The organism is Ornithinibacillus salinisoli (genome assembly GCF_042684965.1).
GTDB classification, from domain to species: domain Bacteria; phylum Bacillota; class Bacilli; order Bacillales; family Amphibacillaceae; genus Ornithinibacillus; species Ornithinibacillus salinisoli.
The window spans coordinates 1-53595 of sequence record NZ_JBHUMI010000019.1; the positions used below are offsets into that span (position 1 = coordinate 1).

Sequence of the window (53595 nt, forward strand, 5' to 3'; positions counted from 1 at the left end):
TATGTACTTTTACAATCATGATAGGTATCAAAAAAAACTAAACGGCCACAGTCCTATGGAATACAGGACGATGGCCGCCTAAATCATTTTTATTATTTCCACTGTCTACTTGACGGGGGGCAGTTCACAATTCGAATTAGTTTGGATTTTTCTTTTGGATAGTTTTCGTACTTTGTTGCAAATCATATATAGACCCCGACATTACTTTTGCGTTGGTTTACTTTCACAATCTTATTCAATTGAGTGCTACAAACCCGATCCGGCAGAATACTTCGCTTACACTTCTACCATATGTGCGACATCTGTTTAAGCTCCTTTAGGTCGCTTTTACAGTGCCTACTTTGCCGTGTGCACTGCTTTAGCCATGGTGTTATTTGACAGAAATGTACCCAATATTTGGGAGTATAAATCTGGTTGATCTCTATGAACCAAGTGACCAGCAAAAGGAACAACAGATATATTGATATTAGAATTTAGACGCTTATAAGTTATGGCAGCAGAAACTTCTAGCTTTTGCTTTTCACCAACAATACATAGAGTTGGAATATTAAGACTAGAAACATCACCTGTCTTATCAAAGGGATAAAAATCATCATCATTGAAAGATTGAAGTAAAGTCTTCCAATCATTTTTCCCATGAATCTCATTTAAAAAGGATACAGCTTCTTTATTATTAAACAAATGTTCATAGTGTTCAGCTTCTTCTCTTAATAGTTCAGCCCAATTATTAGGTTCAACAGGGAATACTCCTGAAAAACTAAGAGACTTTACTTTATTTGGAAAACTCTTAGCAAATAGCAAGGCTGTAATTCCACCTAATGAAACTCCAGCAATATGACATTTTTCAACTTTTAGAAATTCCAAGGTATCATTTAAATCTGTAACACAATTAGTAAAGTAATTATCGATTTTTCCAACAGACTTTCCATGTCCCCTTAAATCGGGTCTAATCACCTTGAAATTCCGGGTTGAAAAGTATTCATTCTGTTCCTGAAATTCGGTTAATCCAGTCATTCCACCAGAGTGGATAAGAATTAAAGGATCTCCGTCACCACAAATATTAGTATGTAATATCATAAAATTCCCCCAATAAAAATTCTTGAATTCATTTTTTACACTTTTGCTTATTCAACTAAACTCCCCGTTTAAGAACGTTCCTTCACAAACTCTACATTTATTTTAACGTATAATTACAATTACTCACTTGGTTTATTAAATCAACAATGGCAAATTATAACTAAAAACACCTATCTTTTAGAAATCAGCCTTTGGAAAATAACATTGGTCATAGGTCCTAAACCATAATTTTTTTGCTTAATCAGATAAGATAGATACAGGCAAACCAATTCAAAGGATAAATGGAGCAGAGTGTCCCCCGTTGTATAAGTACAAATCTTATTTCTCAATAAACCAGACTGTAAAAATTAAGCTATTCATTACGAGTACTACCAACGGAAATAAAGATGTAAATACGGATATAACTATTTTCGATTTTTTACGCTCAAAATTGGCTTTGAACAAAAAGAAAACAGAAAGAAACACTAAAACAAATGTGGATGAGGTTCCCAGGAACAATAACTTTCTATTCGTTTCCCCTGATAACGTCGTCCAATCTTCGACATTAGATACAACGATTAAACCTATAAGTGCTAATGATATTGAGACTACAAACCATTTAATAAAATGATTCATTTTTATTACCTCCCTTGCAAATTTCTTATTCCAATAAGCCCAATATTTGAATGAATAGCTTTACTTAAATAATCCACAATCAATATCTGTTTTCTTAAAAATTCTTTTCTCGGAGGGTAGACTATACTTCTAGATATTAAAGGTAATATAACTCATTAATATGATGAAAAAAAATAACGCTTCAAGATTAATTATAAATGGATTTGGTTTTACTTTTGAAAACAACTTAACTCGTTTTATTAAACTTGTATCAAGCATTATAAATAAATAATAAAAAAACAGTAAACTGAATAAAAACATAAGACTTGCCATTAACATTTCTCCACTATTCCAGAAAGTGATACCTAAAAAGAATGCCCAAATACATTTAAAAACACCTGCTAAACTTTCGAACGGATTAGATAATGTAGCCATCATATAATCTGCATTTTTTTCCGTAATTGCCTTATCATCATTGTGTTTCACAATGAATGTAATATGACCTGTTTGAAGTGCCATTGTAATTACTAACATAAGTAGAAAAGTTAATCCAAATATTGTACCTATTTGTAGAAGTTCTGAATTAAGTAATTGATATAAAGCCAATGGTAAAGGAAGCCACATCGCATACATTAGTCCCATTAATATGTGCATGAATGCAAATTCTTTATTTTTAGCCATCTTTTGAAATGTAAAAACAATAACAAAAAATATTAAAACTCCTATCCAGCCAATAATCATTGTAGAAAATAACATATTAATCTCCCTTATCATAAAATAGGTTTTTTGCTTTTCTTGTTTCTTTAAACTTCCTGTTTAAGAACGGTCCCTCACAAACTCTACCTTTATATTATCATAAAATTACAACTACTCACTGGGTTTATTAAAATCAAGGATGGCAAATAGCGTACTAATTAACATAGTAGATAGCACGTAGGCGATTGTAGACATTATGTTATCTAGGTTGCAATTTTGTATGCTATCCAATAATCGTTGAGATATAAGAAAAAAAGAAAAGACCAAATCATATGCGATTTGGTCTGATAATTAGTGCGTTATTTCATATTTTGTACATTACGCGTCCCATTGATTGTAGTAAACGTTTGTATGAGCTACATCGTAAAAGAAATGGCCACCTTTTTCTACTTGCGATGGCTAAAAAGTCGCGGTGACCCATATCCTGTTGGGCCAAAACCGCAACAGAAGTTTTCACGTTATGATCGTATCCACTTCCAAATTTCACCGGGTGTTGCGTTTTTTCCATACATTAAAATACCAACTTTAAATATTTTACCGGCTAGCTTCATAAATAACCAAATACTAATAATGAGTACGACTAAGGCGATGATAACTTCAACCCATGGCCATTCCTCCAACATGGACAGTCGCATGATTAATACGCCTGGAGCTGTAAAAGGTACATAAGAAGCCACTTTGGCAACCATACCACTTGGGTCACTAAGTACTGGTCCGGCAAGGATGAATGAAATGAAAGGTAGCATCATCACCATACCTTGGAAATTTGAAGAAGTAGACATATCTGCCATTGTTGCTCCAAGACCAACAAAAATAGCGGAAAATAACAGGTATCCTAATATCGCGATAATGACTAGTAGTAATGTTTCAGGTACTAATAAGTACTCTAGTATAGGCATATCCACTTGCCATAATGCGATTGGTATAGCAAACAGTAATAAGACAGCTACTTGGAACATACCTAAAACGAAATAACCGATAATTTTTCCTTGCATTAACTCTCCAGGTGTCAATGATGATAAAATAATTTCAGCAATCTTATCTTTCTTTTCTTGTGAGGCGCTTTGGAAAATCATCATGCCTGTAATGACAATTGCAAATAAAATAACACCTGCAAAAACCCCTGGAATGATACGTTCCATCGTTGCATCAGATGAAGTACCTTCTTCCATATCTTCTGTAGGGGATTGTTCAACAGCAGTTATATCTTCAAATAGTACACCTTGTGATATGACTGCCATTTCTTCCTCTGATAACCCTAATTGTGCAATACGTAAACTTTGGAGTGGTTCACTTAGTCGTTGGACTTGGACTGAAAAATACGGGTCAATTTCCTCGCTCGTATATACAGGTACAACACCCTCTTCAAAAGCTTGTTCGCTTAAAAAGATATATGCTGTATTTTCCGTATTTTCCAATTCATCTTGTACCTCATCCTCAGTTAATTCTGTACGTTTCATTTCCCAGTTTAACTCGTATGTATTTGCTGCTTCCTGCAAGCTTGAAAATGTATCTAATTCATCGTTAACAAATACCGTTGTTGACTCCATTTCTTCTTCTGAATCATTAAAAAGATTTCCTACTAGAAAAAATACGAGAAAAATAGCAGGTGTTAAAAATAACCCAATGATGAATGTTTTGTTCTTTAAATTTCGCTTTATTTCCCATTTTGCTACTTTCATTGCATTACGCATTTGCTTCACCTGCTTCCCTTAGTAAGTTTTTATCTGTAGCAACATCGATGAAAATCTCATGAAGAGTAATGCGATTTAGCTTTAATTCTTTCACTACAAGGCTATCTGGTAGATTTTTTATCCATGTTGTAGGCTGGACATCCTTATCCAAATAGAGAACCGAAACATCGTTGTTTTGTTCTACACGATGTACGTGGGATATTTTCTCCAATGTAGAGCGCTCATTCTTCCCATTAATAGTACATTTGAAATTAGCATATTCTTTTTTTACATCATCTAACGTTCCATATATTACTTTTTGGCCGTTTTGAATCATGAATAAACGGTCACACATTTCCTCTACTAAGTTCATTTGATGAGATGATAGCAGAATTGCAGTACCTTTATTTGCAAGACTTCGAATCTCTTCCTTGAAAAGGTCCTGGCTTACTGGGTCGAGTCCTGAGAATGGCTCATCTAAAATGAGTAGCTCTGGTTCATGTAGTATCGAACCAATGAATTGCACCTTTTGTCCCATCCCTTTGGATAGCTCCTCAACAGCTACATTTTCTTTACCTTCTAAATCAAACTTTTTAAGGTATTTTAGTGCCCGTTCTTTTGCTTTATTTATTGGGTAGTCTTTTAGATCTGCTAAGTAAAGTAAGATATCCATCACCTTTACATTCTTATAAAGACCGCGTTCCTCTGGTAAATATCCGATTTTATGACGAGGAATTTCCTTTCCATTATTATTGTGAAAAATAATGGAACCAGAATCCGGATACATGATCCCCATGATATTTCGAATTGTTGTTGATTTTCCTGCTCCATTTGGTCCTAAAATAGCCATGATTTCTCCTTTACGAACGTCAAAGGAGATGTTCCTCAATGCCTTTTTGTCTTTAAATGATTTTTCAAGTTCCTGTACGGTTAACATAACTTCCATTCGTGGTTCACCCTTTCGTCTGTTCTATCTTTTCCTTCTTAATTCCTACCATACTAAACTATTTCTTGTAAGAAATCGGCCATTAAATGTCATCGGTATTCCAACCCCATCTTTTTCTGCGTGGATGTGTAGATGTGGTTCCGTTGTATTCCCCGAATTCCCAACTAGGCCAATGAGTGTCCCTGCTTGGATTTGATCCCCTTCATGAACAGAGACACTTCCTTCTAGCATATGTGCAATATAGACGACCACCTCCTGTTCACATTGAAGTGCAATATAATTTCCTTCTGGTTGATCTGGATTAGACTCTGGAGGAATCAGATCCGGTAAACCATCTCTAGCTTCTAAAACTTCCCCACTACACGGACTATAAAGTGGATCTCGGAAAATCTCATATTTCTCTAAGTCTTTTGGGTAAACTCCCTTTGTCCGAGTACCAAATTTATTTAATTTAGTAACATCTAACGCATATTGTTGGGGAAGGTACTCGTTGTGATAATTCATCATGGGATGACCTCCGCCGTGCCCAACATAATATGTCCCCTCCTGTAAAGGAAACAAAAGCTCTATTTCCTCTTCATCCGTTGTATAGCTACTAAGGATTAATATATTGTAAAACCCGAAGATAGCTATTAAAAACACATTTACCCCAATTGAGAATTTTTTCGTAGTTTTTGTGGCCGATTTAAATTTATTTTGTCTTATCTTCCGCCAAGAACGAAAAGTAGTAAGGAGGAGCAGGATTAAAAATATAAATCTTACATAGTAACTTACCCAATCCCAACGTCCGGATAAGAATAGCCACATTATAATCATCACTCCAGACAAGAGTAATGTTATCCATTCTAATCGACTATGGACATTAGACTTCCACAGCAAAATGAGAAATCCAGCGGGTAAAAGTAATTGTATAAATAACAGCTGGATAATGGAAAATATCATGGCCTCACCTCTAACGATTATTTTTTGATTGGTTTATCTAACAATATTGAGATAATCTCTTCTAAATCTAGAGCTGTACGATTCGTCCACTGTACGTTTTGTTCCTGGAAAAATGCTTCTGTCATTTCGGGTTGATTCGAAATAATCTGCTGATGATTACGTGAAACCTCGCCAGGAACTGGATCATTAGGCAATAGTGTATTTGTCCAATAACGCTTGTAGCTTTCGGTTAAAGCCTCTTTTTCAAAGTTACCAATCATTTCTCCGTTATGTAGTACGAATAAGTAATCGGAAAGTTTCCGAATATCTTCAATTTGATGACTGGCTATGATAATAGCTCGATCACCTTGATCCATCCAATCTACTAAAACATCCATTAAGATTTTTTTAGATGGAATATCCATGAAAGATGTTGGTTCATCAAGTATTAATAATGGTGCATTTCTAGGTATAGTTAATGCAAGATTTAATTTCTGTTGAACACCTTGGGACAATTTTCCAAACTTTTTATTTAGTGGAATGTTAAATAAATCAACCAACTTATCAAATAGTGTATCGTCCCAGTTTACATATAATGAAGAAATTAATTCCTTAAGGGCATTGCCAGTGAAAACATTCCACCCAATGATTGTTTGAGGTTGATAGGCAACGAGATTTTTCCAGCTTTCATCTTGACCGTAAATGGATTGAGAGAATACCTTAACATATCCCAGATCAGGGTTAACTAAATTCATCATGAGTTTTAATAAGGTACTCTTACCGGAGCCATTGTTGCCAACTAAAGAAGTAATTGTTCCAGGTTCTACTTTTAAATCTATCGGTCCTAAATGAAAATCATCAATTTGCTTCCTGATATGAGAAACTTCAATGGCATAAGGCATCATTTATCATTTATCTCCTTTCTTCTTACGATGGTTATTTATAATTTCGGTAAAGATTCCCTCAACTTGATCGAGAGAATAGTCGTAACTAAGTCCTACTTCTACAGCATTTTCAATTACTTTGCGAACGGAAGAAACTTTTACTTCTTCTTTGAGTGATCCTTCAATTTCCGCTACGAAGGTTCCTTTTCCTTGTAATGTTTGGATAAACCCTTGCATTTCCAAGTTTTGATATGCGCGTCTAGTAGTAATGACACTAATCTCCAAATCCTTCGAGAGTGTACGAATGGATGGGAGCGAGGTTCCTGTTGGTAAATGCCCACCGGCTATTAATGCCTTTAATTGGCTTTCAATTTGATGGTAAATTGGTTCCCTCGAATCTTTGGAAAGCCTAATAGGTAATTCCACGTTACACCATCCTTTCTTTGCAATGGACTAGTTAGAGATAATCCACTTGATTCATCGTTTTTTTCATTATAGCTTTCCAATACTGTATTCCCAGACATACAAATACAATGGAGATCGTAGTAGATAGAAATGGATACCTTTGAGCTATTATCATGGACCATTCAACAATCCCATGCTGAAAAAAGATTGGAAAAGAAGCTACAAGTAATAGGAGGGCAATAAGTACGAAGAAGCCTAAAAATACTGTAAGTTTGCCAGTATGACTAGCTTTTGTACCAGTATCTGTTGTAACAACCCCATATCCTACGTAGATTCCAAAGGATAACCAAATTATGATAAATACGAAATAGCTAACAGGAGAAACAGCAAGTTGGATTTCTTCTGATAAAATGTAAATCAGGACTAAAGTTAACAATTGTATGGGAAACGAATGAAAGAAATATAAAATTAGCCTACTTTTAATAATTACATCTTTCGTTATAGGAAGATTTTGGATCATGACTATAGAAGGTGATGCCCATAAGTTTCCGTTAATTTGCTGATATTGAAATTCTTTAGGTTTACACCATGTAGGTACAAACGTAAATAACAGAATGAATAATACATCCGCAATACCAACGGCACGATCAGACATGCTGTAAGTAAATAAGATCAAGCTTGTATAAACTGTAAAAACAATTAATAGAGAGAAAATACTTTTCCAAAATGACATTTTCCATTCTAAAAAAGCAATTGATTTAGCCTGTTTCCAGCTCCCGAGCACGTTATCTCCTCCTTACATGTAATCTGTTTTTTCCAGGCTCTTTTTCATATTGCGTATCCATAAATTGAAACATAGGAATGCAATAATAACGGAAACCAATGTGGTTAACCATGGCCATCTTTGTGTAAGATAAATTGATCCATCTATAAGTCCATAGTTGAATTCATTTCGGATAAATATTATTGCAGTTGTGGCAATAAAGTATAAAATAATTCCTCTTAAAAGATCTCTGATGTAAGAGTACTTTCTTCGAATTTCAACCTTGATTAATACATTTCCAAATAATACTCCTAACGATAACCAAAATATAATAAAGGCAATAAATGATCCAACATGTAACAACTCATGTAATGATGAAAGGAAATACAAACCAATAAGTATTAGAATTTGAAATGGGACAGTGTATAAAAAGTGAATGATAAATCTACTTTTTATCATCGTATCCTCATTAATAGGTAACTGTTTTTGCATGATTAAAACTGGTGACGCCATTATATTTGAATTTATCGGTTGGCTTTGTAGTTCTTTTGGTTTTAAGAATGTTATCGCTGCTAAGAAAATTAATAGAAAAATTGCCTCGCTACGAACTTGGCTACTGTCTAAATGCCATTCGAGTAATTTTACAACAACGAATTGCATCACAAGTAAATAAATGAGTATAGAAATGATAGATATTCTTTCGAAAGCCTTTAGCTCAAATTTGGCTAGCGAGTAAGCTTGTTTCCAGTTATGTAAAAGCATAGGGTAACCTCCTAAAACATAATCAACTGTTATACTGTATATATGTATATAAACAGTATAACGCAAGCAAAGAATATGTCAACGGAAAAAATATCAATGTAACCCATTTTGATTTCGAAAATGCATTCACGATTTTGACATATTCAATGAATTAATTGTGAAACAATGAACAATTAGTATTTACTTAATTTAAATTAGATGGTATTATCAAAGTGTAATTAGGAAACACACTCACTATATATTGTGAAATGGTGAACAAACGATAAAGGAGATGGAAAACATGATGAAATTCATTCGGAGTAATAAAATTTTCGCGGGAGTATTAGCAATCATTCGAATATATATTGGATATAGCTGGTTCACAAGTGGTTTAGGGAAAATAACAGGTGGAGGGTTTGATGCAAGTGGCTTCTTGCATGGAGCAGTGGCAAGTGCGGGTGGCGATCATCCAGCTGTACAAGTCTGGTGGGCAGCATTTCTAGAAGCAGTTGCAATTCCAAACGCTGGATTATTTAGCTTTTTAGTAATGTGGGGCGAAGTATTAGTTGGAGCAGCATTAATACTAGGTATCTTCACAAATTTTGCAGCATTAATGGGTATTACAATGAATTTCGCATTCTTGTTCAGTGGGACAGTAAGCACAAATGCACAAATGGTGTTACTAACCATATTTTTAATCGTAGCTGGATATAATGCAGGTCGTTACGGTTTAGACAGATGGGTGATTCCATTTTTGAAAAACCATACACCTCAAAAAAGACAGTATAAAGAAACAGCAGTAGTATGACTCTAGAAAACGATTAAGAAGAAGTGTTTTAGTCAAAGAAAAATCCTAACTAATCAATAAAATTCGAATGGAGAATTAGTTAGGGTTTTTCTTTTAGGATGACTTGTATACTTTGTTGATAATCAACAGCTACGTGATTTCCGCTACGGCAGCATTGCATCGCACGAAGAAATTTGGTTTATATTTTCGTGGAGTCTTCGTATTCTGCCTCCGCTGATGGTGATTTCTTGTTTAAAGAAAAGTGTTACTACTTCACTAGCGTAGGAAATACACGAAGACTCCTGCGGGAGAAAAGGCATCGGTGAGACCCCACAGTGCGTAGCACGAGGAGGCTCATCAGCCGCCCGCGGAAAGCGAAGTGTATTTCCGAAGCGGTATAGCAGCGAGCGTTATATTAATTCACAATTTGTAATCAGAGCAATTTTTGATATGTTACTGCATAGTTTTCATCAACTAAGAATAAAGCTCTTACCGTTGAGAAAGTGGCACTCCAAATCCTATCGTGTTGTCGTTAGGATTTGGAGTGGAAAGCTTTAGTTATGCTCCATCCTTTTCCTATCCACAAACATAATCAGCTAATACACTCTGGACCTTGTAGATGTTCAGTTGTTTGTTAAATGTCTTTTCGATAGGGGTAGAATTTCCTGATACCCAAATTTTTAATTCTGCGTCTAAGTCAAACGTTCCTGCAGTTTCAATTGAAAAGTGTGTGATGTTTTTATAAGGTATGGAATGATATTCTACTTTTTTTCCAGTTACCCCTTGCTTATCTACTAATATCAGACGTTTGTTTGTGAACACAAACAAATCACGGATAAGTTTATAAGCGTGTTCAACATTTTCTGAATTGGAGAGAAGTTCTTTAAGTTCCTTCTCAGCCGTTTTTGTGTCTACCTCGGATGCATTTCCCATCATGCCATCAAATAATCCCATGAAAATGACCCTCCTTATATTCAATACCCTTCTTATTATATCAAAAAATAAATGGTGAGGTATGAGTTTCAGTAATGTTTCTCATGTTTATTCTGTCAGTAACTTGTAAACAATGGTTAGGAATACATCTACTCTTGGAGGGATATATTTTGAAATTACAACGTATAATCTGTTTTCTAATGGTACTTATTATCTTAAGTGCTTGTGGAAATGCAGATGATAATGTCGAGGATATACAGGGACATGGTGAAGACGACCCTGGGATGGAAGCGATTAGTAATCTAGATGAATCCAAAACAACGATTCTGGTATCTATGGTAAATACAAGTGGAGACATTATCGGAGAGGCAATGCTAGAGCAGAAGAAAGATGGAGTACTTATTGCACTAGAAGCAACGCAGCTTTCTCCGGGTATTCATGGATTCCATATTCATGCAGTTGGAAAATGTCAGACTCCGACCTTTGGCTCTGCTGAAGGACACTTCAATCCAACAAATGCAAACCATGGCTTTAATGACCCAGAAGGACCACATGCGGGAGATTTACCCAATATTGAGGTAGCTGAGGATGGTACTGTTAAAGCAGAAGTTCTAGCAGAGTTAGTTACTTTAGAAAAAGGAAAAGAAAATTCCCTTCTTAAGGAAGGTGGTACTTCGCTTATGATTCATTCAGAAGCAGATGATTATGAATCACAGCCTTCTGGCGATGCAGGGGAGCGAGTAGCTTGTGGTGTAATTGTAGAGTAATACGAGGAGGCTTCCTAAATTTGGGGAGTCTTTTTTTATGAATAGCAAAAGAAGGCAATTAAAATGTTGAACACCACACGGAGCTATCAAACGAAAACCACTATAACTATATACGATTAATATGATAAAAATTAACAGATTCACTTGACATTTTTGTTATAAAGTAACATAATTGCGTTAGTAATTATCAAAGTAATGTTTAAAATTAACATTGTGAAGGGCTGATCCTATGCAACCAACTGAACGAAGAGACAGGATTATGCAGCAGGTGAGAAAAAACAGCAAAGTTGAAATTGATTTCCTTGCGACAGAGCTCAATGTATCACCAATGACGATTCGAAGAGACTTAGATCAGCTGGAGGAGGAAGGGCAGGTTATCCGGATTCATGGGGGAGCTGTTTTGCCGAAACCGCTCATTACGGAAACCCCTTTCTTAACAAAGGAAAGTAGAAGAATAGAGCAAAAAAGAATCATAGCTCAAAAAGCGCTTTCTTATATTAAAGATGGTCAAACAATTTTACTAGATTCAGGAACAACTACATTAGAGTTAGCTAGACTTTTACGTAATCGTGAAAATGTAACGGTTATTACAAACGATATAAAAATTGCAGCTGAGTTAGTAGACAGTACGTTGAAAGTAATCGTAACAGGCGGCGAACTTCAAAATGATGTGGGAGCATTATTCGGTCCGCAAACCCATCAGCTTTTAAAGACTATTCATGTGGATCTATTTTTCTTAGGGGCGCATGCTATCGATTTAAATGCAGGTGTCACTTCACCAACCTTTGAGAAGTCGCTAGTAAAACAGCTTATGATTCAAGCTGCAGACAAAACCTGGCTAGTTGCCGATTCAAGTAAGATTAATCAGAAGGCTTTTTCGAAAGTTTGTGGCTTAAACGAACTAACTGGATTTATTACAGATGAGGATATTGCTGATAATGATAGAAACATATTATCTGAAACAATAGATATTTTATAACAAACGAGGTGTGGCATCATGAAAGTTGGGGTAATAGCGGATGACTTAACAGGTGCTAATGCAACAGGGGTGCGATTGAGTAAACAGGGATTCTCCTCTGCAACTGTTGTGTTTAGTGATCAAATACCAGACTCCCAGGAATTAGACGCAGTATGCATTGATACAGACTCCCGTTATGCATCAGATGATAAAGTCGTAAACCGGGTAAATCTAGCAATGCAAAACTTGCAAAAATGGGATGCAAAAGTGATATGTAAACGAATTGATAGTACAGTACGTGGGAAAATCGGCCTCGAAATCGATACAGTACTTGATGCAGTAGGGGAAAACAGTGTAGCAATTGTTGTTGCATCATTCCCTGATTCGGGCAGAATTTCATCTGGGGGCTATCTATTAGTAGAGGGTGTCCCTGTTCAAGATACGGATGTAGCCAAAGATCCAGTCATGCCAATTACCCAATCCTATGTTCCAGGGATTGTTGAAGAACAGAGTAAACATACTGTAGGACATATCGGATTAGATAAGGTATTGACTAGTATAGATTCACTAAGAGCTGCCATTCAAAATCAAATAGATTCTGGTAATCGAATCATTGTGGTGGATGCAGTAACAGATGAAGATATTGAAACAATAGCGGAAACCATGGTAGATGTTCAAAACGCGACTCTTGTACCGGTTGACCCTGGACCACTAACTGCTGCGTATGCAAAAGCATATTCCCATCAGTTGGTGAAAAATAGCAAGGTAATTGTAACGGTCGGAAGTGTTACATCACTTTCAGGTCGTCAGCTTCAATACCTAAAGGAAAAGACTAATTCATCACCGGTTTATGTCTCTGCGGAAAAACTAGCTACATTAAAACCAAGCTGGGAGGATGAAGTAGAGAGAGCCATACAAGTAGCATTAGAAAAAATACACCAGAATGACGTATTAATTATTACAACCCATAAAGAAGGCGCTGGCCTCGTTGATTTTAAAGCAATTGCTGAAAGAGAAAATACTACTCAGGATGCCTTAGCGAAGCGGATAACGGATGGTCTTGCAAAAATAACTAGACGCGTATTGGAAAAGACAAATTATTCTATTCAAGGATGTTTTACTAGTGGTGGGGATGTAACAGCGTCATTATGTGCTTTAAGTATGGCATCTGGAATTAAGTTAGAGGATGAAGTATTACCATTGGCTGCTTACGGAACTTTGATAGGTGGATACTTCCCAGGTTTACCGATTGTTACCAAAGGTGGGATGGTCGGTGACAAAAAAGCCATATATACAAGTGTGAAATATTTACGAACAAAAACAAACAGGAGGGAACAATAATATGACAAACGAAAGAGCAATTATCGCGATTCCAATGGGGGACCCAGCAGGTATAGGGCCAGAAATCACAGCTAAATCTTTAGCAAATGAGGAAATCTACAACATGTGTAAACCAGTAGTTGTAGGGGATGCCAATGTTTTCACAAAAGCAATTGAAATCGTAGAGGCAAATTTGACAGTAAATGTAATAGAAAAGCCAGAAGATGGTTCATATACATTCGGTACAGTTGATCTAATTGACTTAAAAAATATTAATATGGATGAGCTGCAATATGGTGAGGTTCAAGCGCAATGTGGTAAAGCAGCATTTGAATACATTGAAACTTCCGTTAACCTTGCAAAAGATGGTGTGGTAAAAGCTTTAGCAACAACACCAATTAACAAAGAATCATTAAAAGCAGCGGATGTTCCATATATCGGGCACACAGAAATGCTAGAAGATCTAGCAAATACAAAAGATCCATTAACAATGTTCCAAGTAAATGACATGAGAATTTTCTTCTTAACACGTCACTTATCATTAAAAGATGCTATTAATCAAATGACAAAAGAGCGTGTTCGTGACTACTTAAGTCGTTGCGACAAAGCATTACAACGATTAGGAGTAGAAAATCGTAAGTTTGCTGTTGCAGGTCTTAACCCACATAGTGGGGAAGGTGGTTTGTTCGGAATGGAAGAGGTTAATGAAATTGGACCAGGAATTCAAGCGGCTGTTGAAGATGGAATCGATGCTGTTGGACCAGTCCCAGCAGATTCTGTATTCTACCAAGCATTGAATGGAAAATATGATGCAGTATTATCGTTATATCATGACCAAGGACATATTGCGGCAAAAATGACAGATTTCCATAGAACCATTTCTATAACTAATGGGTTACCATTCTTAAGAACATCTGTCGACCATGGAACAGCATTTGATATCGCAGGTAAAAACATTGCTTCAAGTGTAAGTATGGAAGAATGCATTAAATTGGCTGCACAATATGCACCGAAATTCACAAGAGAAACGCTTTAATATAGAAGATAAACTGAGGTTAACGTGTTAACCTCAGTTTATAAATATGAAAGCCAGTACACCAAGAGGGGAGAAAGATCATGGAAGTATCAGGCACACAAATGATAATTGGCCTAATATTAGGGATCGCATTATTAATTTTATTGGTTTTAAAAACAAAGGTACATGCCTTTATTGCCCTTCTTATAGCAGCATCTGTTACAGGTATTGTCGGAGGTATGAAACCTACAGACGTTGTTACAGAAATAACCAATGGATTCGGTAGTACGCTAGGATCAATCGGTATTATTATCGGACTTGGGGTTATGATGGGAAGAATTTTAGAAGTATCAGGTGCAGCAGAAAAGCTTGCATATACACTTGTTAAGAAGCTAGGAAAGAAAAAAGAGGAATGGGCAATGGCGGTAGCTGGTTATATTGTTGCCATTCCAATATTTGTAGACTCTGCATTTGTTATTTTACAACCGTTAGTTAAAGCTTTATCACGTAAAACAGGAAAATCTGTTATCGCTTTAGGGGTAGCACTTGCTGTTGGTTTAGCTGTAACACACCATGCCGTTCCACCAACTCCAGGACCATTAGGAGTAGCGGGTATTTTTGGTGCAGATGTTGGACTGATGATTTTAGTTGGATTACTATTTTCAATACCTATTATCATTGTAGGTGTCATGTACGCAAAATGGATTGGTAAAAAGATTCATCAAGTTCCAGCTGAAGATGGCGAAGGATTTGTTCGCTTAGATGAAGAAGCGGTATATAAGGAATTTCTAGAAACAGTAGATGAAAGAGAGAAGGAACTACCTTCATTTGTAAGAGCAATTATGCCAATTTTAATACCTATTATCTTGATTTTTGTTAATACAACCTTTGGAGCATTGCACGATTTAGGGGCAGTGACGTTGAATGAAACATTCCTTTCTTATGTCCAATTTATAGGTAATCCTGTAATTGCAGTTGGGCTTGGACTATTAGTTGCGATTTATACACTTACGAATAATCTTCGTAAATCAGAAACATTAGATCGTATGGAAGAAGGAATTAAAACAGCAGGTATTATATTACTTGTAACTGGTGCGGGTGGAGCATTAGGTAATGTTCTTCGTGCAAGTGGTACAGGGGACTTAATTGCAGAACAAGTTGCACAATGGTCAATCCCTGCGATCTTAGTACCGTTCTTTATTGCTACATTTGTTCGCTTAGTTCAAGGTAGTGGTACCGTTGCAATGATTACAGCTGCATCGATCTCAGCACCGATTGTTGCGAACTTGGATGTAAACTTGGTGTTAGCTGCACAAGCGGCTGCATTAGGTGCGATGATTTTCTCCTATTTCAATGATAGTCTGTTCTGGGTAGTAAATAGAATGTTAGGTATAAAAAACGTAAAAGAGCAAATTTTAGTTTGGTCTGTTCCAACAACAATTGCCTGGGGTGTGGCATTAGTTATGCTACTAGTAGCTGACTTTGTTGTACGATTATTTTAATTAGCACTATTCGGATCGTTCGTTGCTATTTTGATAGGAAATAACGTGATTTCCGTTTCGGGCACTTGCTTTCCGTGAGCAACTTGAAGAGGCAATGGAGAAGTAATGGATGGGAGATCTTTTTGCCGGACAATCGTTCCCTTATTAGTGAAAAAATCAACTTAATAAGGAGCTCAAGGACATGTGTTCCTTTATTAACTAGAATGACAGGTATTATCGGACTAAATTCAGCATTTAACGTTCTTGATGTCCGCCAACACTTTCAAATGAAGTTATTTTATGAAATAACGTACTCCATGTCCGTCCGCTTTGCAAAATTTGATTGAATGAAACCACTTTCGGTCTGGAAGCTGTGCATCGTAGACACCACACGACTAAGACGATGAATCCTAGTTGTGTTTTCGTCTTTTCATTTCTCATCAAAAATAGCCGATAAAAAAAGTAGGATGAGGTGGGCAAAAAATCCCCTCATTCTATTTTTTTAGTGTGAAAATAGAATATACGTTCGCATATTTGGAAATGCTATGGTATACTCGTAGACAAGATAAGGTTCTTTTAGGGAGCGGTCGGCTAATCCTTCTATAATGGTGGTGATGCCTTCTGAGGATGTACGAAGTAATGATGGTATTAGGTAGCTTTGGCACACTTTTGATTGCTTTAATTGCCTTAGTTGTTTCGATGATCAACGATAAAAAATAGACCTTCCCTATTTGCCTTCGCTAATGAAAGGGAGAGGTCTATTCAATCTGTCTAGCCGAACCCTCTAGGGGAACCGCTTATCAGAAGCCCAGTTGCAGCTGGGCTTTCATACATAATATGATTTCTAAGTCCATTATACCATAGCGATAGTACTGTTCACAGTCTTATGTTGAAATAATCCATTCTTCTTACTGTTTTACAGTTTCAATGTTTCCATCCAAGGGACTATTTTGATTAAATCCATTCCTTTTCCATATTAACTCATGTATAATATATTTCGAGTACCGAAAGAAAGAGGAGAATCACATGAGCTCACAAGCAAATACACAAACTGATATAAAAGCCGACAAAATATGGTCACGAGATTTCGTACTAATTTGTCTGGCTAATTTTTTTATTTTTCTAGGCTTCCAGATGACATTGCCTACCTTACCACTATTTGTAAAAGAACTTGGTGGTAGTGACCAATTAATTGGCATTGTCGTTGGAATATTTACGTTTTCCGCACTAATCATTCGCCCGTTTGCGGGGCATTCATTAGAATCAAAAGGTAGACAGTTTGTTTACATGACGGGTCTAGCAATTTTTGTTCTATCGGTAGGGTCCTATGCTTTTATAGGTAGTATTTTTTTACTGTTACTGATGCGCATCGTTCAAGGGCTTGGCTGGGGCTTATCCACTACTGCTACCGGTACTATCGCAACAGACATTATTCCGCCGAAACGTCGTGGGGAAGGTATGGGATATTTTGGCTTATCGGGTAACATTGCATTATCATTTGGACCTGCATTAGGATTAGCACTTGTAGATGTAATATCGTTTACACAGTTATTTTTGATATGTGGTTCATTAGGTCTTATGGCATTTCTATTATCCGCAAAAATCCACTATAAAAAAGTGGAAGCATCAGAAGATAAATCAGTTCCTGCACGCTTTGACATTTTCGAGAAAACGGCAATACAACCCTCCATATTGTTATTATTTATTACGTTTACCTTCGGAGGAATCGCAACATTCCTTCCATTATATGCTATAGAAAAAAGTGTTGAGGGGATTAGTTTATACTTCTTAGTGTTTGCATTATTTTTAATGTTATCACGAACATTCGCTGGTCAGCTGTATGATCGAAAAGGGCATATATATGTATTTTTGCCTGGAGCGTTTCTCATATTTGGCGCTATGATATTGTTATTCTGGTTGCCAAACACAACCGTATTGCTTATTGCTGCTGCCATGTATGGCCTTGGTTTTGGCGGTGTTCAACCAGCACTACAAGCATGGGCTGTTGAAAAAGCACCAAACAATCGAAAGGGGATGGCGAATGCGACGTTCTTTTCCTCTTTTGATTTAGGGGTAGGAATGGGAGCAATACTATTTGGACAAATCGCATTCATTCTTAACTACGGAGCAATATACCTAACAGCAGCAGGATCGGTACTCATATCCATCCTTATTTATATCTACCTGTTACTAAAAGCAAAATAGGTGCCAGGTACTTGTAAAATATTTACAAGTACCTGGCACCTTTAGGTTTTAAAACTTTGCATTCTCGTTTACAATATAAGGAGAATGTATAAAGGCAGGTTAATAGGGTTTTGAAAAAATTGAGCGATATTAATATACAGAAGCTTTTTCCGCCTATTATCTATAAGCGGGGATTAGAATATTATAATCAAGGTCTAGTAAGTGATTTATTGTATGATATTAACTATCAAGTTTGGACTGCAACTGTACACGGTTCTGAGGAATATTTCGTGGAAATTAATACAAAAGATTTTGATGATGGTTCCATCGATACGTACTGTGATTGCCCGGCGTTTGATACGTATAATTCGTGCAAGCATATTGCTGCTACATTAATTAGCATTAAACATAAAGATTCGAACAATGCGACTACATTTGATAATTACGATTATCGGACAACGAACCGTTTTATTCAGGCACTGAGCTCTATTCCACAACAATCTAACACACTTGAAATTTTGCCAGATAAAGTACCTTTACATGTGGAATATATTATGAAATGGACCTATGATAAAAATCTGGTTGTTGAACTAAAAACTGGTGAAAAGCGAACTTTCGTTGTCAAGGATGCAGGAAGTTTTTTAGAAGATGTCGTTCATGGTAATGAGCATTTTTTTACAAAAACATTCACCTACTCTCCTGAACAACACTTCATACTACAACAAGACCTTACTATCTTTGAGATGCTCTATTCCATATTGCGAAATGAAAAAATCTATAGTGGGTACCGTTTCTATCATTATCAAGGGAATATGCATGATAAGCGATCTATTATCATTCCACCGCTCGTGGCCAAAGAACTGTTAGAAAAATTAGTCGAGCGAGATGTAAGTGTAGAGGTGGGGAAGCAAACATATCAACAGCCCGCCATTGAAAAAGACAAATTACCTTACCATTTTGCCCTAACGAAAAATGATCAAAATGATCTATTATTAACGATGCATGATGTAGAGAATGGAACGTTTTTCAAACCTTATGAAATATTATTTTCCAATGGTGTATTTTATTTTCCAGCAAAAGAGCAATTACCTATTCTTGATCACGTTAGTCAATTTGGCATGATTGATCAGCGGCTTCCAATAGCGAAAAACCAAGCGGATGTGTTTCTATCTGAAGTGTTGCCATCACTTAAAAAGGTTGGAGATGTAGAGATAGAAGAGAAGGTACAACAAGAAATTATTCAAGTGCCATTACGTGCCAAGTTATATCTTGAATGGCAAGCTGACTGGGTGGTAGGTCGACTGGAATATCACTATGGAGATCAGGTAATTAATCCCTTTAATGGTCGCGAACAAAACGATCCTATTATCATTCGGGATGTGGAAAAGGAACAACAGATTATGCAACTAATCGAACATGCCAATTTTCATTACAATGGAAAAGCATTGTATATTGAAGCGCATGAAGATGAGTTATATGATTTTCTCTATAAAGTGTTACCTATCTTGGATAATTATGTGGAGCTTTTCTTAACTTCGGAAATACGTCATTTAATTATTGAAAATGACCCAATACCGAGTACGAGCGTAAAAATGGAGTCATCTACTAATTTACTTGAAATAGGTTTCAATATTGATGGTGTGGCTGATGATGAGATTAACAGAATTTTAGATGCGGTTATCGAGAAAAAGCGCTACTATCGTTTGCAAAGTGGTCAAATGTTATCTCTTGAAGGAGAAGAATATTCATCTATTCAAAAGTTCTTTCGTGATCTGGATATACAAAAGTCTGATGTGGAAAATGGTAACATTCACATGCCTGTTTATCGAGGAACGCAAGTCGATGAACTTATTGATACGAAGAAAAGCTATGACCCTGCATTTAGGCAATTGCTTTATGAGCTGAAGTCGCCGGAAGAGCAACAATATGATCTTCCAGACGGAATTGAAGCCACCTTGCGAAATTATCAAATGACAGGTTATCAGTGGTTTAAGTCATTAAGTAATTATCATTTAGGTGGTATCTTAGCGGATGATATGGGACTCGGAAAGACGTTACAAAGTATTGCTTATATCGCTTCGGAACCGAGTGAAAATCCACATTTAATAGTTGCACCTTCATCTGTGGTATACAATTGGAAGAATGAGTTTGAAAAATTCTCACCGAAATTACAAGTAGCCATATTAACAGGTTCCCCAGCAGAGAGGCACGAGAAAATTACAAGCTTAACTGATGTGGATGTATGGATTACTTCTTATGCAACATTAAGGCAAGATATTGCATATTACAAAGATAGGACTTTCCAAACATTAATTCTGGACGAAGCACAATATATTAAAAACTATGCAACCAAGACATCCCATGCGATTCGCCAGCTTAAAGTGGGAAGAAGGTTTGCTTTAAGTGGAACACCAATTGAAAATTCAATAGATGAATTGTGGGCAATCTTTCAAGTTGTGTTACCTGGACTCATGCCAAATCAGAAGACATTTAAGCAATTATCAAATGAAAAAATTGCTGCTATTACAAAGCCATTTATCTTGCGCAGATTGAAAAAGGATGTACTAAAAGAACTTCCAGAAAAAATAGAGTCAGTTAGTGTTTCTGAACTGACAAGCCATCAAAAAGAACTTTACATTGGATATTTACGTCAAGTTCAACAAGAAGCGGCAGAATCAATGAAAGAAACTGGATTCCAGCAAAATCGGATGAAAATATTAGCTGGATTAACTAGATTAAGGCAAATATGTTGCCACCCAGGGATGTTTATCGAAAATTATGAAGGAGAATCTGGCAAGCTAGAACTTCTGATGGAAACCGTAAAAAATGCTATTGCAAACGGAAAGCGAATGTTAATCTTCTCCCAATTTACGAGTATGCATGAGATTATTATAGGAAAATTACAACAAGAAGGTATTGAGTATTTCTACTTGTCAGGGCAAACGCCATCAAGAGATCGAGTAGAAATGAGCGAACGCTTTAATAATGGGGAAAATAATGTCTTTCTAATTTCGCTAAAAGCCGGTGGAACTGGGCTAAACCTTACAGGTGCAGATACAGTAATTTTATATGACTTATGGTGGAATCCTGCTGTTGAGGATCAAGCTACAGGGCGGGCACACCGATTTGGACAAAAAAATGTTGTTCAAGTTATTCGTCTGATTACAGAAGGAACAATAGAAGAAAAGATTTATGAGCTACAGCAGAAGAAACGCGAACTCATTGACCAAGTAATTCAACCAGGTGAAACCATGTTATCGAGCTTGAGTGAAGAAGATGTACGCGAACTATTAAACATATAGAATAAAGATGAACAAATTATAGTTCACATAGCAAATCGCACAGTATATTTAAACTGTGCGATTTTGTTATGGTCTAGGAAATTATAAAATTTAATACCTGTGGATAATTCTTGGCAGGAACAGCCACGTCCAGCTCCGACGGACAGGACGTCCTAGTGTCGATGACGCCACAGGACGTGGCGTTTTTATCGACCAGCGCCCAGCGACTAGCGCAACTTCCCTCACCTCCGTACGATAACAGTTCGACATAGTCGAACATCCTTAATCCATAAGATTAAAGGAAGGCCGACTAAAATCGGGCTTTGCGCCCAACGTCGGCATACCCCTATGAAGGGGCATGTTTCCTTTATCTCCTACGGGGACTGTTCAATTAAAACCGCCACTTTGCGTGGCAACATTGAACCACCAGCGTTACGCTGGCGCAGTTCGTACGTCGCTACGACGCACANTTCGTAATATCTTTTTGTGATCGTGACTTGTAACAGTTAATCTGTTCGCGTCGTTTGTTATTATTTTCTTTTTTGTAAACAATAAGGAATAAATACTAACGAGAAAGGATGATTTTATGGCCAAACAAATTATGGGATACTTCCAGACAGAAGATGATGCTTTATCAGCTGAGGCTAGTTTAAAAACATTGCATTCATATGAGATCACTATTGATACCATCTCAGGTGATGGCGGTTTCGGAGGCGAAAATGCTTTTGCTCCTTTTTCATCAACGAGTGAGACAGCGTTTAATATCGGGTATTCTGCATTTTATAATCTAGAAATCTCGAATGATGATGATAACAGGATATATGTATTAAATGGTATGGTAGATGATGCTGATTATGAAGAAGCAAAGCTTATATTAAATCGAAATAAGGGATTGGAAAAACTGAAGAATTCAAAGAAAAATCAGTAGGGATTTTGGCCCTTACTGATTTTCCTTTCGCTTACATATTAATTTGAAATAACTTTCTAGGTCGTCCTTTTACATATGGTTTTTCTTCACCGACAATTTTTATGACCTCACCCGATAAAAGTTTATTAACCGTACGTTCAGCACTTCTTTTAGTCACACTGTAAAATGCTGCGATATCATTGGATGAAAAAGGCTCATTATTACGAATTTTGATGAAGTCAATAAAGTTATAAGAGAGTTCGTTATTAAGTCTTGCTTTATGAATCAGAGCCTGATAGAGCTGTGAGGTGTCAAAGTGCTTTTTTACTCCTAATGGACCTATCTTTTCACCACGATCATTAACAATATAACAGCTGCTATTTTTATTGTTAGAGCATGCTTCCAATGCAAGCTTTGCATGATCCTCTGCCTGCTTTGCAGTTAAACCAAGCCCAAAACCAATATCTACGGCTGTTTTTAACGATTCCTCAATTTCTTGTAATAACGGAAAATCACGAAAATGATTTGTGATATGATCCAAGACACCGCGTGTTCCGATGATTACATAATGATTTTCATGATTGGTAAAAACGGAAGCGAACGTTTTTTCACCAAACTTCCATAGTATTTGTTGTAGCTTTTCTTGTAGCTGCTGTACATAGAGTTCCCCGTGTTTATTTTTCAGTATTTCTATGTCTTTAATTTTTGCAAAACCAGCAACGATTTGAGCGCTTTTACTCATGTTTAAAGTTGTAATGGATTTGGCTTGTACGATTGCTTTCTCCATATTGATGTGAGGGATAATCATACTAATTGTTGGTATGCCGATTTCCTTTAGTTTTTGTTCCACCTCATCTAGGGAAGTTAAAACATGGTCAATTTTCCCGTCATCCCATAGTTTCTGGTGGAAAGAAACAATTTTAGGTATATCAACTATATTGTCTTGTCCATAGCTATATGTATAAATATCTCGATCCCGAAGAACCAGTTCGGTTAAAACTTCCGTTACATGACTCCTATCTAGTACATCAATAGACAGTCGATCTAACGATTGATTATACGTGTTTTTTAAATGATAGAACGACGTTAAAACCATAAACTCATCAAATGCGACTTGTACAATGGGGAGTCGTTTTTTTTCTATTTTTTGTTTTGCATAAAGATAAGGAAGAGACTCCAAAAATACGTACGTATCACACATAAAAGCTTTTTCAAGTAAATCTACCGTTTCTATCGCTTTTCGATATGTAAAAGGAATGATTTCAATATCCTTATGTTGTGCTACACAACTTCGAAAACGATTAATTAATTCATTTCTCCCAAAAACAGCAAGTTTAATTTTCAATATATCAACCCTCCTTACTTGAAGTTGTGTTATAAGAAATTGTTTTTTAATATATAACAGAATTTTCTGTCATTTAAATGTGTAATACTTGTTTCCCGAAAGAGGTTAATTTCTATTATAGTACGGAATTTTCATAATATTGTCAAGTGAAAAAAGAATTCACAGTTTAATTGATAAGTTATGTGTACGGTCAGTTAGCTACATAAACACAAAGTGATGTAGCTAACTGACCAAAGGAAATTAATTAATCGTGAATACTAAAATGTTCTTTAACTTCTTCACGCAATTGGCGTTTTAAAAATTTACCGACAGATGTTTTAGGTATTTCATTCATAAATAACACATCATCTGGTAACCACCATTTTGCAAATTGGGGTTTTAGAAATTCAAGAATATCTTCTTTATTAATCTTATCAACAAAATCTTCATGTAAGACTACACAAGCAATTGGACGTTCTTGCCATTCAGCATCTGGTATCGCTACAACACTTGCTTCAAAAACAGCATGATGTGTCATGATAGCGTTTTCAATTTCGACGGAAGAAATCCATTCACCACCACTTTTAATCAAGTCTTTTGTACGGTCAACAATTTGAATTGTACCTTCTTCATCCACGGTAACAACATCTCCCGTATGGAACCAACCATCGACAAATGCCTGTTCTGTACGAACGTCCTTATAATATTCACTTGCAATCCATGGTCCACGAAGGAGTAATTCACCCATTTCTTGTCCATTCCATTCAATTTCTCCATGATCACCAACCACTTTCATTTCCAAACCAGGAACAAGAATTCCCTGTCGAGCACGTTCTTTCAACTTTTCTTCATCCGAAAAATTCTGCTGATAGCTCTTTAGTCGCGATAATGTAACGAGAGGGGTTGTTTCCGTTGCCCCATATGCATGATAGAAAGGTATATTATGTTTTTGTTCAAATGCTTTAATAAGTCCTAACGGTGCAGCCGAACCACCGCATAATACCGCTCGTAAGCTAGACAAATCATAATCCCCTTGTTCTATTTCCCGTAATAACCCTAACCAAATGGTCGGCACCCCAGCTGTTATAGTGACATGAAACCGCTCAATGAACTCAGCCAGTCGTTTTGGTGTAAAGCGAGGTCCAGGCATTACTTGCGTAGTTCCAAACCAAGTACAAGCAAATGGTGTTCCCCAAGCATTAACATGAAATTGTGGCACTACAGGCATGGAGACATCTGACTCGGAAATAGCTGCAGTATCTGCTAATCCTAATGCATAACTGTGTAACACAATACCTCGATGGGAATAAACTACGCCTTTTGGATTGCCAGTCGTTGCTGAAGTATAGCACATACCAGCTGGTTCGTTTTCATTAATGTCAGTTGTGAAAGAGTGGGATGGATCTCCTGTGATCAGTAGTTCTTCGTAAGAATATAGCGGTGTAAGGTTAGATTCTGGGAGTTCGGCTTTATCGGTCATGACCACAAAAGCTTCAACAGTAGTTAGATGATCTTGTATTTTTTCAATAAGAGGTAGAATGTCTTCGTCGATAAATAAAACTTTATCTTCTGCGTGATTGATAATGTAAATAACATGTTCCGGTGATAAGCGTATGTTAATTGTGTGTAGTACTGCTCCCATCCCTGGAGCCGCAAAATAAACCTCTAGATGTCGATGGTGGTTCCATGCTAGCGTACCGACTCGATCTCCTTTTTGTATACCTAATTCGTGTAGCACACTCATCAATCTTCTGGTACGCTGGCCGATTTCTCCGTAATTTAGCCGGTGAAGTTTGTCATGTGTTTGTGAAATAACTTCTTTCTTAGAAAAAAACGTTTCAGCGTGTTCTAGGATGGAGCCAACTGTTAATGGAACTTGCATCATAATCCATACCATCTCCTTTTTTATAGAACTTATTTCTATAATATCATATTATTATAAGTATTTTTAAAATTACAATATATTTTTGTGGTCATTTTTGATGGGCAATGTTAGAGGAATTATGGAAGAACAAGTGATAAAATAAGAAGAACTAGGTGTAAAGATGTGTATAGAAAGGTTTGCATGTGTTATGAAAAAACAGCATGACTTTACCGAAGGAAGTATATTAAAACAATTGATTTTGTTCTCTGGTCCAATAATGCTTACAAATTTATTACAAACATCCTACCAGATTGCTGATAGCTTATGGGTGGGTAATTTACTTGGAGCAAACGCGTTAGGATCAGTTGCTATATCCAGTGCCATTATTTTTACTGTATTATCCTTTATAATAGGATTAAATAATGCTGCCCTAACTATACTCTCGCAGCAAAAGGGACGTTCAAATGAAGAAGGATTACGTCGTTATTTAAATGCCTTTGTCGTGATCTTAATAGGATTATCTGTATTTCTAGGATTCATAGGGTTCATTTTTGCTGAGCAGTTATTAAGTCTGTTAGGGACGCCAGAAGGAATGATGGCAAGTGCAAAAGCCTATTTGCAAATTAACTTTTTAGGAATCTTATTTTTGTTTGGCTATAACTTTATTAGTACTGTTTTACGAGCGTTAGGTGATAGTAAAACACCGTTACGATTTGTAATGATTGCTGTTGCTTTGAATCTGGTATTAGATCCATTATTTATTGCCGGGTTTAATCTTGGTATTGAAGGTGCTGCGTATGCAACGATTGTCTCACAGGGAAGTGCATTTTTATATGGATTGATTTTTGTACTGTACAAAAAACTAGCACCATTTATGCTTCCTAAACTACCTGCTAAACAAGAAGTAGGTTTGATATTAAACTTAGGGATACCTTCCGGGTTACAAATGGCTGTAATTTCAGCCGGAGCAGCTGCGATTATGAGTGTAGTTACAACGTTCGGAGAAGGGGTAGTTGCTGGATTTAGTGCATCCCAGCGGTTGGATAGTTTGCTAATGCTTCCTGCGCACGCCCTCGGAACTGCAGTTAACAGTATGGCAGGTCAAAATATTGGTGTACGGGATTGGCAACGTGTTAATCGAATTGCAAAGTATGGCGTGCTCTATAACTTTGGTATTATGATGGCAATCGGACTTTTCGTTGTCTTTTTTGCCCATTATGGTGTTCAGTTATTTATTCAAGATAAGGATGCTGTCGCGTTTGGAACGAAATACTTACAAATAATTGCTTTATGCTATCCTTTTTTAGGTATTAACTTTGTATTAAATGGAATTGTTCGTGCTTCTGGTGCGATGTATCAAGTTCTCGTACTCAATATTATCTCATTCTGGATTTTACGTTATCCGCTAACGGCTTTATTCTCTAGTTGGTTTGGAGATACAGGTATTGCCATTGGGATGGGAAGTAGTTTTATAATAAGTAGCTTGTTTGCCTTTTTGTATTATCGGTTCGGAAAATGGCGTGAGAAGGAACTGTTTACAAAAAAACGAGCTTAACTTATTAACAATTTGTGGATAAGATGAGGATAACCCCTATATTTTGATTAATTAATAACATTATTCTACAAAATATTGTATAATTCTACACATTACCTCTGTTGATGAATGGGGATAACTCTGTTAATAACTTTAGATAAAGGCTCTTTTTTGCAAAATTGGTGTGAAATGCGAAGTAACTTTGAAACGTGTTCTTCGCTGCGGGCAGTTGCTTTCCGCGGGGGACGCGAAGAGGCAAAGAAGATATATGGATAGGCGAAGTATGGAAACGGACAATTCTTCCCTTATTTGTGACAAAAGTGGGTAATAAAGGGGTTAAAAGGACATCAGTTCCGTTATTAACCGAAATGACAGGTATTCTGGTACGAATTAGAGCAAATAACGTACTTGATGTCCGATAATATTTTCAAATGAGATTATTTTACGTAATAACGTACGCCATGTCCGCTCCGTTTTCCCCTTCCGTTGTGGAAGCCTAGCGCGAAGCATTACTAGAAGATGCAAGCGCACTTGTTTTGCGAGCGAGTAAGCCGCCCGCGGAAAGCGAAGTGTATTTCTGGAGCAGGATTTGGAGCAGTACATTTAATCTCATATTTCACCACGTTTTTCATTTTAAGGTGCTTCGCAGTTTATATAAATTAATCATAAAGATTCATACTTAACAAACAACAATCTTTTAGAAAACAGCCTCGATAAAAATAATAGATTAAAAGGTTGATGGAGATGAAGAAAAGAACGAAGATAGCTTTCAAGCAAGCAATTCTAGTTACGATATTCCTAATGACTGCATTGGTCGTTATTTCTGTATTGTCATATGAAAAACCTCGGGAAATTAATTACAACAGAATTAGTAAGGATGTCATACGTTATCAACCAATAGTGGAGGATTACGCTGAGGAATATGGTGTTTCGGAATATGTAGACGTTTTATTAGCTATGATGATGCAGGAGTCAGGAGGACGTGGTAACGATCCCATGCAGTCTTCAGAAAGCTATTGTGGACAAGTTGGATGTATTGATGACCCAGAACTATCTATTAAACAAGGAGTCTATTATTTTTCGGAAACACTTGAAGCAGCTGATGGTGATTTAGAATTGGCGATACAATCTTATAATTTTGGTAAAGGTTTTATTAATTATGTCCGAGAGCAATCGAAAAGTTATTCACAAGAAATTGCTATCAATTTTTCACAAGAGATGTATGAAAATGCCCCTGATCAATCCATTTACAGCTGTTTACGGGAAGAAGCAAAACAGTATAACGCCTGTTATGGGGACATATATTATGTGCGATCTGTTATGGCATATAAAGAAGGTGTTTCATTGGAATAGTGTTGATCCAATTAAGAATTAATACTTCTTGACAATACGTTTAACAAGCAAAGGAAGAAGTAAAAATGATATGATACAAGAAAGGTAAATATTTGCTAGGAGTGAATACGAATGGTAAAAGAAATCCATACTGAAAACGCACCAGCTGCAATTGGGCCATATTCACAGGCTATTCAAGCGGGTGATTTTATTTATATCTCTGGTCAAATTGGTATTAATCCATCAACTGGTGAAGTAGTTGATGGGATTGAAGCACAAACGAAGCAGGTATTGGAAAATTTAAAAGCCATTTTGGCTAAGTCGGGAGTAAGTTTTTCACAAGTTGTTAAATTTACAATTTATTTAACTTCGATGGATGATTTTGCAAAGGTAAATGATATATACGGTGGCTACTTACAAGAGCCATATCCTGCACGTGCTACTGTGGAAGTAAGCCGGTTACCCAAAAATGTACTTGTGGAAATGGATGCGGTGGTTTATACAAAATAAAGAAGGAGAGTTTCTAAATGGATAATTTTACATATCATAACCCAACTAAGCTTATTTTTGGAAAAGGGCAAATAGATGCGTTACCAAATGAAGTGAAATCCTATGGCTCAAAAGTACTAATCGTATATGGTGGCGGAAGTATTAAACGTAATGGGATTTACGATAATGTGTTAGCGAAATTAGCTGAAATGAATGCAGAAGTTTTTGAACTTCCTGGCGTAGAACCGAACCCCAGAATATCTACCGTACGTAAAGGTGTAGAAATTTGTAAAAATGAAGGCATTGACTTTGTTTTAGCTATTGGTGGTGGTAGTACGATAGACTGTACAAAAGCAATTGCGGTTGGAGCAAAAACAGATGCAGATATGTGGGATGTTGTAACGAAAAAGGTAGAGGCAGAAGGTGCTTTGCCATTTGGAACGGTATTAACTCTTGCTGCAACAGGATCGGAAATGAATGCAGGTTCTGTGATTACAAATTGGGAAACCAATGAGAAGTATGGTTGGGGTTCACCATTTTCATATCCAAAATTCTCCATCCTTGATCCGACAAATACTTACTCGGTTCCAAAGGATCAGACGATATACGGTATTGTTGATATGATGTCACATGTATTGGAACATTATTTCCATCAAACAACGAATACACCAGTTCAGGATCGGTTTTGTGAATCACTTTTAATAACAGTTATGGAGACAGCGCCAAAACTGTTGAACGATCTAGAGAATTATGAATATCGAGAAACCATTATGTTAAGTGGAACACTTGCGTTGAACAATATGTTAAACATGGGCTATCGTGGAGATTGGGCATCACATAATTTGGAGCATGCCGTTTCTGCTGTACATGATATTCCTCACGGTGGAGGGTTGGCTATTTTATTCCCAAATTGGATGAAACACGTCCTAGATGATCAAAACGTTGGTCGATTTGTACAAATGGCAACTCGTGTTTTTGATGTTGATACGGCAGGTAAATCGGATCATGAAATTGCTATAGAAGGTATTGAAGCACTACGATCTTTCTGGACGAAGATTGGAGCTCCTACTCGATTAAGTGACTATAACATTAAAGAGAGTAGTGTCGAAATAATGGCGGATAAAACAGTTACTGCTCGTCCAGAGTATGGTAACTTTAAAGTCTTGTCGAAACAAGATTCCATTGAAATATTTAAAGAAAGCCTATAATACCTAAATTTCCGACACAATATTTCCTGGGAAATGAATACTGTCGAAATAAGATAAAAGAAGAACTAACCATATTACTGATATATGGCTAGTTCTTCTTTTATTGCTTCTCTAATTTTATTTAAACAATCCTCTGGTGTTGAGCCGTGAATGCGTTTGTTATTAACAAGCGCATATGGTTTAACACGACACAGACCGCAAAATGACAAGCAGTCACTTGTCAACACGGCTACCTCTGGGAATTCTTTTTCAAGTATTTCTTCTATATTTAAAGTAGTGATTGCATTACCGTCACAAATTTCAACTACGACTATACCCAATGTATCACTTTCTTTCTATTTTGTGGACTGTCCTTAGTTTTAACATAACCATAAAAACAAATCAATAATCGTGCTCTTTTTTAAACGTTTTGCCTTTTGTCAATAAAATTCATATCTACCCAGTAACGCTTTTTCCACCTTCGAAGCATTAAAGTGCCACGAATCCATTCATCCGCAATAAATGAAATCCAAATACCAACAAGTCCGAGACCTAAGTAAATGGCGAAGAACCATGCAAATGTAATTCCTACTCCCCACATTACGATAATTCCGATATAAACTGGAAACTTCACGTCTCCAGCAGCACGTAATGAACTGATCATGACTAAGTTAAACGCTCTGCCGGGTTCGAGAGCTACAGTCATTAAGAGTAAGAACGTCCCTTGTTCAATAATGGTTGCATTGTGGGTGAATATTCCTAGTAATGGTTGGGTAGCAACATATATAACGCTAGCCATTACTAGTGAAATTAAAATGGAAATTCGTAAACTTTTAATTGCCCTTGCATAGGCATCTTCAATTTTCCCTGCACCAATCATATGTCCGATTAATATTTGTGTACCTTGACCGATGGCAATGGAAAATAAAAAGATAAACATCATAATATTTTGTGTGTATACCTTAGTTGTGATTGCAATTGTTCCTAACTGGGCAACAAAATACGTAATGACCATTTGACTGGCATTATACGAAAGCTGTTCACCCGCAGAAGGAATTCCAATTCTTAATAAACTTTTCACATGATGTTTTTGATAGCGGAAGAAACTTCTAAAGTCTAATTCTCCCTCACTCCGTTTGACTAATAGTAATACAAGTACAATAAATCCGATAAAACGACTAATTGCAGTGGAGTAAGCTACACCAACTACGCCAAGAACGGGAAAACCAAACGGTCCAAAAATAACAAAGAAATTTCCGATGACGTTAACGATGTTCATTCCGATAGTTACCATCATTGTATCTTTTGTATGTCCATAACTGCGTAAAATGGCTCCTGTTGTCATGATCAAAGCCTGCACAAATATAAGTCCACCAACAATCTGCATATAGGAAGAAGCTTCACCCATTAATTCAATCGGAAGGTCCATTACATTTAGAATTTGTTTTGCAAAAATAAATAAAGCTAAGCTTAGTATTAAAGAAAAGATAAGGTTTAAACTAATGGACATAACAGCAATTTTTCCGGCAGTCGGATTGTTTTCTGCACCGAGATTTTGTGCAATTAGAATAGCTGCACCTTGGGCAACAAACCCAAACATCACAATTACAACCGACAAAATTTGATTGGATACGCCAACAGCTGCAACCGCATTGTCCGAATATTGACTAAGCATTAATGTATCGGCATTCCCCATCAACATATGGAGTAATATTTCTATGAAAATTGGCCACGTTAAAGCAAATAGTGTTACATTTTTCATTTTATTTTCATTCATGTGAATCCTTCTTTCTTTACAATAGAACTAGTTTACAACGGATTACGGGAAATAGAAAGATAAAGGCAGCTGTTTGACTAATGGATATGAAAACGCAAGAAGGAGCTTCTATTTTTAATCTTAATGTGTAAGAGTACATTAATGCTTAAATGGCTATGCGCTTCTAAAATTCGTTCAAAATTAACAATCCATTCCAAAAAAAACAGCCCAACTTCAAACGTTAATTTGAAGTGGACTGAACAATTTATGATGATAAAGAATGATGTTTATTACCCACATATTCATGTTTATACCATGCCACTAACATAATGAATCCACATAATACTAACAATCCACTCGTTACAAAGAATACAGATGAGAATCCAAAGAATCCTGCTAGCATTCCACCAAGAGCCGGACCGATAATGTTCCCTAGAAAACGTAAACTTGTATTGTATCCAAGCACTTCACCTTGCATGGAGAGTGGTGCTTCTTGGCGGATATATGCAATTCTAAGTGGAATAATTCCACCAATGGATACTCCGAGTAAGAATCGTAGTATCACTAGCTGCCAAATGTTTGTGACAAACGCACCCGGTAAATAAACAATACCTGCCATAAATAATAAGAAAATTAATATTTTAATATAGCCAACCCGATCACCAAGTTTTCCCCACTTCCGAGTCATAAGCAGGTTTCCGAGTCCGGCAGCAGAAAAGGCCATTCCAGAAAAGAATGCAATACTAGCTGGACCGTGTATTTCCTCTACATATAAAGATAGAATTGGTTGAATGCTAAAATGAGCTACTTGAACAAGGGTCGAAATGAGCATAACTACTAATAAGATCGGGTGCTTTACAATATGCAAGATAACTTCTTTTCTTGAGTATGCTTTATGATCTTTGTCATCAGCATATTCCATTCGTATCTCTCGAATGCCAAAAGCTACGATAATTGCAGAAATAAATATTGTAATGGATACCCATTTAAATGTTGTAGCGAAACCGAACGTATCTGCTAAGGCTCCGCCTAGTAAAGGACCCATAAGTGAACCTGTAATACTACCAGTTTGCAATGTGCCTAATACTTTACCAGCGACATTTTGCGGTGTTTGTGTAGAAATAAGTGCCTGAGACATCGGAATAAAACCGGTAAACACTCCCATGAACAAACGCAATAAAAATAGCTGCCATACATTTTCCGCAAAACCCATAAGGAATACGGATATGCCTAATCCAATAGCGAAGAAGATTAATAGTTTTTTTCTGCCATATTTATCTCCAACTCGGCCCCATATGGGTGAGAAGATGAAAGCCGCAACAAACGTAATCCCGAAAATCCACCCTGACCAATTTTGAACATAGGAATCTGAAAAATTACCAAATGAATCAATGTATAATGAAATAAATGGAAGTACCATCGTTACACTTCCAGCAATAAAAAAGTTAGCAAACCACATGATTGCTAAGTTTCGGTTAATATTTGAGTCTTGACTACTGATGGAAATGCCCTTCCTTCTGTGTAAAAAATATTTCGGTACTCTAAATATATATCATTTTCAGAGTGAAATAAAGTTATTTGCACATGTAAAATGTGGTTAAACATGTTCAAAAAGGGAATAAAATATTATAATGGTAGCACAACAAGAATTTAACTTATTTTTTCAAATGGACATGCATAGATTGATAATAGTAATTTGAAAAGGAGTAGTTAATAAGATGAAACAATTCCTGAGGTTTTCTTTTATTGTTGTATTAATAGTAGGATTGATTACAAGTTTGGAAGTCTCTGTTCGAGCTGACACTTCCGATAGTATTAATGAAAAACTAGGTGTTCCAATTGTGGTTTATGGAGATAACCTTACCGAAGAGCAAAGGGCAGAAACGAGAGAATTGTTAGATGTAACAGATCCAGAAATGGTTGATGAGTACAATGTAACTGGTGAGGATTTAGCTAACTATATTGGTGGTAATCCAAGTGCAAGAATGTTTTCATCAGCTAAAATTACGATGAAAGAAAAAGGGGAAGGCTTAACAATAAACATTGTTACCCCTGAAAATATTACCGAAGTAACAAGTGAAATGTATGCTAATGCCCTATTAACCGCAGGAGTAGAAGATGCAGTAGTAGATGTTGCTTCACCCGTAACAGTTAGCGGACATTCTGCGTTAACGGGAATTTATAAAGCTTATGATGCAGAAGGTGTAGAATTAGATAAAGAGCGAATGGAACTAGCAAGTGAAGAACTGGATTTAGCTACAGATTTTGCTGAAAAAGAAGGCTTGAGTCAGGAGAAGGTAAGTGAGTTACTTACTGAGATAAAAAAAGCTATTGCAGAGCAAAAACCAGCAACAGTAGAAGATATTGAACGAATCGTACAGGAACAACTAGATAAAATGGAAATTTCATTAAGTGAGGAAGATCGTCAACTACTAATCAACTTATTTGAAAAAATGCGTGATTTAAATATTGATTTTGACCAAGTGAAAAATCAATTAAATGATATTGCATCAAAGGTACAAGAACAATTGGGAGATCTAATAAATGATGAAGGTTTTTGGAATAAAGTAGGCAATTTCTTTAGTTCATTTTTTAAAAGTATAGGAGATTTTTTTAAAGGTTTATTTAATGAATAAAATATAGAAAATCGTAAAAAAGGCTCATTTTATGGGTCTTTTTTTGTTGTTTTCAACCAATTAAATAGTATAATAGTACTAATTATTCGTTAAAACAAATCTTTTGAAGCAACAGATTATAAACATTTTTCTAAAAATATAATGAAATTAAAATCAATTAATAGTATAATGGATTACAATAGAATTTTCAGATTCTATTAAATACTTACAAACAAAACATAATGAGGAGGGTCCAATTAATGAATTGGAAGAAGTGGTTATTAACGATTACGCTCGTACTTGGAATGGGAATTTTCCTTGCCGCATGTAGCGGAGATGATGAAGATGCTGGTGGCGATGCCCAACCAGATACAGAAGATACAGGTGAAAATGATGATGCTGAAGGGGATACTGAACTTGCAGCAGACCAAACGCTAAATGTAAATATTAGAACGGAGCCGCCATCATTACACCCAGGTGTTGCATCAGATACAACTTCTAGTGCAGTACTTTATCAAACTTTTGAAGGACTAACACGTATAAACAATGATGGTGAAGTTGAACCGGCAATGGCAGAAGCTTTACCTGAAGTGTCTGAAGATTTGACAACGTATACATTTAAAATTCGTGAGGATGCTACATGGTCTAATGGAGATCCTGTGACAGCACAAGATTTCGAATATGCATGGAAATGGGTATTAGATCCAGAAAATGCTGATACAGACTATGCGTACCAATTATATGTGATTAAAGGTGCTCAAGCTGCTAAGTCTGGAGAAGGATCTTTAGATGATGTAGGTATCACTGCAGAGGACGATAAAACATTAGTTGTTGAACTTCAACAACCAACACCATATTTCCTAGATTTAACTGCTTTCTATACTTACTATCCAGTAAACCATAATGTTGTAGAAGGAAATGATCAATGGGCACTAGAGGTTTCAGAGGATTATGTTACTAATGGTCCATTTACATTTGAATCATGGGCACATAAAGACCAAATCGTACTGAAGAAAAATCCTGATTATTGGGATGCAGATAGTGTAAACCTAGAAACAATTAATATGTACATGGTAGATGATGAAAACACGGCATTACAAATGTTCAATGACGATAAACTAGATTGGGTAGGGGACCCGACAGATGTACTTCCGTTAGCGTCTATTCAATCATTGAAAGAAGAAGGAACATTAAATATTTCTCCTTTAGCTGGAGTATACTACTATGCATTTAATACAGAAGAAGCACCTTTTGATAATGTAAATATTCGTAAAGCATTTGCTTCAGCAATAAATCGCCAAGGAATTGTAGAGAGTGTAACGAAACGTGAGGAACAACCTGCAATGGCATTAGTACCACCATCAATTTGGGAAGAAAATGCTGAAGGATACTTTAATGATAATGATGTAGAACAAGCAAAAGAATATTTAGAAGCAGGTCTTGACGAATTAGGATTAGATGAATTACCAAAAATTCAGCTTTCCTATAATACTAGTGAAGCCCACGCTACAATTGCACAGGCTGTCCAAGACATGTGGAGAGAAAATCTTGGTGTTGAAGTAGAATTAAACAACGAAGAGTGGAATGTTTACCTTGATACAATGGGTGAAGGTAACTTCCAAGTAGGACGTATGGGTTGGTTAGCTGACTTTAATGATGCAATCAACTTCATTGAAATCTTCCAATCTGTTGGTGGAAACAACTATACAAACTGGGAGAGTCAAGAATACTCTGATTTAATTGAACAATCTAGAACGGAAACAGATCCGGCAGCTCGTAAAGAGATCCTACGTGAAGCGGAAGCAATCTTTATGGATGAAATGCCGATTTCACCTGTGTACTTCTATACAAATGCATGGATCAATAAAGATTATGTAAAAGGTATTGAAGTATCACCAATGGGTAGTGTTCAATACAAATGGGGTTATATTTCTGGTTCAAAAGAGTAGTAAAGAAAATCACTAAAAGGCAATCTGATAAGGGATTTGATATTCCTTTATCAGATTGACTTAAATATTTTGCTAAAACGTAATTACAAACAAGAGTTAAACCCATCACAAGGATAGTGAATTTAGCAAAAAATATTAGGGAGCATTTGCTAATAATATTCTCTGTTTCTATAAAGTATTATACGTAAGTTTATAGAAACGGAATGTATGGGGTGAAAGAATTTCACCCTTTTTTAATTGTTTGAAATTACATATAAATTAGAATTATCAAGGAGAACTCGGAGGTGTAATTTTTGGCGAGGTACCTATTAAAACGTCTTGGCTACATTGTTGTTTCACTATTTTTCATCATTACGATTACATTTTTCCTGATGCAAGCAGCACCTGGTGGACCTTTTGCGTCTGAGCGGAAAATACCACCTGCTTTAGAAGAGCAGATGAATGAAGCTTATGGTTTGAATGAACCACTTCACGTGCAGTATGTGAATTATTTAGTTGATGCGATAACATTTGACTTTGGACCCTCATTTAAATATGTGGGACAAGAAGTTATGGATATTATTGGTAGAAGTTTTCCGTATTCATTAATACTAGGTTTGGAAGCGATATTTATTGCACTTGCTTTCGGAGTATTATTAGGGGTTATAGCAGCTCTAAAGCACAATAAATTTGGTGACTACACTGCTATGGTAATCGCTGTCCTAGGTATTTCAGTACCTAGCTTCATCATGGCGACTATTTTACAATATATATTCGCTATCCAATTAGATCTATTGCCGATTGCTAGATATGAATCTTTCATGAGTACTATTTTGCCAGCTATTGCATTAGCGTCAACACCACTTGCTTTTATTGCACGACTAATGCGTTCAAGTATGCTTGAAGTTTTAAATGCGGATTATATTAAAACGGCAAAATCAAAAGGTTTGGGGCAACGTGTTGTAACGTATAGACATGGATTGCGAAATGCGATATTGCCAGTGATTTCCTATTTAGGACCTTTAGTTGTATCGATATTAACGGGAAGCTTTGTTATTGAAAAAATATTCGGGATCCCAGGTTTAGGTAGTGAGTTCGTAATCAGTATTACAAATCGTGATTACACAGTAATTATGGGGACAACCGTTTTCTTTAGTGTTCTTTTACTGATTTCTATACTTATTGTTGACCTTATTTACGGATTAGTTGATCCAAGAATTAAAGTAGCGGGAAAGGGTGGTGAGAAGTAAATGGAACAAACAAAAATAACGAAATCAGACTTCGAACCACTTGAGGTGAATCAACAGGAAGCTGAAAAAATAGTCGGTGAGAGTACTTCTTATTGGAAGGATGCTTGGAGACGTTTTCGGAAAAATAAGTTAGCAATTGCGGGAATTGTAGCAATTATATTACTCGGTATTATGGCTCTTATTGGTCAACCTATTTCAGGTGAAAATTACCGGGATAATGATTTACTGAGTGTTAACCAACCGCCATCAGCTGACCATTGGTTTGGCACAGATGAATTAGGTAGAGATATTTTTGCAAGAACATGGGAAGGTGCAAAAATTTCTCTATTTATCGGACTAATGGCAGCGTTTATTGACCTTGTTATTGGTATCATTTGGGGCTCAATTGCTGGTTATTTCGGTGGCAAAGTCGATGAATATATGATGCGATTTGCAGATATATTGTACGGTGTACCATATCTACTAGTCGTTATATTACTATTGGTGGTCATGGATAAAGGACTTTGGACGTTAATTATAGCGATGACGGTTACGGGATGGATAAATATGGCCAGGATTGTTCGTGGACAAGTTATGCAGCTAAAATCGGAAGAATATGTGATGGCTTCTAAGTCATTAGGAGCGAGTAATTTTCGATTGCTATCAAAACATTTAATTCCGAATACGTTGGGACCAATCCTTGTTACATTAACGTTAACGGTACCAACTGCCATCTTCACAGAAGCTTTCTTGAGCTTTCTTGGGCTTGGGGTTCCAGCACCTCTAGCTAGTTGGGGAACGATGACAAGTGATGCTTTAGGAGCATTTCAGTTTTATCCATATCAGCTATTCTTCCCTGCGTTTTTTATTTGTTTAACGATGCTGGCATTTAACGTTATTGGAGACGGATTGAGAGATGCATTAGATCCGAAAGAACGCAAGTAATGGGAGGAGAGGATACAATGAAGAAAATATTAGAAGTAGATAATCTTTCCGTATCATTTGATACCTATGGTGGAGAAGTAAAAGCAGTACGTGGAGTGAGTTTTGAATTAAGCGAAGGGGAAACCTTGGCAATAGTAGGGGAATCTGGCTCAGGAAAAAGTGTAACGGCGCAATCTCTTATGCAACTAGTCCCAATGCCGCCCGGAAAGTTTGTTAGCGGATCTATTATGTTCGATGGAGAAGATTTGGCGCAAAAATCAGAAAAACAGATGGAAAGTATACGCGGAAAAGATATCAGTATGATTTTCCAAGATCCAATGACATCGTTAAATCCCACAATGACAGTAGGTAAGCAAATTTCGGAAGGCCTGATAAAACACCAAAATATGTCTCAAAAAGAAGCGTTAGTTCGTGCGGTGGAACTACTGAAATTAGTAGGAATTCCTAACCCAGAAACTCGTGTGAAACAATATCCGCATCAATATTCCGGTGGGATGCGTCAACGAGCGATGATTGCGATAGCATTAGCTTGTAATCCGAAAGTATTAATTGCTGATGAGCCTACGACTGCATTGGATGTTACCATTCAAGCTCAAATATTAGATTTAATGCGTGGATTACAAGAAGAAACAGGGACAGCAATCATTTTAATTACACATGACTTAGGTGTCGTTGCTAATGCGGCAAAACGAGTAGTCGTAATGTATGGTGGTAAAATTGTTGAATCTGGTAATGTTGATGATATTTTTTATAACCCTAAGCATCCATATACATGGGGATTACTAGCATCTATGCCGAAAATTGATGGTGGAGGGGATGAAGAATTATTAGCTATTCCAGGATCACCACCGGACTTAGCAGATCCACCAAAAGGATGCCCATTTGCTGCGCGTTGTCCTTATGCTATGAAAGTTTGTAAAGAAAAAATGCCTGATTACAAGGATGTATCTGATACCCAAAAAACAGCTTGCTGGTTACTGGACGAACGAGCTCCAGAAGTAGAAATACCGGAGTCTGCAGTTATAGGAGGTTCCAAGGTTCATGGTTAATGAAAAAGAAAAATTACTAGAAATTAGAGATTTAAAAAGGCATTTCAGAGTTGACCGTCAAAATGTGTTAAAAGCTGTTGATGGGATTACCTTCGATATATTCAAAGGTGAAACATTTGGCTTAGTAGGAGAATCTGGATGCGGGAAGTCAACAGCAGGTCGTACCATTTTACGTTTATATGAAGCGACTGATGGAGCGGTGAACTTTCAAGGTGAAAATGTTCACGCTAAGAAGTCTAAAAAAGAGTTGAAGAAATTTAATCAAAATATGCAAATGATTTTTCAAGATCCATATGCCTCATTAAATCCAAGAATGACTGTTAAAGATATTATTGCAGAAGGTATGGATATCCATGGCCTTGCAAAAACCAAAAAAGAGCGCTCTGATAGAGTAAATGAATTATTAGAAACAGTAGGTTTAAATGTTGATCACGGGAATCGCTATCCACATGAATTTAGTGGAGGTCAACGGCAACGCATAGGAATTGCTCGAGCCTTAGCAGTTGATCCGGATTTTATAGTAGCAGATGAGCCCATTTCGGCACTTGATGTTTCTATTCAAGCACAAGTAGTAAATTTACTAAAAAAATTACAAAAAGAAAGAAATTTAACGTATTTATTCATTGCGCATGATCTTTCTATGGTAAAACATATTAGTGACCGCGTTGGTGTTATGTACTTAGGAAACATGGTTGAGATTGCGACAAGTGATGAATTATATGAAGAACCATTGCACCCATATACAAGAGCATTATTAAGTGCGATACCAGTATCGGATCCAGAAGTTGAACGTACTAGAGAAAGAATTATTCTTGAAGGGGATGTACCTAGTCCGGTTAATCCACCTAGTGGTTGTCGTTTTAGAACAAGATGTCCACTTGCTACAGAAGTTTGTGCGAAGGTAGATCCGAAATTCCAAGAATATAAAAATGGTCATTGGGTTGCATGTCATGTTTATGATGAACGTTACAGCAATGAATTTATTGAAAAACAAATAAATAGTTAGTAATAAAAAACTCATTCTTTTACGAATGAGTTTTTTATTTTTTTGTGAATTTTAACAAAAAACAGTTATTTAACGACGCGGAAAATTGCAAAAATTGTGTAATAGCGTTCGGGTAATGAGAATGAGAACATTATCCTATTTTTTTTGTATTTTTTAATCAAATCCAATAATTATAGAAAAACGTTGATATAACAGGGGTTTGATTGCAAATATTAACCGACAAAATTCGACGGATTTCTGGTAAAATATAAAATTTTTTAAAAAATGGGGTGCATTTTCACTAGATAGATAGTATAATTGTCATCACGCAGTTAATTTTAATAACGCTAAATTATCAGAATAATTTATACAATAATAATGATGAGCGGAATTAGCAATAATAAAGAAGGTACACCCTAGAGAAGGTTGTGACACCTTTTTCACATCAAAATGAATAGGGGGAGATAAATATGTCAGAGAAATTATTAGAAATTAAAAATCTTAAAACTTCGTTTCGAATAAAAGATGATTATTATGCAGCTGTGGATGACTTATCACTTACTGTTAATAAAAATGAAGTACTTGCTGTAGTTGGTGAATCTGGTTGTGGTAAGAGTGCGTTGGCATTTTCAGTTATGGGTCTTCATAACCGTGCCAAAATTGAAGGAAATATTATGTTTAAAGATCATGATATTGCTAATGTTTCTGCTTCAAATCTAAATAAAATTCGTGGTAAAGAAATGAGTATGATTTTCCAGGATCCATTGACTTCTTTAAATCCGTTAATGGAAGTAGGGGAACAAATCGGTGAAACATTACTTTTACACAATAAATCTTTATCAAAAGAAAAGCGAAAAGAAAAAATTATTAATCTTCTTAATAAGGTAGGAATCCCACGTCCGGATTATGTATATGGACAATTTCCCCATGAATTATCCGGTGGGATGAGACAGCGTGTCATGATTGCAATGGCAATTGCAAATGAACCAGAGTTGTTAATTGCGGACGAGCCTACGACAGCTTTAGATGTGACGATTCAATCACAAATTTTAGAGTTGATTAATGACTTAAAAGAAGATATGAATGCTGGCATTATTCTAATTACACATGACCTAGGTGTTGTAGCAGAAATGGCAGACAGAGTTGCGGTAATGTATGCAGGGCAAATCGTTGAAATAGCAGATGTTCATACATTGTTTCAAGATCCCAAACACCCTTATACGCGCTCACTGTTAAATTCTGTACCAAATGCAAATGAAGCACAAGACAAACTACACGTAATCCAAGGCATTGTACCAGCTTTACAAAACCTTCCACGTGAAGGCTGTCGCTTTAAAACAAGAATACCTTGGGTGAAGGATTCAGAGCATGAAGATCATCCAGAACTACATGAAATAGAACCAGGACATTTTGTTCGTTGTACGTGTTATAAGCATTTTGATTTCCCAGAAAGCGAGGAGGAGCAGCATGGCGTTTCTTGATGTAGAAAACTTAAAAGTTCATTTCCCGATTAAGGGAGGTATTTTCGGACGTACAGTTGACCATGTCAAAGCTGTAGATGGTGTTTCTCTTTCTCTAGAAAAAGGAACAACGTATGGCCTTGTTGGTGAATCTGGTTCTGGGAAAACAACTACTGGACGAGCAATTATTGGATTAAACAATATCACTTCTGGAACGGTTACATTCGAAGGAAAGGATATTACTAATTTACGACGCTCTCGATCTGATGTTCGTAAGGATGTACAGATGATATTTCAGGATCCATATTCCTCACTTAATCCGAAAAAGCGAGTTATTGATATCGTATCTGAACCATTACGTAACTATGAAAAATTATCCAAACAAGAAGAGAAAAAACGAGTACAGGAATTAATGGAGTTAGTTGGTCTAAGTCCGGAAAGTATTCTGAAATATCCACATGAATTCTCTGGTGGTCAACGTCAGCGTATTGGAATTGCACGCGCAATTGCATTAAAACCTAAGTTGATTATTGCGGACGAGCCTGTTTCTGCTTTGGATGTATCCGTGCAAGCCCAAGTATTAAATTTTATGCAAGATATCCAAAAAGAATTAGATTTAACGTATCTCTTTATCGGTCACGACCTTGGTGTTATTAAGCATATGTGTGACAAAATTGGAATCATGTATAAAGGGCGTTATGTTGAAGAGGGAACAGCAGATGATATCTTCAGTAGTCCCCAGCACATTTACACAAAACGCTTAGTTGCAGCAATTCCGGATATTGATCCGAAGAAGCGTGAAGTACAACGCCAATTCCGTCAAGAAGTAAAAACGGAATATGAGCAATCTTATAACGATTACTTTGATGACGAAGGTTTAGCCTACCCATTACAGAATTTGTCTGATACACATTTAGCGGCTTTACCTGAGAAAGGTTGATTGATATGTGGAAATTTTCGATTCGAAGAATATTAATAATGATTCCTCAAATGATATTTCTAAGTATTTTAATTTTTATATTAGCGAAGATGATGCCTGGTGACGCATTGTCTGGGATGGTTGATCCTAATGTTAACCCAGAACGATTAGATGAAATACGAGAAAATCTTGGCTGGAATAACCCGTGGCATGTTCAATATGCTGATTGGGTAGGTGGAGTATTAAAAGGTGACTTAGGGCAATCATTTCGTTTTAAGATGCCAGTTACAGATATAGTTGGCCAACGAATAATCAATTCATTTTGGCTATCGGTTTTAACATTGATCTTTACTTATGCAATAGCAATTCCATTAGGGATTATTAGTGGTCGTTATAATGATACAATTCTTGATCAATCTATTAGTGGATACACGTATCTTGGTTTTGCGACACCGTTGTTTATTTTTGCTTTAGTTATGCTTTGGGTATTCGGCTTTACATTAGGCTGGTTCCCGACAAGTGGTAGTGTTACACCAGGACTCCAACCTGGAACATTTGAATATTTCATGAGTAAATTAAATCATTTAATCTTACCTTCGATATCAATGGCTCTTATTACAACCGTATCGACCGTTCAATACCTACGTAATGAGATTATTGATACCAAACAGAAAGATTTTATTTTAACAGCAAGAGCAAAAGGTGCTTCTGAATCAAGGGTTTACAATCGACACATTCTAAGAAACTCACTCTTACCAATTGCGGCTTTCTTTGGATTTGAAATAACGGGATTAATTGGTGGAACAGTCTTTATAGAGACGATATTCGGATACCCAGGAATGGGATTATTATTCTATGAATCGATTCTTTTACGTGATTATAGTGTCGTAACCGCTGTAACATTATTGTTTGGTATCGCTTCTATAATAGGTGCTCTATTATCAGATATAATCTTAAGTCTCGTAGATCCACGCATTCGTATTAAATAATTGGTGAAAAGTGAGGTGACTAAAATGGAAACGAATAAAAATGAATCACAAAAAGTTGTTAAAAGTCCATCTGGCTTTACTGTCATTTGGCGAGAATTAGTAAGAGATAAGCTTGCATTTGTTTCATTAATATTTCTTATCTTAATTTCCGCTTTTGTATATGGAGTTTCATTAATTCTTGATCAGGAACAAATTGTAACAGTGGATTTATTCGCCATTCATGAAGCCCCATCAAAAGAATTTTGGTTAGGTACTGATTATGGTGGGCGTGATATTTTTGGACAGCTTATTATTGGTACAAGGAACTCTCTATCAATAGGGATTCTTGTAACGTTAATGACAGGTCTCATTGGAGTAATTTACGGTTTAGTTGCTGGTTACTTTGGTGGACAAATTGATAATATCATGATGCGTATTTTAGACTTTTTCCTTGTATTACCATTCTTAATGATTGTTATTGTATTTGTAGCTATTGTGCCGAAATATAGTATTATTTCGTTCTCATTAATTATGACTGCATTTTTATGGATGGGTATTGCCCGACTTATTAGGTCGAAAGCATTGCAGGAAAAAGAGTTAGATTATGTACAAGCATCGAAAACGCTTGGTTCATCAAATTTTAAAATTATGTTTACACAGGTTTTACCTAATATAACATCGTTAATTATTGTAACAATGACACTAAACCTAGCAGCAAACATTGGTTTAGAGTCTGGATTATCATTCCTTGGTTTCGGTTTCCCAGAAAGTACACCAAGTCTTGGGACGTTACTAAGTTATGCTAGAAATCCACAAACTTTAGAATATAGATGGTGGATTTGGGTACCTGCATCGGTATTGATCTTACTATTAATGCTATCAATTCGTAATGTCGGGGAAGCCTTAAAACGTGCAACAGACGCAAGACAAAGAAGAGGCTAATAGTGGAGATTTCCACTAGCCTTTTCATTTAAACTTTATTGACAGAATTTTCGCCAGTGTCTAACACGCACTGCTATGGAGTACAGCTCGATGAATAAGTTACTAACATCAATCAGATGTTAAGTATATACGTTGGCCACGGAAAAAAATAAGGATGGCCAGCAAAAAAACTTGAAAGAAAAAGGGAGGACAACAGGATGACAAAAACAAATTTACAAAAATTGTTTTTCGCAATCATGCTTGTAATGCTACTAGCGCTTGCGGCGTGTGGTGGTGACGATAAAGAATCAGATGATAATGCTGATTCTGGTGATAAAGATTCTTCTGAAGAAGAGTCAGGTGCAGATGAAGATGGACTATTTTCCATCGATGACTTCAGCATGGATAAAACAAACCAAGGTGAAGCTATTGAAGGCGGATCTATTACGTACGGTTTAGTTTCTGACACTGTGTTTGAAGGTACATTAAACTTTAATTTCTATTCTGGTAACCCTGATTATGAAGTTATCGCTTGGTTTGACGAGCCATTATTAGATACGGATGCTAACTATACGTATACAAATGATGGTGCAGCAGAGTATGAAATCTCTGAAGATGGTAAGACATTTACACTAACTATTAAAGATGGTGTAAACTGGCATGATGGTGAGCCTGTAACTGCAGAAGACTGGGCTTACGCTTATGAAGTAATTGGTCATCCGGAGTATGATGGTGTTCGTTATACTTCAGACTTCACAAATGTTGTAGGTATGGAAGAGTACCATGCTGGAGAAGCTGATTCCATTTCTGGTATTGAAATTGTTGATGAGAAAACATTAAAAATTACACACCATGAAACTGGTCCATCTATGGTAACTGGTGGAATTTGGACTTATGCATTACCGAAACACATTTTTGAAGAAATTCCTGTAGCTGAAATGTCTGCATCTGATGCAGTACGTAAAAACCCAATTGGTATGGGACCATTTAAAGTAGAGAGTATTGTTCCTGGTGAATCTGTCGTTTATAAGAAAAACGAAGACTACTGGCGTGGAGAACCAAAGCTAGATGAAGTTGTATTAAAAGTTGTCGATCCTACTGTAGTAGTAAACCAACTTGAAAGTGGTGGAGTTGACTTAGTAAGTTCATTCCCAGTTGAACAGTTCCCAGATAACGCGGATATGTCAAACGTAGAGTATCTTGGAATGATTGACAATGCGTACACTTACATTGGATTTAAATTAGGTCATTGGGATGAAGAAGCTAGTGAAGTTGTAATGGATCCAGACGCTAAAATGGCTGACGTAAACTTACGTAAAGCTATGTGGCATGCTGTAAATAATGATGACGTTGGTAATGAGTTCTATAATGGGCTTCGTTGGAATGCAAAGTCTCTAATTATCCCATTCTTCCCGGATTATTATGACGAAACAATTGATGCTCCAACATATGATCCAGAAGAAGCTAAGCGTCTATTAGATGAAGCTGGTTATGTAGATAAAGATGGAGATGGAATGCGTGAAGACCCTGAAGGTGAAGAGTTAGTAATTAACTTTGCATCCATGTCAGGTGGGGACACTGCAGAACCGTTAGCACAATACTACATGCAATCATGGGCTAATGTTGGCCTAAATGTTCAGCTTGTAGATGGTCGTTTACTTGAATTCAATTCATTCTACGATCGTGTTGAAGCAGACGATCCTGCCATTGATATTTATCAAGGTGCTTGGGGTACAGGTACTGACGTAAACCCTGATGGTCTATATGGTCGTAATTCACAGTATAACTACCCTCGTTATGCTAGTGATGAAAGTGATGAATTATTAGCAAAAGGTAACTCTGAAGAAGCGCTTGACGTAGAATATCGTCAGGATATTTATAAGCAATGGCAAGAGTTAATGGTTGAAGACATTCCGGTATTCCCTACGTTATACCGTTCTGTTGTAATTCCAGTTAACAACCGTGTGCTTAACTACACAATGGATCCTGCTAAAATGATTCGTCATGAAATTGCTGTATCAGAAGAAGAAGCAATTGTAGCAGAATAATAATAAATATAAAAGAAGCCCATTACGGGCTTCTTTTTTTGTTTTAGTCTGATCTTAACTCTCCACACAATTGACCTACTAAGACAGATTTTTTAAATTCATGTGATATTATATTCTATAATTCGACAAAAATCGATGGAGATAAAAAAATTTAATGAGTTATTTTACAGTGAATTTGCGACACTAAACATAAATATATTGCTAATTTAGCCTCGAATTCCATTATTAGATAAACTGTAAATTTTGAAAAAATTTATAAAAAACTCTTGTCTAAAATCAGAAAATAATATATACTTTAACAAATCGTACTTATTGTTACAATATTGTTACGTTAATATTAATTTAATTAAATTTTTACACAGTATATTTAAATGTAAATTATTTGAAAATTATAAATTAATAGGTCTATGTAAGGGCAGCTCATACACAAAACAAATTCATCATGAAACCTCTGCTCTTAAAATAGTGCTAATATTTCGTATATATTATTATTTTTACATAGAAAGTTCAAGTGAGGAGGGACAAAATTGTCAGAAAAATTATTAGAAATAAAAAATTTAAAAACATCATTTAGAATAAGGGATGATTATTATGCAGCAGTAGATGATCTCTCGCTTTCTGTCAATAAAAATGAAGTTCTGGCTATTGTTGGAGAATCAGGGTGTGGAAAGAGTGCACTTGCTTTCTCAATAATGGGGCTTCATAACCGAGCGAAAATTGAAGGGAATATTTTATTTAAGGATCACGATATAGCGAAGATTTCCGCTGCGAATTTAAATAAATTACGTGGTAATAACATGGGAATGATATTCCAAGATCCTTTAACTGCACTAAATCCATTAATGGAAATTGGGGACCAAATAGGAGAAGCTTTACTACTGCATAATAAAGAACTATCAAAAACGAAACGCAAAGAGAAAGTAATTGAATTGCTAAATAAAGTTGGAATTCCCCGCCCTGAACATGTATATGGACAGTTTCCACATGAATTATCTGGTGGTATGAGACAGAGGGTAGTTATTGCAACAGCAATTGCAAATGAACCAGAACTTCTTATTGCAGATGAACCGACAACTGCTTTAGATGTTACGATCCAGTCACAAATTCTAGATTTAATTAAAGAATTAAAAGACGATATGGGTGCAGGAATTATTTTGATTACCCATGATTTAGGTGTCGTAGCAGAAATGGCTGACCGTGTTGCGGTTATGTATGCAGGGCAAATTGTTGAAGTAGCAGATGTCCAAACACTATTTGGAAATCCATTACATCCATATACGAGATCACTTTTCAATTCCGTACCAAATACAGCGGAAGCCAAATCAAAACTTCATGTCATTCAAGGTATTGTACCATCTTTACAAAATCTTCCTCGTGAAGGATGTCGATTTAGTGCTAGAATTCCATGGGTTGATGAATCAATTCACGAAGAACATCCTGAATTACATGAAGTAAGTGCCGGACACTTTGTGCGTTGTACGTGTTATAAACATTTTAACTTCCCGGATGATAGTCGTAAGGAGGAACAGCAACATGGCATTTCTTGAAGTTGAAGATTTAAAGGTTCATTTCCCTATCAAGGGAGGAATATTTGGAAGAACGGTAGGCCATGTTAAGGCAGTTGACGGTGTTTCGCTTTCATTAGAAAAAGGGAAGACCTATGGATTAGTTGGTGAATCTGGGTCAGGAAAGACTACTACTGGAAGAGCAATCATAGGGCTGAACAGAATTACTTCAGGTAAAGTAACTTTCGATGGCAAGGATATCTCCGGACTAAAATCCAAATCTGACGTTCGAAAAGATATACAGATGATTTTTCAGGATCCGTACTCATCCTTAAATCCGAAAAAGCGTGTAATCGATATTGTTGCTGAACCACTTCGTAACTTTGAAAAACAATCAAAGCAAGAGGAGCGAAGAAGGGTTCAGGAGTTGATGGAATTAGTAGGACTTAGTCCAGAAAGTATACTTAAATATCCACATGAATTCTCCGGTGGACAGCGTCAGAGGATTGGGATTGCAAGGGCCATTGCATTAAAACCTAAGTTAGTTATTGCTGATGAGCCGGTCTCTGCACTAGATGTATCCGTACAAGCTCAAGTATTGAACTTTATGCAGGATATTCAAAAAGAGCTAGATCTTACATATTTGTTTATCGGACATGATTTAGGGGTCATCAAACATATGTGCGATAACATTGGGATTATGTATAAAGGCAGATATGTTGAAGAAGGAACAACAGAGGAAATATTTCATAATCCGCAACATATTTATACGAAACGATTGGTAGCGGCGATCCCTGATATCGATCCGAAGAATCGTGAAGCACAATCGCAATTCCGTCAAGAAGTAAAAACGGAATATGAGCAATCATACAATGATTACTTTGATGATGATGGTTTAGCCTATAAATTACAACCTGTATCAGACACGCACCTAGTGGCTTTACCGGAGAAAGGTTGATAGATATGTGGAAATTCTCGATACGAAGACTTTTAATAATGATTCCTCAGCTTATCTTATTAAGCATTTTGATATTTATATTAGCCAAAATGATGCCAGGTGATGCATTATCAGGTATGATCGATCCAAACGTTAGTCCGGAAAGATTAGATGAATTACGTGATAAATTAGGATGGAATGATCCATGGCATGTCCAATATGCAGATTGGGTTGGTGGACTCGTACATGGTGATTTTGGGCAATCATTCCGGTTCAAAATGCCTGTTACAGATCTGATTGGTCAACGAATTGTCAATTCATTTTGGTTATCCGTTGTAACACTAATTTTCACATATGCAATTGCAATTCCATTAGGGATCATTAGTGGAAGATTTAATGATTCCATTCTTGACCAAGCTATAACAGGTTACACATATCTTGGTTTTGCAACACCGTTATTCATATTTGCGCTTGTAATGCTTTGGGTATTTGGTTTTATGCTTGGTTGGTTCCCAACTAGTGGGAGTGTGGCACCAGGAACAGAGCCTGGAACATTTGCGTATGTCATGAGCAAATTTAATCATTTAGTTCTACCAGCAATAGCCATGGCACTGATCACCACGACAAATACTGTTCAATATTTACGGAACGATATCATTGATACAAAACAGAGAGACTTTATATTAACAGCACGTGCTAAAGGTGCTTCTGAATCTAGAGTTTATAATCGCCATATTCTTAGAAATTCACTATTACCAATTGCTGCATTCTTCGGATTCGAGATTACGGGGTTAATAGGAGGAACCATCTTTATCGAGACGATATTTGGTTATCCTGGTATGGGGTTATTATTCTACGAATCTATTCTATTACGTGATTATAGTGTTGTAACAGCTGTAACGCTATTATTTGGAATAGCCTCTATAATAGGTGCGTTATTATCAGATATTATCCTTAGTCTTGTAGACCCACGTATTCGTATAAAATAGGCAGATTGTGAGGTGAAATTACAATGGAAGCAAAAGAAGCTCAATTAAACGAAGAGGCATTAAAACTACAAAAGAGCCCTTCAGGATTCAGTATCATTTGGCGAGAACTTGTAAGAGATAAATTAGCCCTAATATCATTAATATTTTTAATTTTAATCACTGTTTTCGTATATGGTGTTTCATTATTATTAGATCAGGATGAAATTGTAACGGTTGATTTATTCTCCATTCACGAACCACCTTCAGAGGAATTTTGGTTAGGAACAGACTATGGTGGACGTGACATATTTGGGCAGCTAATTATAGGAACGAGAAACTCTCTATCAATTGGAATATTAGTAACATTAATGACAGGAATTATTGGTATCGTTTTTGGTGTTGTTGCTGGTTATTTTGGAGGACATATAGACAACATCATGATGCGTATTGTTGATTTCTTCTTAATATTACCATTCCTCATGATTGTAATTGTGTTCGTTGCGATTGTTCCGAAATATAGTATTATGACATTTGCTCTAATCATGACCGCATTTTTATGGATGGGAAAGGCCCGGCTTATTAGGTCAAAAGCATTACAAGAAAAAGAGCTGGATTATGTTCAAGCATCCAAAACACTTGGATCATCTAACTTGAAAATTATATTTACGCAATTATTACCAAACCTTAGTTCCTTAATTATAGTAACTATGACACTTAACTTGGCTGCGAATATTGGATTAGAGTCTGGACTATCCTTCTTAGGATTTGGATTTCCAGAAAGTACACCAAGTTTAGGAACATTGCTAAGTTATGCTCGGAATCCGCAAACATTAGAATTTAGATGGTGGATTTGGGTACCTGCTTCCGTATTGATCTTACTATTGATGCTAGCAATTCGAAATGTAGGAGAAGCTTTAAAACGTGCAACAGATGCTCGCCAACGTAGGGGATAGTGAAAGCACAAACTTAGAGTCTTACTAAAAGTTGAAAGTAAATAAATCGTTTTTACTGCATTACATGGTAGAAGCTTACATATATTCTTTTAGGGAGGTGAGGCCCACGAGGAGATAGACACTAACATTTTTGTTACCTACATCAATAGTAATGTATTGATGTTGAGTATAATTAGTCAGTTATATAAACGAAGTGTAACTGGCAAAAGCCAAAGGGTATATTAAAAGGGAGGGTATTACGAATGACAAAGACAAGTTTAACGAAGTGGCTATTTGCTTTAATGCTAGCAATGGTTCTAGTATTGGCAGCATGTAGTGACGACACAAGCAGCGATGATACAGATCCAGATACAGAGGATCCTGCAGACAGCGAAGATGAAGGTACTGAAGATGAAGAAGAAGAGCCAGCTGAAGATGATGGATTGTATTCTATCGATGACTTCAGTATGGATAAAACGAACGAAGGTGAAGCTATTGAAGGCGGATCTATTACGTATGGTTTAGTTTCTGACACTGTGTTTGAAGGTGTACTAAACTATAACTTCTATGAGGGTAATCCTGATTATAACGTAATTGCTTGGTTTGATGAACCATTATTAGATACGGATGCTAACTATACGTATACAAATGGTGGTGCAGCAGAGTATGAAATCTCTGAAGATGGTAAGACATTCACATTAACTATTAAAGATGGTGTAAACTGGCATGACGGTGAGCCTGTAACTGCAGAAGACTGGGCTTACTCATATGAAGTAATTGGTCATCCAGAATATACTGGAGTTCGTTACAACGGAGATTTCACAAACGTTGTAGGTATGGAAGAGTACCATGCTGGAGAAGCTGATTCCATTTCTGGTATTGAAATTGTTGATGAGAAAACACTAAAAATTACACACCATGAAACTGGTCCATCTATGGTAACTGGTGGAATTTGGACTTATGCAATGCCTAAACATATCTTTGAAGACATTCCAGTAGCTGAAATGGCTGAATCTGATGCCGTTCGTAACAATCCAATCGGTATGGGACCATTCAAAGTGGATAGCATTGTACCTGGTGAGTCAGTTGTTTACAAGAAAAATGAAGACTACTGGCGTGGAGAGCCAAAGCTAGATGAGGTTGTATTAAAAGTTGTTGATCCTACAGTAGTAGTAAATCAACTTGAAACTGGTGGAGTAGACTTAGTAAGTTCATTCCCAGTTGATCAATTCCCGGATAACGCTGACATGTCAAACGTAGAGTATCTTGGAATGATTGACAATGCGTACACTTACATTGGATTTAAGTTAGGTCATTGGGATGAAGAAGCTGGTGAAAATGTAATGGATCCAGATGCAAAAATGGCTGATGTGAATTTACGTAAAGCTATGTGGCATGCTGTAAATAATGATGACGTTGGTAATGAGTTCTATAATGGACTTCGTTGGAATGCTACTACGTTGATTATCCCATTCTTCCCAGATTATCATGATGAGACAATTGAAACACCAACATATGATCCAGAAGAAGCTAAACGTATCCTTGAAGAAGCTGGTTATGTAGATCAAGATGGAGATGGAATGCGTGAAGACCCTGAAGGTGAAGAGTTAGTAATTAACTTTGCATCCATGTCAGGTGGGGACACTGCAGAACCGTTAGCACAATACTACATTCAATCATGGGCTCAAGTTGGTCTTAATGTTCAGCTTGTAGATGGTCGTTTACTTGAATTCAACACATTCTACGATCGTGTTGAAGCAGACGATCCTGGAATCGATATTTACCAAGGTGCTTGGGGTACAGGTACTGATGTTAACCCAGAAGGACTTTACAGTAATATTGCAGCGTATAACTACCCACGTTATGCAAGTGATGAAAATGCTCGCTTGATTGCTGAAGGTAACTCTGAAAAAGCTCTTGATGTAGAATATCGTCAACAAGTGTACAGCGAGTGGCAAGAACTAATGGTAGAGGATATCCCGGTATTCCCTACGCTTTACCGTTCAATATTAATTCCGGTAAACAATCGTGTTCTTAATTACTCAATTGACCCTGCTAAATACATTCTTCATGAAATTGCTGTAAGTGAAGAAGAAGCACAAGTAGCAGAGTAATAATATAAGTAAGTTAAAAGAGGAAGCTCCTATGGGGCTTCTTCTTTTTTGTTCTATAATATTTGTGGCTCTATAATATTTGTTGGGGTTCAGATAAAATTCTGAAAAAAAATACACGCAAGCCCAAACATTCTTTATACTTGAATTGACTAGAAACAAGAAAAAAGAATGGGGATGCGTGTACTATGGATTT

47 protein-coding genes are annotated in these 53595 nt (G+C 36.5%); 31 read left to right on the forward strand and 16 right to left on the reverse strand.

Annotated elements, in window-relative coordinates:
- Position 1 precedes the first annotated feature (1 nt).
- Positions 2–82 (forward strand): IS3 family transposase, encoded by an 81-nt coding sequence (locus ACFSTA_RS16530; protein WP_377554970.1) that lies wholly within the window; start codon positions 2–4, stop codon positions 80–82.
- Positions 83–336: 254 nt separating this feature from the next.
- Here ACFSTA_RS16530 and ACFSTA_RS16535 read toward each other — a convergent pair whose 3' ends face one another.
- From ACFSTA_RS16535 to ACFSTA_RS16580, 10 genes are all read right to left on the reverse strand, one after another.
- A complete protein-coding gene (locus ACFSTA_RS16535; RefSeq protein ID WP_377557936.1) occupies positions 337–1077 on the reverse strand; it encodes an alpha/beta fold hydrolase in 741 nt (246 codons plus the stop codon).
- A 318-nt stretch (positions 1078–1395) separates the two neighbouring features.
- Positions 1396–1692, reverse strand: coding sequence for a hypothetical protein (locus ACFSTA_RS16540; protein WP_377557937.1), 297 nt, complete (start codon positions 1690–1692; stop codon positions 1396–1398).
- A gap of 129 nt (positions 1693–1821) precedes the next feature.
- Positions 1822–2427: a hypothetical protein gene (locus ACFSTA_RS16545; RefSeq protein WP_377557938.1), complete on the reverse strand. Its 606-nt coding sequence runs from the start codon at positions 2425–2427 to the stop codon at positions 1822–1824.
- A 458-nt stretch (positions 2428–2885) separates the two neighbouring features.
- A complete protein-coding gene (locus ACFSTA_RS16550; protein WP_377557939.1) occupies positions 2886–4121 on the reverse strand; it encodes an ABC transporter permease in 1236 nt (411 codons plus the stop codon).
- Complete coding sequence (locus ACFSTA_RS16555; protein ID WP_377557940.1) at positions 4114–5046, reverse strand: ABC transporter ATP-binding protein; 933 nt, start codon at positions 5044–5046, stop codon at positions 4114–4116. The genes ACFSTA_RS16550 and ACFSTA_RS16555 overlap by 8 nt, the downstream gene beginning before the upstream one ends.
- 45 nt (positions 5047–5091) lie before the next feature.
- Positions 5092–5553 (reverse strand): M23 family metallopeptidase, encoded by a 462-nt coding sequence (locus ACFSTA_RS16560; RefSeq protein ID WP_377557941.1) that lies wholly within the window; start codon positions 5551–5553, stop codon positions 5092–5094.
- Between the two features lie 452 nt (positions 5554–6005).
- The gene (locus ACFSTA_RS16565) at positions 6006–6872 is read right to left on the reverse strand and encodes an ATP-binding cassette domain-containing protein (RefSeq protein WP_377557942.1); all 867 of its coding nucleotides are present in this window, start codon (positions 6870–6872) and stop codon (positions 6006–6008) included.
- Between the two features lie 3 nt (positions 6873–6875).
- Positions 6876–7277 carry a GntR family transcriptional regulator gene (locus ACFSTA_RS16570; RefSeq protein WP_377557943.1) on the reverse strand — a complete coding sequence of 134 codons (402 nt, stop codon included), beginning with the start codon at positions 7275–7277 and terminating at the stop codon, positions 6876–6878.
- Positions 7278–7308: 31 nt separating this feature from the next.
- Positions 7309–8040, reverse strand: coding sequence for a hypothetical protein (locus tag ACFSTA_RS16575; RefSeq protein WP_377557944.1), 732 nt, complete (start codon positions 8038–8040; stop codon positions 7309–7311).
- Positions 8041–8052: 12 nt separating this feature from the next.
- Positions 8053–8781 (reverse strand): hypothetical protein, encoded by a 729-nt coding sequence (locus tag ACFSTA_RS16580; protein WP_377557945.1) that lies wholly within the window; start codon positions 8779–8781, stop codon positions 8053–8055.
- 280 nt (positions 8782–9061) lie between these two features.
- Here ACFSTA_RS16580 and ACFSTA_RS16585 point away from each other — a divergent pair, with 280 nt between their 5' ends.
- Positions 9062–9568 (forward strand): DoxX family protein, encoded by a 507-nt coding sequence (locus ACFSTA_RS16585; protein ID WP_377557946.1) that lies wholly within the window; start codon positions 9062–9064, stop codon positions 9566–9568.
- A 555-nt stretch (positions 9569–10123) separates the two neighbouring features.
- On the opposite strand, the gene ACFSTA_RS16590 is transcribed toward ACFSTA_RS16585, so the two are convergent.
- Positions 10124–10501, reverse strand: a complete 378-nt coding sequence (locus ACFSTA_RS16590; RefSeq protein WP_377557947.1) for a PH domain-containing protein — start codon at positions 10499–10501, stop codon at positions 10124–10126.
- A 149-nt stretch (positions 10502–10650) separates the two neighbouring features.
- Here ACFSTA_RS16590 and ACFSTA_RS16595 point away from each other — a divergent pair, with 149 nt between their 5' ends.
- The 9 genes from ACFSTA_RS16595 to ACFSTA_RS16635 all read left to right on the forward strand — a co-directional run bounded on the left by ACFSTA_RS16595 (position 10651) and on the right by ACFSTA_RS16635 (position 22414).
- Positions 10651–11247, forward strand: coding sequence for a superoxide dismutase family protein (locus tag ACFSTA_RS16595; RefSeq protein WP_377557948.1), 597 nt, complete (start codon positions 10651–10653; stop codon positions 11245–11247).
- A 229-nt stretch (positions 11248–11476) separates the two neighbouring features.
- Positions 11477–12226, forward strand: coding sequence for a DeoR/GlpR family DNA-binding transcription regulator (locus ACFSTA_RS16600; protein ID WP_377557949.1), 750 nt, complete (start codon positions 11477–11479; stop codon positions 12224–12226).
- An 18-nt stretch (positions 12227–12244) separates the two neighbouring features.
- Positions 12245–13546: a four-carbon acid sugar kinase family protein gene (locus tag ACFSTA_RS16605; RefSeq protein ID WP_377557950.1), complete on the forward strand. Its 1302-nt coding sequence runs from the start codon at positions 12245–12247 to the stop codon at positions 13544–13546.
- 1 nt (position 13547) lies between these two features.
- Positions 13548–14561, forward strand: coding sequence for a 4-hydroxythreonine-4-phosphate dehydrogenase PdxA (gene pdxA, locus ACFSTA_RS16610; RefSeq protein WP_377557951.1), 1014 nt, complete (start codon positions 13548–13550; stop codon positions 14559–14561).
- A gap of 80 nt (positions 14562–14641) precedes the next feature.
- Positions 14642–16042 (forward strand): GntP family permease, encoded by a 1401-nt coding sequence (locus tag ACFSTA_RS16615; protein ID WP_377557952.1) that lies wholly within the window; start codon positions 14642–14644, stop codon positions 16040–16042.
- Between the two features lie 621 nt (positions 16043–16663).
- Positions 16664–16741, forward strand: coding sequence for a putative holin-like toxin (locus ACFSTA_RS16620; RefSeq protein WP_377557981.1), 78 nt, complete (start codon positions 16664–16666; stop codon positions 16739–16741).
- 306 nt (positions 16742–17047) lie between these two features.
- Positions 17048–18226: an MFS transporter gene (locus ACFSTA_RS16625; protein ID WP_377557953.1), complete on the forward strand. Its 1179-nt coding sequence runs from the start codon at positions 17048–17050 to the stop codon at positions 18224–18226.
- A 110-nt stretch (positions 18227–18336) separates the two neighbouring features.
- Positions 18337–21507, forward strand: coding sequence for a DEAD/DEAH box helicase (locus tag ACFSTA_RS16630; RefSeq protein WP_377557954.1), 3171 nt, complete (start codon positions 18337–18339; stop codon positions 21505–21507).
- A gap of 565 nt (positions 21508–22072) precedes the next feature.
- A complete protein-coding gene (locus tag ACFSTA_RS16635; protein WP_377557955.1) occupies positions 22073–22414 on the forward strand; it encodes a hypothetical protein in 342 nt (113 codons plus the stop codon).
- 31 nt (positions 22415–22445) lie between these two features.
- Here the strand turns inward: ACFSTA_RS16635 and ACFSTA_RS16640 are convergent, their stop codons facing one another.
- Both ACFSTA_RS16640 and ACFSTA_RS16645 read right to left on the reverse strand, forming a co-directional pair.
- The gene (locus ACFSTA_RS16640) at positions 22446–23738 is read right to left on the reverse strand and encodes a hypothetical protein (RefSeq protein ID WP_377557956.1); all 1293 of its coding nucleotides are present in this window, start codon (positions 23736–23738) and stop codon (positions 22446–22448) included.
- A gap of 244 nt (positions 23739–23982) precedes the next feature.
- Positions 23983–25602 (reverse strand): long-chain fatty acid--CoA ligase, encoded by a 1620-nt coding sequence (locus ACFSTA_RS16645; RefSeq protein WP_377557957.1) that lies wholly within the window; start codon positions 25600–25602, stop codon positions 23983–23985.
- Positions 25603–25789: 187 nt separating this feature from the next.
- Here ACFSTA_RS16645 and ACFSTA_RS16650 point away from each other — a divergent pair, with 187 nt between their 5' ends.
- From ACFSTA_RS16650 to ACFSTA_RS16665, 4 genes are all read left to right on the forward strand, one after another.
- Positions 25790–27136 carry an MATE family efflux transporter gene (locus ACFSTA_RS16650; protein ID WP_377557958.1) on the forward strand — a complete coding sequence of 449 codons (1347 nt, stop codon included), beginning with the start codon at positions 25790–25792 and terminating at the stop codon, positions 27134–27136.
- A 723-nt stretch (positions 27137–27859) separates the two neighbouring features.
- Positions 27860–28468, forward strand: coding sequence for a lysozyme family protein (locus ACFSTA_RS16655; RefSeq protein ID WP_377557959.1), 609 nt, complete (start codon positions 27860–27862; stop codon positions 28466–28468).
- 111 nt (positions 28469–28579) lie between these two features.
- Positions 28580–28957, forward strand: a complete 378-nt coding sequence (locus tag ACFSTA_RS16660; protein ID WP_377557960.1) for a RidA family protein — start codon at positions 28580–28582, stop codon at positions 28955–28957.
- A gap of 17 nt (positions 28958–28974) precedes the next feature.
- On the forward strand, positions 28975–30144 hold the full coding sequence (locus ACFSTA_RS16665) for an iron-containing alcohol dehydrogenase (RefSeq protein ID WP_377557961.1): 1170 nt from the start codon (positions 28975–28977) through the stop codon (positions 30142–30144).
- Positions 30145–30218: 74 nt separating this feature from the next.
- Here ACFSTA_RS16665 and ACFSTA_RS16670 read toward each other — a convergent pair whose 3' ends face one another.
- The 3 genes from ACFSTA_RS16670 to ACFSTA_RS16680 all read right to left on the reverse strand — a co-directional run bounded on the left by ACFSTA_RS16670 (position 30219) and on the right by ACFSTA_RS16680 (position 33338).
- Positions 30219–30464, reverse strand: coding sequence for a DUF1450 domain-containing protein (locus ACFSTA_RS16670; protein ID WP_377557962.1), 246 nt, complete (start codon positions 30462–30464; stop codon positions 30219–30221).
- An 80-nt stretch (positions 30465–30544) separates the two neighbouring features.
- A complete protein-coding gene (locus ACFSTA_RS16675) occupies positions 30545–31900 on the reverse strand; it encodes an MATE family efflux transporter (protein ID WP_377557963.1) in 1356 nt (451 codons plus the stop codon).
- Between the two features lie 244 nt (positions 31901–32144).
- Positions 32145–33338 (reverse strand): MFS transporter, encoded by a 1194-nt coding sequence (locus tag ACFSTA_RS16680; protein ID WP_377557964.1) that lies wholly within the window; start codon positions 33336–33338, stop codon positions 32145–32147.
- Positions 33339–33597: 259 nt separating this feature from the next.
- Here ACFSTA_RS16680 and ACFSTA_RS16685 point away from each other — a divergent pair, with 259 nt between their 5' ends.
- The 16 genes from ACFSTA_RS16685 to opp4A (ACFSTA_RS16760) all read left to right on the forward strand — a co-directional run bounded on the left by ACFSTA_RS16685 (position 33598) and on the right by opp4A (ACFSTA_RS16760) (position 53402).
- The gene (locus ACFSTA_RS16685) at positions 33598–34515 is read left to right on the forward strand and encodes a DUF1002 domain-containing protein (protein ID WP_377557965.1); all 918 of its coding nucleotides are present in this window, start codon (positions 33598–33600) and stop codon (positions 34513–34515) included.
- Positions 34516–34754: 239 nt separating this feature from the next.
- On the forward strand, positions 34755–36443 hold the full coding sequence (locus ACFSTA_RS16690) for a peptide ABC transporter substrate-binding protein (RefSeq protein WP_377557966.1): 1689 nt from the start codon (positions 34755–34757) through the stop codon (positions 36441–36443).
- Between the two features lie 293 nt (positions 36444–36736).
- Positions 36737–37672 carry an ABC transporter permease gene (locus tag ACFSTA_RS16695; RefSeq protein WP_377557967.1) on the forward strand — a complete coding sequence of 312 codons (936 nt, stop codon included), beginning with the start codon at positions 36737–36739 and terminating at the stop codon, positions 37670–37672.
- Positions 37673–38596, forward strand: coding sequence for an ABC transporter permease (locus tag ACFSTA_RS16700; RefSeq protein ID WP_377557968.1), 924 nt, complete (start codon positions 37673–37675; stop codon positions 38594–38596).
- Positions 38597–38613: 17 nt separating this feature from the next.
- The gene (locus tag ACFSTA_RS16705) at positions 38614–39645 is read left to right on the forward strand and encodes an ABC transporter ATP-binding protein (protein ID WP_377557969.1); all 1032 of its coding nucleotides are present in this window, start codon (positions 38614–38616) and stop codon (positions 39643–39645) included.
- Entirely contained in the window at positions 39638–40651 is a 1014-nt protein-coding gene (locus ACFSTA_RS16710; protein ID WP_377557970.1) for an ABC transporter ATP-binding protein, read from the forward strand. Before ACFSTA_RS16705 ends, ACFSTA_RS16710 begins: the two co-directional genes overlap by 8 nt.
- A 449-nt stretch (positions 40652–41100) precedes the next feature.
- Positions 41101–42111 carry an ABC transporter ATP-binding protein gene (locus ACFSTA_RS16715; RefSeq protein ID WP_377557971.1) on the forward strand — a complete coding sequence of 337 codons (1011 nt, stop codon included), beginning with the start codon at positions 41101–41103 and terminating at the stop codon, positions 42109–42111.
- A complete protein-coding gene (locus ACFSTA_RS16720) occupies positions 42098–43030 on the forward strand; it encodes an ABC transporter ATP-binding protein (RefSeq protein ID WP_377557972.1) in 933 nt (310 codons plus the stop codon). Before ACFSTA_RS16715 ends, ACFSTA_RS16720 begins: the two co-directional genes overlap by 14 nt.
- Before the next feature lie 5 nt (positions 43031–43035).
- Positions 43036–43998 (forward strand): oligopeptide ABC transporter permease, encoded by a 963-nt coding sequence (opp4B, locus tag ACFSTA_RS16725; RefSeq protein WP_377557973.1) that lies wholly within the window; start codon positions 43036–43038, stop codon positions 43996–43998.
- 24 nt (positions 43999–44022) lie between these two features.
- Positions 44023–44919, forward strand: a complete 897-nt coding sequence (locus ACFSTA_RS16730; protein WP_377557974.1) for an ABC transporter permease — start codon at positions 44023–44025, stop codon at positions 44917–44919.
- A gap of 197 nt (positions 44920–45116) precedes the next feature.
- Positions 45117–46946 carry an oligopeptide ABC transporter substrate-binding protein gene (opp4A, locus tag ACFSTA_RS16735; RefSeq protein ID WP_377557975.1) on the forward strand — a complete coding sequence of 610 codons (1830 nt, stop codon included), beginning with the start codon at positions 45117–45119 and terminating at the stop codon, positions 46944–46946.
- A 527-nt stretch (positions 46947–47473) separates the two neighbouring features.
- Positions 47474–48493, forward strand: a complete 1020-nt coding sequence (locus ACFSTA_RS16740) for an ABC transporter ATP-binding protein (protein WP_377557976.1) — start codon at positions 47474–47476, stop codon at positions 48491–48493.
- Positions 48480–49409 (forward strand): ABC transporter ATP-binding protein, encoded by a 930-nt coding sequence (locus tag ACFSTA_RS16745; protein WP_377557977.1) that lies wholly within the window; start codon positions 48480–48482, stop codon positions 49407–49409. The genes ACFSTA_RS16740 and ACFSTA_RS16745 overlap by 14 nt, the downstream gene beginning before the upstream one ends.
- A 5-nt stretch (positions 49410–49414) precedes the next feature.
- Entirely contained in the window at positions 49415–50377 is a 963-nt protein-coding gene (gene opp4B / locus ACFSTA_RS16750; protein ID WP_377557978.1) for an oligopeptide ABC transporter permease, read from the forward strand.
- Between the two features lie 23 nt (positions 50378–50400).
- Entirely contained in the window at positions 50401–51309 is a 909-nt protein-coding gene (locus ACFSTA_RS16755; RefSeq protein ID WP_377557979.1) for an ABC transporter permease, read from the forward strand.
- Positions 51310–51551: 242 nt separating this feature from the next.
- The gene (gene opp4A, locus ACFSTA_RS16760; protein WP_377557980.1) at positions 51552–53402 is read left to right on the forward strand and encodes an oligopeptide ABC transporter substrate-binding protein; all 1851 of its coding nucleotides are present in this window, start codon (positions 51552–51554) and stop codon (positions 53400–53402) included.
- The last annotated feature ends 193 nt before the right edge of the window (positions 53403–53595 follow it).

Bases quoted from the DNA above. Each gene is read 5' to 3' on its own strand.
- ACFSTA_RS16530 (WP_377554970.1), top strand. From the start codon at position 2: ATGTACTTTTACAATCATGATAGGTATCAAAAAAAACTAAACGGCCAC.
- ACFSTA_RS16535 (WP_377557936.1), bottom strand. From the start codon at position 1,077: ATGATATTACATACTAATATTTGTGGTGACGGAGATCCTTTAATTCTT.
- ACFSTA_RS16540 (WP_377557937.1), bottom strand. From the start codon at position 1,692: ATGAATCATTTTATTAAATGGTTTGTAGTCTCAATATCATTAGCACTT.
- ACFSTA_RS16545 (WP_377557938.1), bottom strand. From the start codon at position 2,427: ATGTTATTTTCTACAATGATTATTGGCTGGATAGGAGTTTTAATATTT.
- ACFSTA_RS16550 (WP_377557939.1), bottom strand. From the start codon at position 4,121: ATGCGTAATGCAATGAAAGTAGCAAAATGGGAAATAAAGCGAAATTTA.
- ACFSTA_RS16555 (WP_377557940.1), bottom strand. From the start codon at position 5,046: ATGGAAGTTATGTTAACCGTACAGGAACTTGAAAAATCATTTAAAGAC.
- ACFSTA_RS16560 (WP_377557941.1), bottom strand. From the start codon at position 5,553: ATGATGAATTATCACAACGAGTACCTTCCCCAACAATATGCGTTAGAT.
- ACFSTA_RS16565 (WP_377557942.1), bottom strand. From the start codon at position 6,872: ATGATGCCTTATGCCATTGAAGTTTCTCATATCAGGAAGCAAATTGAT.
- ACFSTA_RS16580 (WP_377557945.1), bottom strand. From the start codon at position 8,781: ATGCTTTTACATAACTGGAAACAAGCTTACTCGCTAGCCAAATTTGAG.
- ACFSTA_RS16585 (WP_377557946.1), top strand. From the start codon at position 9,062: ATGATGAAATTCATTCGGAGTAATAAAATTTTCGCGGGAGTATTAGCA.
- ACFSTA_RS16590 (WP_377557947.1), bottom strand. From the start codon at position 10,501: ATGGGATTATTTGATGGCATGATGGGAAATGCATCCGAGGTAGACACA.
- ACFSTA_RS16600 (WP_377557949.1), top strand. From the start codon at position 11,477: ATGCAACCAACTGAACGAAGAGACAGGATTATGCAGCAGGTGAGAAAA.
- ACFSTA_RS16605 (WP_377557950.1), top strand. From the start codon at position 12,245: ATGAAAGTTGGGGTAATAGCGGATGACTTAACAGGTGCTAATGCAACA.
- pdxA (WP_377557951.1), top strand. From the start codon at position 13,548: ATGACAAACGAAAGAGCAATTATCGCGATTCCAATGGGGGACCCAGCA.
- ACFSTA_RS16615 (WP_377557952.1), top strand. From the start codon at position 14,642: ATGGAAGTATCAGGCACACAAATGATAATTGGCCTAATATTAGGGATC.
- ACFSTA_RS16620 (WP_377557981.1), top strand. From the start codon at position 16,664: ATGGTATTAGGTAGCTTTGGCACACTTTTGATTGCTTTAATTGCCTTA.
- ACFSTA_RS16625 (WP_377557953.1), top strand. From the start codon at position 17,048: ATGAGCTCACAAGCAAATACACAAACTGATATAAAAGCCGACAAAATA.
- ACFSTA_RS16635 (WP_377557955.1), top strand. From the start codon at position 22,073: ATGGCCAAACAAATTATGGGATACTTCCAGACAGAAGATGATGCTTTA.
- ACFSTA_RS16645 (WP_377557957.1), bottom strand. From the start codon at position 25,602: ATGATGCAAGTTCCATTAACAGTTGGCTCCATCCTAGAACACGCTGAA.
- ACFSTA_RS16650 (WP_377557958.1), top strand. From the start codon at position 25,790: ATGAAAAAACAGCATGACTTTACCGAAGGAAGTATATTAAAACAATTG.
- ACFSTA_RS16655 (WP_377557959.1), top strand. From the start codon at position 27,860: ATGAAGAAAAGAACGAAGATAGCTTTCAAGCAAGCAATTCTAGTTACG.
- ACFSTA_RS16660 (WP_377557960.1), top strand. From the start codon at position 28,580: ATGGTAAAAGAAATCCATACTGAAAACGCACCAGCTGCAATTGGGCCA.
- ACFSTA_RS16665 (WP_377557961.1), top strand. From the start codon at position 28,975: ATGGATAATTTTACATATCATAACCCAACTAAGCTTATTTTTGGAAAA.
- ACFSTA_RS16675 (WP_377557963.1), bottom strand. From the start codon at position 31,900: ATGAATGAAAATAAAATGAAAAATGTAACACTATTTGCTTTAACGTGG.
- ACFSTA_RS16680 (WP_377557964.1), bottom strand. From the start codon at position 33,338: ATGTGGTTTGCTAACTTTTTTATTGCTGGAAGTGTAACGATGGTACTT.
- ACFSTA_RS16685 (WP_377557965.1), top strand. From the start codon at position 33,598: ATGAAACAATTCCTGAGGTTTTCTTTTATTGTTGTATTAATAGTAGGA.
- ACFSTA_RS16690 (WP_377557966.1), top strand. From the start codon at position 34,755: ATGAATTGGAAGAAGTGGTTATTAACGATTACGCTCGTACTTGGAATG.
- ACFSTA_RS16700 (WP_377557968.1), top strand. From the start codon at position 37,673: ATGGAACAAACAAAAATAACGAAATCAGACTTCGAACCACTTGAGGTG.
- ACFSTA_RS16705 (WP_377557969.1), top strand. From the start codon at position 38,614: ATGAAGAAAATATTAGAAGTAGATAATCTTTCCGTATCATTTGATACC.
- ACFSTA_RS16710 (WP_377557970.1), top strand. From the start codon at position 39,638: ATGGTTAATGAAAAAGAAAAATTACTAGAAATTAGAGATTTAAAAAGG.
- ACFSTA_RS16715 (WP_377557971.1), top strand. From the start codon at position 41,101: ATGTCAGAGAAATTATTAGAAATTAAAAATCTTAAAACTTCGTTTCGA.
- ACFSTA_RS16720 (WP_377557972.1), top strand. From the start codon at position 42,098: ATGGCGTTTCTTGATGTAGAAAACTTAAAAGTTCATTTCCCGATTAAG.
- opp4B (WP_377557973.1), top strand. From the start codon at position 43,036: ATGTGGAAATTTTCGATTCGAAGAATATTAATAATGATTCCTCAAATG.
- ACFSTA_RS16730 (WP_377557974.1), top strand. From the start codon at position 44,023: ATGGAAACGAATAAAAATGAATCACAAAAAGTTGTTAAAAGTCCATCT.
- opp4A (WP_377557975.1), top strand. From the start codon at position 45,117: ATGACAAAAACAAATTTACAAAAATTGTTTTTCGCAATCATGCTTGTA.
- ACFSTA_RS16745 (WP_377557977.1), top strand. From the start codon at position 48,480: ATGGCATTTCTTGAAGTTGAAGATTTAAAGGTTCATTTCCCTATCAAG.
- opp4B (WP_377557978.1), top strand. From the start codon at position 49,415: ATGTGGAAATTCTCGATACGAAGACTTTTAATAATGATTCCTCAGCTT.
- ACFSTA_RS16755 (WP_377557979.1), top strand. From the start codon at position 50,401: ATGGAAGCAAAAGAAGCTCAATTAAACGAAGAGGCATTAAAACTACAA.
- opp4A (WP_377557980.1), top strand. From the start codon at position 51,552: ATGACAAAGACAAGTTTAACGAAGTGGCTATTTGCTTTAATGCTAGCA.